This window comes from Dermacoccus sp. SAI-028, from assembly GCF_004346775.1.
Classification (GTDB): Bacteria; Actinomycetota; Actinomycetes; order Actinomycetales; family Dermatophilaceae; genus Dermacoccus; species Dermacoccus nishinomiyaensis.
The window spans coordinates 3,092,298-3,141,763 of sequence record NZ_SMFS01000001.1 but is presented as its reverse complement, the minus strand read 5'-3'; the positions used below and the strand labels follow the sequence as shown (position 1 = coordinate 3,141,763).

Sequence of the window (49,466 nt, the reverse complement as noted above, 5' to 3'; positions counted from 1 at the left end):
ACAGCGGGTCGCCCTTCATCCCGCGGTGGCCGTGGATGGCCTGCTGCACCCGGCGCCGGCACCGGTCGAGCGCGTCCCCGGCGAGGCGGACGACGTGGAACGGATCCATGACCGCCACCGCGTCGGGGAGCTCCTCGGCGGCGGCGGTCTTGAAGCCGGTGAACCCGTCCATCGCGACGACCTCGATCCCGTCGCGCCAGGTGTCGGGTCGGGCGGCGAGCCAGGTCTTGAAGGCCTCCTTCGAGCGACCCTCGACCATGTCCAGCAGCCTGGCGGGGCCGGTCTTGTCGCGGATCGGGGTCAGGTCGATGATCACGGTGACGTACCTGTCGCCGCGCCTGGTGTGCCTCCAGACGTGCTCATCGACGCCGATGACCCTCACGCCGTCGAAGCGGGCCGGGTCGTCGATGAGAACACGTCGGCCTTCAGCAAGCACGGCGTCGTTGACGGTGTCCCAGGCGACGTCGAGTCCCTCGGCGATCCGGGTGACGGTGAGGTGCTGCACGACCAGCGCTTCGAGCGCCCACTGCAGCCCACGGCGCGAGAGCTTCGACCGCGGCTCGGCCGCACGGGTGGTGTCTTGGCGCCACACGTGCCCGCAGCCGGTGCAGCGGTAGCGACGCACCGCGACCTCCAACACCGTCGGTCGCCACCCCAGCGGCTCGTGCGCGAGCCGACGGATCACGGTGTCCCGAGCAGCGCCTTCGGCGCCGCAGCGTCGACACCACTCGTCCGGGGTCAGGACTCTGCAGGCGAGCACCGCGCGGTCGGGCTCGAGGCGCTGGCCGGTCACGACGAGGTCGAGTTCGTCGAGTCGGCAGAACGTTGTCAGGTCCGGGCGAGCGAAGCGGGCCCGAGCGGTAGCGACAGGCAACGACGTCAGACCTCCGGATGTCAGGCGTGGAACGTCATCTTCCGAAGACCTCGACCACGATCTAGCCACCGTCGCGCCGGAGTCGCTTCGATCAACGAGTACACCTCATCAGAAGCCCGTTGCCAAGGCCTTGCTCCGTTGTGAGCGACGACGTCGTGGGGATGGGGATCTCAGTCAGTGCAGGGCGCCGAGCTCGACGAGAAGAACGCCGGCGATGATGAGTGCGATGCCGCCCATCATGAGCGCGGTGAGCGGCTCCTTGAAGAGGGCTTTGGACGCGACGGCCGTTAGGGCAACTCCGGACGCTGCCCAGATGCCGTAAGCGACACCGAGGCCCAGGCCCTCATTAAGGGCGAGGGTGAGAAACGCGAAGGCCAGGAGGTAGCCGCCGGCGACGGCGGCGTAGTAGGCGCGGACGCCAGTAGCTGCCATGCGCAGCGAGAGGGTAGCGCTGACCTCGGCAATGATGGCTCCGAGGAGGAACAGGTAAGCCATCAGGTGGCTTCTTCGAGGTTCTTGGCCGCGTGCTGGGAGCCGAGTTCGACGGTGAGGACGCCGGCAATGATGAGGACGATGCCGACGCCCATGAGTGCGGTGAGGGTTTCATCGAAGATCAGCGACGACATCACGGCGGTGGTGGCGACACCGAGGGCGCCCCAAATGCCGTAGGCGACGCCCAGCGCCATGCCCTGACGCAGAACGAGGGCGAGGAGAATGAACGAGGCGATGTAGCCAGCCGCGACGAGCACGTACAGTCCGGGTCGATCGAGTGCTCCCTTCAGCGACAGCGAACCGGTGACCTCGCTGAGGATGGCCCCCGCGAGCAGTAGCCACTTGGTCATGAGTTCTCCTGGATGAGGTGGTGTGCGAGTGCTCGAATGGCGTCGGTGTCCTCGTCGGATAGGGCGATGCCGTTGCCGGCGGTGTTGAGCCAGATGCCGTCGGCCAAGAGTCGGACGCCGTGGAGGCGGGCCCGCTGGTCGGCCGGAAGGGTCTCGGGGACGTCGACCCAGGCCCCCATGCGGCTGTTCCATCGCTCGGTGAGCGGCTCGCGCAGGCGGGGGTCGGTGAACATGACCAGGTCGCCGTAGTCGAACGGCCCGTCGCAAGCCCAGTCAACGTAGGCGGCGAGGCGTTCGCTGATCGTGGGTACGTTTGGGTTGGTGGTAGCCAGGCGGGCGGCCAGATCCCGCTCGTAGCCGTCGAGGAGGTGGTCGATGACGGCGGTCATCAGTGCTTCCTTGGTTGGGAAGTGGTACATCAGGCCAGCCTTAGTGATTCCTGCAGCGCGAGCTGCGGACACCAGGGAGACAGAGGCGCCAGTGCGGGCCCACGCAAGAGTGCTGGCGAGAACGCCGCCTCGCGCCGACGGTCGGTGGGCAGGTGCACTAGTACTCATATCGACAACTCTACCTACCGGTAGGGTAAGTAACAAACTCATGGTGAGCTGGGCCTCCCGAGCTGAGCGTCAGCATGCTAAGAGCGTGACCGCCCGGCACCTACGACGCCCCGGCCAAGGCGATCAACGGATGACTCGAACACCTCTGTGACTTCCGCGCGTGGGTTCCGAAACCTCATCAACTATCGCTAGGCCACTACTCAAAGCCGGCGACTTCCAGACCGCGACTACACCCTCGATTGGGATGAGCCGGTTAACTCCCGGCTGGGTAACGACGCTACGCAGCCATCACCCATCGAATCGCTGCTGTGCCAACGCGCCCCAGGCGCTCATCACCCGGCCGCGAATGCAGCTGCAGTTCGCTTCGCGCCCAAGACGGAAGAACCGCGACCGCGCCACGTACAAGGAGCGAGTAACCCGGCCGCGCACCGCGTGGAAGAGGCGGGTCGCGCAGGAGGAAGTGTTGAGCATCGAGGCAGTCCCTCGTCGCGTGCAGCGCAGGCCGGTACGTCGCCAGCTGCTCGAGCATGGCGACCATCGTTGTCGGGGCGTGCGTCACCCCGAGCAGCTGCGCCGAGTGGCGTGCCTGGTCGACGTAGGTGTCGTACTGCGCGGCATCGAGGTGTACGTGTCCATACAGCTGGTGGGCGCGCGCGAAGCAGAACGTCTCGGCGACGTGCACCCACCGCAGCAGGTCCGGGTCGCCCGCGCGGTAGGGGGTGGCTTCGAACGTGCCCGTGACGGTCTCGTGGATGCGTCGCACCGCGGCGATCATGGCTTCGGCGTGTTCGATCGTGCCGAACGACGTCGTCGCGATGTAGTGGCTGGTGCGCTGCAACCGACCCCACGGGTCGGATCGGTAGCCGCTGTGCTGGGCGACGCCGGCCATCGCAAGCGGATGCAACGACTGCAGCAGCAAGGACGCGAGGCCCCCGATGAACATGGAGGCGTCGGCGTGCACGATCCACAACGGGTCGTTCTCGTCGAACCAGCGAGGCCCGGGCGAGTCCCAGATGCGGGCGCGCGCCCGCTCCGCGTCGGGCCCGGCCACACCGTCACGCAGCTTTAGCGACAACTGGCGCCGAAGAGCAAAAACCGCATCCATGCGCCCATCGTGCCAGGCCCCCATCACACCCACGGACGGCACGTACACGCTCGCACCACAAGCTGCTTCCCAGCCGTCGGCTGCGAACGCGCCGCCCCGCATGCCTCCGGCCCCCCGGTCGCTCAGCACCAACATGACGACTCGAGCGCTGACAAACAGAGGACCATACGATGCCGATGTACGACCTGAGGTCGGCTCTGCAGGACGATCCGGTGGCAGGCGATGAATGAGGCCCTGGGCAAGAAAACCTGGCGTCTTCGTGGGCCAGGCTGGAGTGCGCTGCGCGTGTTAGGGCGAAGGCGCGTCGGATCGTATCTGTACGTCCCCTATTGTCCGGTCTGTGCGAGCCAAGCGGCCCTGACGGAGGCGGTGCGTGCTACCGCCGGTCACCGCCATCCAAGAATGACGTACCCGCGCGGCAAGATGGAAGCCATGAACCTCACCCGCCCCGAAACCACGCACGACGTCGTCATTATCGGCGCGGGCAACGCCGGCATCGCGCTGGCCGCTCGGCTACGTCGTGACGATCCCGATCTGGACATCGCCATCGTCAGCCCCGAAGGGCTGCACACCTATCGCCCGCTGCTTTCCTACGTTGGTGCAGGGCTTGCGACGCTGCGCAGGGCGCAACGGCCTCAAAGCAAGCAGATCCCTGCGGGATGCACTTGGTATCGCGAATCGGTCGTCGAGTTGACCCCCGCTCCAGTCTCAGGCGAGGTGGACGCGACAAGCGCGCATCAGGTGCATACAGATGCCGGACGGCGTATTAGCGCCACCGACGTCGTCGTGTGCCCCGGCACCCATATTGACTGGGACGCCACCCCCGGACTGCGTCAGGCATGCGCTTCACCTCACGCCTCGACGAACTACGAGCCGAGCATGGCCAGCGCAACATGGGACATGCTCAAGAACCTGCGCCAGGGCAACGCGGTGTTCACCATCTCGAGCCGCAACGCACCCTGCCCGTCCGTTGGCCTAAAGCCACTGTTTCTCGCCGCGGACCACTGGCGCCGCGAAGGACGCCTGGAGAACATCACGATGACCGTGCTCAACGAGAACAGCGACTTCACCGGCCTACCCCGCGCGAACAACGAGATCGACTCCCGCCTGCGACACCTCGGTGTCCACGTGCGTTCCGGTATCACCGTTGAATCTATCGACGCTGACTCGCGCCACGTCACCACGCGCGACGTCGACGGCAACGCTACTCATTGGCCCTTCGACGCGTTGCACGTCGTACCAGCCCACCGTGGCCACGACTGGGTCGCCGACGCGGGTATCGCTCGACCCGGGACAGGCCTGATTGACGTCGACGAGCGCACCCTGCATCACCGGCGAAACGACGGGATTTGGTCACTAGGGGACGCCGCGCAACTCGGTACCGCCTCCTCTGGTGGCGGTCTACGACGCCAGGTCCCCGTCCTCAGTGACAACCTCATCGCACGCCGCAACGGCAAACCCCTCGCGGCCCGCTATGACGGGTACAGCGTCGCACCAATCCCGATCGATCGTCGCCGCCTCATCTTGGCAGAGTGGGACCGTCAGGGCCACGAGGAAAAGACCCTGTCATTCATCTCTCTGGCGCGGCCCAGAATGGCCACTTTCGCCTTCGACCTCTTCGCCCAACCGCTGGTCTACTGGCATCGCCTCCTGAAGGGGAAATGATCCAGGCAAGAGCGGGTCAAGCGCCTCGGTCGAGACCATCAGCGAGTAGGTATCGAGCGTGCCTGGTTGCGATCGGCAGCGCGGCAGTCAGTGCCACAGCGGGAACCGACACGGCATTGGCCTGCTGCTTATAGAACCCGCAAGTTGCATTCTCGCCCCGCCGATAGCTGAGCGGCAGGGGTCGTCTCTGAAGCGTCCCGGGTTTCGTGCCGCTCCTATGCGGGTGCCAACTCTCGGTTGAGGTTGGCGTAGTAGGCGGTCTCGTACTCGGCCGGGGTGGTCATGGCCAGAGACGAGTGGAGCCTTCGGTTGTTGTACCACTCGACCCATCCGGCGGTGGCGTACTCGACGTCGGCGATGGTCTTGTACGGGCTGTCGTGGAAGATCGTGGTGGTGATGCACTCGGTCTTGTACAGGCCGATGACGCACTCCATGAGTGCGTTGTCGTACGCGTCCGCGACGGTGCCGATCGATGCGGCGATGCCCTCGGCGGCCAGGTGCTCGGCGAAGCGCAGGCTGGTGTACTGCGACCCGGCATCGCTATGTGCGATCAGCTCGCCGGGTTGGACGGGGTGCCCGGCTCGGTCGCGTTCCCACAGCGCGATCCGCAGCGGTGTCAGGACCAGCGGTGTCGTCTTGCTCGTCGCGGCGTGCCAGGCCACGACCTTCTGGGAGTAGCAGTCCAGGACGAACGCGACGTACACGAAACCCGCCCACGTGCGTACGTAGGTGAAGTCCGCGACCCACTTCGTGTTCGGCGCTGCCGCGGTGAAGTCCCGGTTGAGCAGGTCACCAGCCCGATGCCCGTCCTTGGCCGGGATCGTGGTGCGTACCGGACGGCCGCGGCGTACCCCGTTCATCCCCGCGACGCGCATGAGCCGATCCACGCGACCGGCGCCGACCTGGTGACCTTGCCTACGTAGCCAGGCGGTCATCTTGCGACGCCCGTACAGCCCTTCCGGGGTACCGACGAGGTCGTGCAGGACGTTGAGCAGGACCGCGTCGGACGTGTCACGGGCCGATGCGCTGCGGTGGCGCCAGGCCCGGTAGGTGCGTGCGGCGATCTGGCAGCCCTCCTGGCGGAGCACCCTGCAGACCGACTCGACCGCGTGCCCCTCGGCGCGCATCTGATCGATGAAACCCATGATCATCGGTTGCGGGGGTCGAGCTCCCCCGCGAAGAAAATCGAGGCCTTGCGTAGGAGCTCGTTGTCCTCGCGCAACCGCTTGACCTCGCTGCGCAGACGACGCAGCTCGGCCAGGTCGTCGCTGGTCGGCCCGTCCTTCAGGCCGGCGTCGACGCGGTGTTGCGAGACCCAGCGGCGCAAGGTTTCACGGCCCACGTCGACCTTCGGTGACACCAACGCGACGGCCTTGGTGACGGACCCGGCTTCCTCGACGCGGTCCAGGACCATCCGCACCGCGCGGTCCTTCACCTCGGGATCGAACTTCTTCGGCATGAACAACATCCTCTCGAACTCGAAAGGAAGCGGCATCACACCCGGGACGCTTCATCTCTGCACACCGAGCAGCAGGGTGCTCAGATGCGAACCCCAGCGTCTCTCAGAGGTGTGCAAAACCCTTGGCCAAACTCAGGGCGCCAAAACCGTCTCCAGATGATGCGTTTTGCACTCCGCGTGCGTGGAGCCAACTGATGATGACGTGGACGTGTGGCAGCGAGCCGGGGCTTATCTCCGAGTGCACGGGGCCGACACGCCGCATGGCGCGTCACCTCAACCGAGTTCGGGCTCGTCTCTGCGTGTATGGGGCCGATCTGCGGAGGGTGAACCCGTGGCCACACGAACCGGGCTCATCTCCGCGTGCGCGGGGCCGACTTTCGCCCACTTCATCAGCGTGTTGCGGGTCAGGGCTCATCTCCGCGTGCGCGGGGCCGACTTGACGATGAGGATGCCGAACTCGGTGCCGGCGGGCTCATCTCCCCGTGCGCGGGGCCGACGATCACCCCAGCCACAGCGGGCGGTGACCCCGGGGCTCATCTCCGCGTGCGTGGGGCCGACGTGGACTCGCGCTCATGGCGTTGATCCCGTGGGGGCTCATCTCCGCGTGCGCGGGGCCGACGGCGCCGTTGCCGCCGGTCGTGGATGCGGGCCGGGCTCATCTCCGCGTGCGCGGGGCCGACCGACTTCAGGGATGCGAACCTCGATCCCGCGGGGGCTCATCTCCGCGTGCGCGGGGCCGACGACCAGGGGCCGTCGTCGATGTGAAGGTGCATGGGCTCATCTCCGCGTGCGCGGGGCCGACCCTTGCGGGGTGCTGTGTTTCCGCGCTTTTTAGTTGGTGGGAGAAGCGTTTGCCTTCACTTTCGCTTTCCCGTCGGGGGGAGATGACCGGACGCGATTACTCGGCCGGGGTGGCCCACCTCGCGGTGGGTCTTCCCGCTTCGCAGAACGCAGCGCGACAGATGTCTCGATACGCACTCCACGGGCGTTTTGCGACTCCTCCATGCCGGGGGCGTCGTGGGATGCGAGAGCGGTGCGAAGGACGTTCTTCGCCGCGTTGACGTCACGGTCAAGCACCGTGGCGCAGTTCTCGCAGTGGTACACGCGTTCCGACAGGGGCAGATTGGCTTTCTCTGCCCCGCACGTCGAACACGTCCTGCTCGTGGGAACGAAGCGCCCTGAGGGCAGGAGCCGCGATCGGTACCACGAAGTCTTGTAGGTGAGTTGTCGCCGCATCTCGGCGAAGCTCGCGTCGAGGATGGAACGGTTGAGGCCCGCTTTCGCGGCGACGTTGCGGCCAGGCTTGTCGATGGTGCCTCGTGCGCTGCGCGTCATGCCGGCGACGTTGAGGTCTTCGACCGCGACGACGGCGTGCGAGGTCGCGAGCTGCTTGGTGATGGCGTGCAGGGTGCTCGCGCGGTGCTGGGCGACGGCGGCGTGCTCTCGCGCGAGACGGGCTCGAGCCTTGATGCGGCCCGTCGTGGGTGTGACACGTTGGCCACGCTTGGGGGCGTCGATGAGGTCGCCGTTGGGTAGGCGCCACTTGCTGCGCGACAGGGCGCGCTGGGCGCGGGTGAGCCGCTTCTGCGCCGCCCGCAGGTGGCGCGGGTTGTCGATGATGGTGGCGTCGCTGAAAGCCATCAGGTGGTGCACACCCACGTCGACCCCGACCGCGCCTGCGGCTCGCTGGCGCGGGGTGGGGTGGTCGGGGATGTCGAGTGTTTCCAGCGCGAGGATGCTCACTGACCAGCCGTTGCCCGCGCGGGAGATCGTGGCTGACTGGATGCGTGCGACGCCGCGACGGATACGCCGGGCGAGGTGGCGGATGTTGCCCTTGAGCCGGATGGAGCCGGTGACGGAGATCTTCTTCGGCAGCGTCAGTCGGCGGTAGCCGTCCGGGCGGATGCTGGGACGCTTCACGTCGTGGGCCAGGGTGAAGCTGTCGCGGCAGCGCCCCTTGGACTTGAAGCGGGGGTAGCCGACGCGCCGCCCGGCGCGTCGACCTGTCAGGGAGTCGAGCCAGTTCTGCCACGCCGTGTCGGCTTGGCGCATCCCCGAGACCCAGCTGCGGCGGTTGACCTCGGTGCGCCAGGCGTAGTCCGGGTCGCGGTCGAACGCCTTCTCGTTGGTTTGGGATGTGGGGATGCGGTAGTAGCGCGAGGCGTCTTTCTTCGCGGCGGCGAGGGCCTGATCTGCGTCGAGGTGGCCGTAGCGGGTGTAGGTCAGATCGGCGACGCACGCGCTCCACATGCGGTGGGCGTGCACCTTGGCGCCGAGGGCCCAGTTGAAAGCGGCGCGGGAGGCGCCCGCATGAGAGGCCAGTGCTGCGGTCTGTGCGTCGGTCGGGTCCAGGGGGACGCGGTATGCGCGCAAGATTTCACGAGTGGTCATGGGGTGCCTCCTTCCTTGGTGAGAACCTAGTCGTGCACACCGACAACCCCGGAATTCCGGGGAATCTATGGGGTTGGGGGGTGTGGAGCTTCGTCGCGTTGTTGCGGGCTCGGGGTGGGACCCGTGCGCGGCCGTATGCGCGCGGGGATAACCCACTTGTTACGTACCCGCGTCTCGACGCCGCGCTCTGCCCACACGACGCGGCAGTGCCATAGTGAACCTTCGACACGTTGCTCGATGAGCAGGGCTTGCACCCACTCGCCGTCGACATACAACTCGACGTGCCCATCACGCGGTGCGACCCCACGAGGAAGCTCCCACGGGCGGTCGTCGGGGTCTTCGGGGATGCCGGCGCGTACCCCGATCGGTGCGACGTGCCCGTCCTTGCGATTCATCCCGCCAGCCATCGTTCCATCGTGGCACGTGGCGCCGACAACGGCTTATCAGGCAGGTCGCGACGTCCTGCGCAGGCGGGAAGCCGCTCACCAAGGGGGTGTGAGCGAGGGTGTCACTCCGGGCGCCCACGGAGCGGGGGTGGTGAGTCCATTGGACTCACCACCCCCGTCGTCCTGCTAGCTCATCTGAGGACCCTGGTGAGAGAGTCCGGAAGGAGAGTCGCCGTAGTCGCTGTGGCGCTGATGGCGCGCTGCCAGCGCATCACGCACTCTCGGGCTACCCTCGGCGTTGATCTGCTGCTGGGTGCGAGGCGGGGACGGCGAAGCTGAGTCGGTCTCCCACTCATCCCACGCCTGCTCCCACAGCGCCGATTCATCCTCATCCTGATGGCCCCTGGTCGCCGCCGCGGTCTCGGTGGCCTGAGCCTGCGGGGCGACCGGTGTGGTGACCTCTTCTTGCGGTTCTCCCTGCTCTTCGTCCGAGTCCTGGCCGCGCATCACTCGCTCGAGTTCGGCGACCTTGTGACGCACGGCCTGCAGTTCGGCTTCACGGGCGAAGGGCTGCCCAAGGTTCGCCTCGGCCGTCACCTTGTCGCGCTGTGCTGCGTCGAGTCGCTGCTCCGCCCTCGTCAGTGCTCCTTCCATGCCGGCGAGAGCGTTTTCCATCTTGGTGACGACGCCGTGCGACCCGGGTAGTCCCATGAGCGCGAACGCGTCGTCACGCACGAAGACGTCGTCGGGGGCTGCCTGCATCTGGAGGTTCGCCTTCGTGACACCCAGGCTGGAGTCGACGACCACGTCGAACCGGTGCCCGCCCAGCGTCACCAGGGCCTCGAGCGTGACAGGTTCTCGCGTGACGCGGGCGCGTGACGCGGCTGCGCCGAGGTGCTCACGGATGGCGTTGGCAGCTTCGACGCGCTCGGTGAAGACCTGGCCCGCGACGGTGGCGCGGAACGCGTCACCCTTCGTCTCGGTACGGTCCACGATCGCGTCATTCAGCGCCGGGATGCGTCGCGAATAGCTACTGATCGCGGTATTCGCCGCGTCAACCGCCTGACGGGTCTGGGTCTGTGATCGCCGGTGCGCGGTCGCCAGGCTCTCCAGGACCGACAGGTCTTGGTCGGCCTGGGCTTTCTCCAGGATGAGGGGGTTGTCCGAGGCGATCGCCTTGACCTCGCTCATGTTGAACGACTGGCTCGTCTCGATGTCCTCAGCGGTACGCGTCGCGGAGCCCTTGATGCACGTCCGCTTCGACTCCAGCTCCCGCAGGTCCGTGACCTTCGCACCCGGCAAGAAGTTCAGCGCCACGACTCTCCGCCATGATCGGTCTCGAGAGGCCCACCCCGAGCGCCTGCCGCCGACCTCACGACGCGGGTGTTGGCTCTCGAAACCGCTCTCGAACGGATCGTCTCAGAACGTGCCGACAACGATGGGGTTTGAGAGAGAGGTCGACCTGCTTGCAGTGCGGCGAAACTCGCGCTGATGTATGCCGAGCAGTTCTCGGCCGCCGCAAGCCTGTCCGGATACTTCAGCCCGCACGAGGACGAGATGACGGGTTCGTTGTTCGGTGGGCAGGAGAAGCTGCGACAGGAGAACGACCTGACGTGGCGACGCCAGCACCTGCCGATTCCCCACAGCGCGATCTTCGCGACGATGGGCCAGGCCGAAGGTGGTGACGAGGGCATCGAGAACACCCGCGCGTTCATGGCGATTGCGCGGGCACCCCTCACGACGAAGTTCGAGGTCGTCGACGGCGGCGGCCACAACTTCGGCACGTACCAGCGCGTCATGCCCGATGCGTTCGCGTGGCTCAGCACCTACATGGGGCGCTGACCGGCAGACGACGTGGCCCGTCGCCAGTGTCCACGAAATCAGCCCCCGTTCGACGAGGCCGGCGGCCCAGCGGCGAGATTCGGGCAAAGCAAGAACTTGAAAGCGCAATGACCTCTAGGATCGGCGGGTGACGTGCCGACCGCCGTCACCCCTCCCACCTCGAAGGAAACGCCCAGATGAACCGTGCCCTCGCCCTGGCCGGCGCGACGACGCTCGCCGCCGCCACCGCCTTCACCGCCACGCCCGCCCTGGCCGCGGCGACCGTCACGACGCGCGTCGCGAACCTTGCCGTGACACCGACGACGGTCAAGAAGGGCTCGAGCATCACGCTCAAGGGCCAGGCGCAGAAGCTGGCGAAGACCTGGACGGCGACGCCGGGTGCGTCTGTCGTCGTGTTCTTCGACGCTGACGGTTCTGCCCCGAACACCGCGCAGCGCACGCTGAAGGCCGATGCGCGCGGCAACTTCGCGACGTCGATGGCCCCGCAGGCGAGCGGATACTGGAGTGTTCAGCTCAAGGCGACGTCGACGAACAAGGCCTCGACATCGACGCGTGTCTACGTCAAGGTCACGGCCCCCGCGCCATCGCGCGGCAGCGCCATCGTCATGCCGAAGGGCAGCGTCAACTGCCCCAGTTGGGCGCCGATCAAGGGCAATGCGTCGAGCCACATCTTCCACAGGCCCGGCCAGCGCTTCTACGCCAAGACGCAACCCGAGATGTGCTTCTCGACGCCGGCTGCCGCGATCAAGGCGGGGTATCGCGCGTCGAAGATCTGATCGCAGCCCATGATGGCGGGTACTCACGGGTAGGCGCGCGGCTGCCCGCCTACCTGTGAGTGACCCGCCACCCTGAGTCTCGGCCCGGCCCTCGCGCCACGCGGGGGAGGCCGTCACGAGACAATGGGTCGATGGGAGAGCGGGAACAGCACGAGGCGGGCCTGAGCACGGCCGAGGTGGAGGAACTGACGCGTCGTGGGGAGGTCAACCACGCCCCTGACGACAGCATGCGCTCGACGTGGCAGATCGTTCGAGCGAACCTGTTCACACGCATCAACGCGATCTTCGCGATCCTCGTGGCCCTCGTCGTCGCGACGGGCTCGCTGCGCAACGCGCTGTTCGGGCTCGCCATCGTCATCAACAGCATCGTCGGCATCGCGCAGGAGCTGCGCGCCCGTCACACGCTGAAGCAGCTCAGCATCGTCAACACGGCCGAGGTGACGGTACGGCGCGACGGCGAGGCGAAGAAGATCCCGACGACGGACATCGTCACCGGTGACATCGTCGAGCTGTCGTCCGGTTCGCAGATCGCCGTCGACGGTGTCGTCGTGCGCGCCGACCACCTCGACGTCGACGAGTCACTGCTGACGGGCGAATCAGACCCGATCGACAAGCGCAGCGACGACGACCTGCGCTCCGGCAGCTTCGTCGTCGCGGGCTCGGGGCTGATGCGCGCCACCGCCGTCGGCGGAGATTCGTACGCCGCCAAGCTCACGGCCGACGCCGGCGAATTCACGCTCGTGCGCTCCGAACTGCGCAGCGGCATCGACAGCATCCTCAAGGTCATCACCTACCTGCTCATCCCCGCCGGCCTCATCACGATCGTCAACCAGCTGCTGCTCGCGCGCGACGACTGGAAGCAGGCCGTCCTCGGCATGGTGGCCGCACTGACCCCGATGGTGCCCGAGGGCCTCGTGCTGCTGACGTCCGTCGCGTTCGCCGTCGGCGTCATCCGCCTCGGGCGCCGTCAGTGCCTCGTCAACGAGCTGCCAGCGATCGAGGGCCTCGCGCGCGTCGATGTCGTCTGCGCCGACAAGACGGGCACCCTTACGGAGCCGGGTATGACGCTCGAACGCGTCGAACCGCTCGGTGACACCGACGAGGGCAGTGCGAAGGAGGCACTCGCCGCCCTCGCGCACGCCGACGAGCACCCGAACGCGACGATGCTCGCCGTCAAGGACGCGTTCGGCGATGCGCCGGGTTGGGGCGTCGAGGCGCGGGCGCCGTTCAGTTCCGCGACGAAGTGGTCGGGCGTCTCGTTCGCCGGGCACGGCAACTGGGTCATGGGCGCCGCCGACATCCTGCTCGACCCCGACAGCGCCGACGGTGAGCGCGCAACGGAGGTCGGCGCGAGCGGCGCTCGCGTGCTGCTGCTCGCCGAGGCGGAGACGCGCGTCGACGCCGACGGCGCGCCCGGCGAGCTGACGCCGCGCGCCCTCGTCGTGCTCGCGCAGAAGGTGCGCCCCGACGCCGCGAAGACGCTCGAGTACTTCCACGACCAGGGCGTCGAGGTGAAGGTCATCTCCGGCGACAACGCGCGCAGCGTCGGCGCCGTCGCCGAATCCCTCGGCCTCGGCGAGGCCGACCAGGCGCTCGACGCACGCAAGTTGCCCACGGACACAGCCGAACTCGCCGACGCGCTCGACAAGGGCGTCGTGTTCGGGCGCGTCAAGCCCGACGGCAAGCGCGCGATGGTGCGGGCGCTGCACAGCCGCGACCACATCGTCGCGATGACCGGTGACGGCGTCAACGACGTCCTCGCCCTCAAGGACGCGGACGTCGGCGTCGCCATGGGCTCCGGCAGCGACGCGACACGCGCCGTCGCCCAGATCGTCCTGCTCGACAACAAGTTCGCGACGCTGCCGCACGTCGTCGCCGAGGGCCGCCGCGTCATCGGCAACATCGAACGCGTCGCTCACCTGTTCCTCACGAAGACGATCTACGCGGTGACGCTCGCCCTCGTCATCGGCCTGCTCGGGCTCGGGGCGCACCTGTTCCACACGCCCTCGCTCGCGTACCCGTTCGAGCCGATCCACCTGACGATCGCCGCCTGGTTCACGATCGGCGTTCCTTCGTTCGTGCTGTCACTGCTGCCCAACAGCGAACGAGCGCGCAGCGGATTCGTGCCGCGCGTCATGCGGTTCGCGATTCCGTCGGGGCTCGTCATCGCCGCCGTCACGCTCGCGTGCTACCTGCTCGTGCGCCACGGCCAGGGCGGCGGTGCGGACGCCGTCACCGACGCAGGGTTCGGCGCCGGGCACACCCAGATCGCGACGGCGACGCTCACGACGCTCATCGCGTGCAGCTGGTGGGTGCTCGTCATCGTCGCGCGTCCGCTCGACCGCCTGCGTCTCGCGCTCGTGACGGCGTGCTTCCTCGCCTACGTCCCGATGTTCCTGCTGCCGTTCACCCGTCGCTGGTTCTCGCTCGACCCGACGAACCTGTCGAGGATGGCGATCGCGGCTGCCTGCGCGCTCGCTGGCGTCGCCGCGCTCGAGGGTGTGCACCGCGTGGTGGCGCGACGTCAGGGCCAAGCGCCCGCGGTGCACGGCTGAACGTGATGACCTTGCCCGAGATCGCGTCGTTCCCGACGCGATCTCGGGCAAGGTCACCGCGAGCCGTACGACATCACGCGCCGAGATCGTCCAGCCGAGCGATCCAGGGGTGGTTCGGTTCGGTAAGCGTCAGGGCATCCCGCAGCCATTCTCGTGTCGAACGCTCGAGCAGTGGCGCCGTGACGGTGAAGTCGCGCTCGTCCTTGTCGCGTAACCCGCGCGATTTCAAGAGCAGTTGCAGTTCCGGCCGGAGGTACCGCACGCCGTCTCGCTCCCACAGGGCTCGCGTCATCGGGAGGCGAAGGCGGGAATCGCGTTTGTAGACCCACTCTTGCTCGCTCCCCGGGCTGAGCAGGATGTCGTACTCCCAGGCGCTCGCGGCATCCGGCCTCGCCCAGATCTGCCCGCACCCGCGCGGGAGGACGTCGTCAGGCGCGCCATCCGCGTCGACGTCGGGAAGCAGTGGGGTCAATGAACCCGCCGCGGCGGCCCAGGCGTGCAGGCGTCCTGCGAGATGACGTCGAAGCAGGGGCAGGTCATCACGCAGTACGGACGGATCGATGTCGTCGTGTTCGCGTGATGCACCCGTGAAGGCCTCGATGGCCCAGCCCCCGGCGATCCACCACAAGCCGGGGTAGCTCGCGAAGAAGTGCTTGACGTCACTCGGGGTCAGCGGCGCCCACCTGCCGTAGAGAGCCAGGAAATCCTCGTCGGTGAGGTGATTCACGGTCATGCCAGCGAGACTAGGCGGAACACCGCGGCGGCGTGGAAAGCTGACGAGTATCGATTCCGTAGCCACGCCGTCGCGCTCGGACGCCCACTGGTTGCTGCCCATCAACCCCGCAGCGCACGCCGAGCACCAGCCCGACGACTGGCGCACCCGCTCGGACGCCACGGCGGTGTGGGCTGCCATCGGGCGCTCGCAGCCACTCGAACGCTGGTGCCTGCGCAGTGGCTACCGCACGATGCGGGCGGGGGACGTCATCTGGGCCTATCTCGCCGTGCGCCAAGAGGTGTGCGCTTTCGGTCGCGTGCGCGCGGTCGTCGAGGCTGACGGCGCCTGGTTCGTCGACGTCACCTGGGACGAGCACGCGACCCGGGCGCTGAACCGCAGCCCCGTCGCGCGAGGCCGTTTTCGGCCAGGTGCCGATGTCGACCTGCCGCGCGCGGGCGACGGCCGTCGAGGTGCTCTGCTGTGCGATGGAGGACCTGCTCTGACGCACCGTCCGGCGCGTCGACTTGGGCGCTCGTCAGGGGTCCCGCGTACTGTGGAACGGCAGACAAGAACACCGGGGGCAAACGGGAGGAACACGTGAGCATGGCCGCTGACGGCAACGGAACGACGAACGATGGACGAGGCGACGACGGCACCGCGAAGGCGCTGTCGAAGGCTGCGGTGGCGCGCCGCACCGTGCTGAGCGGCGCGGGCGTGTGGGCGCTCGCCGCATGCAGCACGTCGTCGAAGTCGGACGGCTCCGGCAAGGGCGTCAAGGCCGACAGCTCGGCCAAGGCGTCGGCGTCGTCGGCGAGCCCGCAGGGCAAGACGATCGGCGACGGCTCGATGAGCGACACCGGCCCGCAGCCGGGGCTCTACAAGCCCAAGAAGCTCAAGAAGGGCGACGTGCCGCCGCAGTTCGTCGTCGTGTCGTGGGACGGTGCGGCCGAGCTCGTCGACAACCCGTTGCTGTCGCGCTTCCGCAAGGTTTCACGTGAAACCGGCGCGCACATGACGCTGTTCCTCTCCGGCATCTACTTCCTGCCCGAGAGCAAGAAGACGCTCTACCATGCGCCGCACCACAAGCCTGGTGCGACCGACATCAACTTCCTGCCCGATGACTGCGTCCACGCGACGATCAAGGGCATCGGTGAGTCGTGGACTGAGGGCCACGAGATCGGTACCCACTTCAACGGCCACTTCTGCGGCCCGACGGGTGGCTCGACGTGGTCGCCGAGCGACTGGGGCAGCGAGATCGATCAGGCCCGCTCGTTCGTCGCGAACTGGCGGACCAACACCGGATTCCACGACCTGCCGCCGCTGCCGTTCGACTACGACAAGGAACTCATCGGCGGACGCACGCCCTGCCTCGAGGGCGGCGACAACCTGCGCACCGAGGCCTCAAAGCTCGGATGGCGCTACGACACGAGCAAGAGCACGCTGCAGATGTGGCCGAAGAAGGACAAGGGCCTGTGGGACATGAGCCTGCAGTCCATCCCGCTGGCCGGCACGCGCTTCCAGGTGCTGTCGATGGACTACAACATCATGTTCAACCAGTCGAAGGTGACGAAGGGCAACCCGGCCATGCACGCGACGTGGCGCAAGCAGGCCGTCGACTCCTACATGGCCGGGTTCAACCGTTCGTACGAGGGCAACCGCGCTCCGCTCGTCATCGGCAACCACTTCGAGGGCTGGAACGGCGGCATCTACATGGACGCCGTCGAGGAGGTCATGCGCAAGGTCGCCGCGCACAAGGACGCGAAGATGGTGTCCTTCCGTGAGCTGTGCGACTGGATGGACGCGCAGGACCCGAAGGTCGTCAAGAAGCTGCAGGCCCTCGCTCCCGGCGAGACGCCGCCCGGTGGCTGGGACGAGTACCTCGAACTCACCTGAGCCACTGCCCGGCGCCCCGGCTGGGTACACGCGGAACGGCCCGAACCTCTCGTGAGGTTCGGGCCGTTCCGCTGCCGGGTGTCGGCGAGGGCCGCCAGCAAGACTGGCCGCTCGCCGGATCCGTCATCGGGTGCGACGGCGAACGACGAGCGTGCCGCCCGCTGCGGCGAGAAGCGCGCCGCTCGCGAACGCAGCGGTGGTGTTCGTCGAGCTGCCCTCGTGCGTCATGTCGGTCTGCACCTTCGGGCCCACAGTGGTCGAACCCGTCGTCGTGCCGCCGGGGGTTCCCGGCTTGGACGGCGTGGGCACGGGCTGCGCCGACGCGCCGATCTTCACGTCGACGGTCTTCGTGACGTGGGAGTTGTTGGCGTCACCGCAGTACCAGAAGTCGAGCTTCACCTTGTATGTGCCGGGCTTGGTGTAGCGGTACTGGTCAGGAGACGAGAAGTTGAGTGGCGAGACGCCCTTCGAGGTGCACTGCAGGACGCCGGAATCACCGCCGGTACGGCCTTTGCCGTCACCGAAGTCGACACTCATGGAGATGGGGCCAGGGGTACGAGTCGTCGTGTGATCCGGCCCGTTGGCATAGTGCTGCGTGCCCTTGAGGTTGAAGTTGAATGCGACGGTGGTGCCGTCGGTCGTGTAGGTGATGCTTGGAGTCGCCGACACGCCGGGCCCGGCCGTAGGGGCTGCGTAGGCGGGGGCGCTGAACAGGGCGGCTCCGGCGAACGTCGTCAAGCATGTGGTGCGGACAAAACGGTTCATGGCATTTTCCTGTTCTCGAGTCGGTGCGTGTTGGACACACCTCCTTCTTCAGTATTGCCGTGTGTGACGTGGAACACGAGAGCTCGAGCCGAGAACTTCGACAGCCGACGGTGGGCGCGTCGGCGTTCGGCCTCCCGGCGTTCGGTCGCCAACCGCAACGGCCACCGCCACGCCGCCGGCCGGGATGCGGGGCGAACGCGGGGGACAATGGGGTGCGCACCCTCGTCCGGAGGGGGTCGTGACGGGGGGGAGGACCATGGAACGCGACCGACGCTCGAGCGAGACACGCGCGAGCACCGACCCCTCGCGCGCCCTGGCCCCGGTCCGCGAATCCGGCGCGGGTGAGGCCGCTGAGCCGGTCGTCATGATGGGCGGCCTCGGCCGGCATCTCGGGCTGGCATGGCTGGAGAACGTCTTCTTCTTCGCCGTCATGATCTGCTCGTTCGTCTTCGCCGTGCTGCTGCTACGCGAGGCGACGTGGTCGTGGTCGCTGCTCCTGTTGCTCGTCGGGTTCTGGGCCGTCATGGCCTACCTGGCGCTGCCACGGTTGCACCGCGTCCTCACGACGATCTACGTGCCCGACTACTTCATCGGCTGCAGCCGTACGACGGACGGGCGCCTCGGCGATCCCCTCAACCTCGCATTCATCGGCGACGAACAGCAGATCCACGAGACGATGACGCGCGCCGGGTGGGTCAAGGCCGACCCGGTGACGCTCGGGTCGAGCGTCCGCATCGTCGTGTCGTCGCTGCTGCGCCGCAGCTACGCCGAGGCGCCCGTCAGCCCGCTCGTGCTGTTTCGGCGCACGCAGGAGTTCGCCTACCAGCAGGAGGTGGACGGCAACCCGTCGCAACGTCACCACGTACGGTTCTGGCCGACGCCCGACGAGTGGTTGCTGCCCGGCGGCCGGCGGGTCGATTGGCTCGCGTCGGGCACGTTCGACTCCGGCGTCGGCCTGTCGTTCTTCACGCTGCAGGTCACGCACCGTATCGCCCGCGACATCGACACCGAACGCGACCACGTGCTGCGCACGGTGACGGACGCCGATCCGGCCGTCAGCGTCGAGATGCTCCACGACTTCACGAGCGGCTACCACAGCCGCAACGGCGGCGGCGACGCAGTGATGACGGACGGCGACCTGCCCGTCGTCGACCTCACCGCCGTTGCCGTCGCCCCGGGCGCGACGGTGTACGGCGCCAGCGAGGACGGGCAGGTGCTCGGCACGGTGGGGCGTCGCCCGCCATCGATCGTCGCGGCCTGCGTGCTCGCGGTGGCCTCTGCCCTCGTGTCGATGGCGGCGCTCGTCTGGGGCGGCGACGGTGTTCTGGGGCCGAACGGCCGGGACGTCCTCGGCGACGTTCCGGCCGAGTTGCCGACGAACGTCGCCCTGTGGATCGGGGTATTGACGTATGTGCCGATCCTGTGGCTCGCGTACCGCACGTTCTTCGGCGGGGTGTGGGCGCGACTCATCATGATCGCTCTCGTCACCCTGTCGCAGGCGAGCCAGATGTGGCAGTACCTGCAGGGCACGCGGCCGACGTTCGGCGCGTTGCTGTCCCTCTCCGTCGACCTGCTCGTCGTCTATGCGCTGACGAGCCTGTCGGCGCGCGATTGGGTCGAGCAGGGCCTCGTCGAGGGTGAGGGCGCCGCGGCCTGACGGTGTGGTGTTTCACGTGAAACGCGCTCGTGCTCTGCTCGTGGCTGACAGACTCGCTCGCCCGGTCAGTCAGCGAGGGTCTGCTCGATGCCCTCACGGTACGACCCGCGACCTCAGGGGCCGATGGCAACCTCTACACGGGTCAGAACCCGCAGTCGACCGGCGCCCGCGCCGAGCGGATCCTCGCCGACCTCTCCTGACGTCTACGGCTGCCCCGGCGCGACGGGCGTCGCGCCGGGGCAGCCGTGCGCTTCGCTCAGGGGTGAATGTGACCAAGAACCGCCGATGTGGCCATGAGTCGCGAAGGTGGACGAAATTCGCAGAGGTGGACGTAGATCGCCGTTGCGTACGGGGCGGGTGAGCAAGGTCACGGGAACGAGGGTTTCGTTTTTGAATAGTCCATGTGGAATAGTCATCGCGTGACCACAACAGACCCCCTGGAAGTGGCGCCGCTGGCGGTCGCCGTCCTCAGTCTTCTCGCGGAGCGCGACATGCATCCGTACGAGATGATCCAGACCCTCCGCGCGCGCCGGGAGGATCAGTGGGTGAAGCTGCGGCCCGCGTCGCTCTACCACAAGGTCGACGGGCTCGTGGCGCGCGGCCTCGCGGAGGTCGTGGGCACCGAGCAGGACGGCAACCGCCCGCCCCGCACGACGTACCGCCTCACGGACGCGGGGCGCGAGCTCCTCGTCGCGTGGATCAGCTCCGCCATCACCGTCGTCGAGAACCCCTACTTCTCGTTCTCCCTCGCCCTCGGCGAGCTCGAGGCTCTCGGCCCGGAACGCGCGGCGCGCCTGCTCACCGAGCGCGTCACCGTCCTGGACGAGCACATCGCCCAGATGCGCGACAGCCTCGAGCAGGGGCGCAACCAGGGCGCGAAACGCATCTGGATGCTCGCCCACGAACACCGCCTCGCCACTTTGACGACCGAGCGCGACTACATCGCCTCCGTCGTCCATGACATCGAATCGAAGGAACTCACATGGCCGACCAGCCACTGACCGACGACGCGTCCGCGACGTCGGGCGCGCCTGCGGCTCCCGCCGCAGGCGCCGCCCACTCTGACGCGGGCGCGTCCGTCGCCACGGGCGCCCCGCCGCAGCAGTCCGCGTCGGGGCGCCGAACTGCGGCAGATGCGGGCGCGAAGACGCCGGGCGCCGCGCCCGACATCAACCCGTGGGCTGCGCTGAGCGCCCTGCTCATCGGGTTCTTCATGATCCTCGTCGACTCGACGATCGTCTCCGTGGCGACCGAGACGATGGTCGACAAGCTCGACACGAGCCTCAACAACGTCCTGTGGGTGACGAGCGGGTACCTGCTCGCCTACGCGGTGCCGCTGCTCATCACCGGACGCCTCGGTGACCGTTTCGGCCCGAAGAACCTCTACCTCATCGGCCTGGCCGTGTTCACGTTGTCGTCGGCCGCGTGCGGCTTCGCCCCGAATGTCGGCGTCCTCATCGCCGCGCGCGTCGTCCAGGGTCTCGGTGCGGCGATCATGACGCCGCAGACGATGGCCATCATCACGCGCATCTTCCCCGCGGACGGTCGTGGCAAGGCCATGGGCGTGTGGGGTTCGACGGCGGGTGTCGCGACGCTCGTCGGCCCGATCCTCGGTGGTGTCCTCGTCGACCATGCCGGGTGGGAGTGGATCTTCTTCGTCAACGTGCCCGTCGGCCTCATCGGTCTCGCGATGGCGTGGAAGCTCGTGCCGTCGCTGCCGAGTCACGCGCACAAGTTCGACCTCGTCGGGGTCGCGCTGTCGGCCGTCGCGCTCTTCTGCGTCGTGTTCGGCATCCAAGAAGGCGCGCAGTACGACTGGGGCACGATCACGGGCATCATCTCTGTGCCGCTGCTCATCATCCTCGGCCTCGTCTTCTTCGTCCTGTTCATCCTGTGGGAGCGGCGATACAGGGGTGAGCAGCTCGTGCCGCTGCACCTGTTCGCGAACCGCAACTTCTCCCTTGCCAACATCGCTATCACGTCCGTCGGGTTCGCGATCACGGCCATGTCGTTCCCGATCATGATCTACGCGCAGGCCGTGCTCGGTTACTCGCCGACGAAGGCCGCGCTGCTGCTCGCGCCCATGGCCGTCATCTCCGGTCTGCTCGCCCCTGTCGTCGGTGGTCTCGTCGACCGCAAGCACCCCGCGATCCTCGCGGGCTTCGGGCTCGTCTGCTTCTCCGTCGCCCTGTTCTGGTACGGCCGGATGCTCGGCGCCGACACGTCGATCTGGTGGCTGCTCGCCATCGCCTGCCTGCTCGGTGTGGCCAACGGGTTCATGTGGGCGCCGCTCTCGGTGACGGCGACGCGCACCCTCGAACCGCGCTTCGCCGGCGCAGGTTCGGGCATCTACAACACGACACGTCAGATCGGCGCCGTCATCGGTTCCGCCGCCGTCGCCTCCCTCATGGATTCGCGCCTTCGCCACCACCTCGGTGAGCAGGCTGCGGGTGGCGCGCATCAGGCGGGCGGCGGTCACATGCCGACGCAGGTCGCCGAGCAGTTCGCCCGCGCCATGGGCGAGACGCTGTACCTGCCGGCCGCGGTGCTCATCGTCGGCATCATCGCCGCGGTGATGTTCACCAACCCGCACCGCAGGACGGGCCGCCACGCGGCCGACGCTCACTGAGCGCCCGAAGCCGAGGGCTCCGGACGAACATTGCCCGCGAACGCGTCAATGATGACGCGTTCGCGGGCAATGTTCGTCCGGGTTCGATGGGGTGGTCGCTCGATCCGTGCCAAAGGTCCCTGGCCCCGGGGCGCGTCGCGGCCCTAGCGTGAAGGTGAGACCCGGCGTCGGGCTCATCGCAACATTCACGAGAGGTGCCTCGGATGGCTGACAACACGACCAAGCCCATCGTCGTCGGAGTCGACGGATCGCCGTCGTCGCTGAGCGCCCTCGAATGGGCCGCGCAGCACGCCGAGCTGACGAAGCAGCCGCTCGAGGCCCTCGCGACGTGGCAGTGGCCCACCAACTACGGCTACGCCGTGGCGTTCGAAGCCAACTTCGACCCGGCGCAGGAGAGCACGCAGATGCTCGACGAGATCGTCGCGAAGGTGCAGGCCGACCACCCGAGCATCGAGGTGCGACCGCACGTCATCGAGGGCGACACGCGCAATGTGCTCGTCAAGCGCTCCAAGGAGGCGGCGCTGCTCGTGCTCGGCAGCCGCGGCCACGGCGAGCTGACGGGCATGCTTCTCGGCTCCGTCAGCGGCTACTGCGTCACGCACGCCGACTGCCCCGTCCTCGTCACGCGCCACTGATGCGCCACTGATGCGCCACTGACGCGCCACTGACGCGGCGCGGCCCGGCGCGTGACCGGGCCCGCGACCTGACGCGTCGAGGACGCGTCGGCTCCGATGGCGTCTGCACCCCGGCGGACGGTGGCGCGCGGCGCCGTCACGGGAGTAGGTTCGTGCCATGAGTGACACGAGCAGCGAGAACTACACCCCCGAGGTCGACCAGCAGGACGGCGGCCCCGGCGCCCAGACCGGCGGCGACGGCGGCGAGAACAATGATGTCGCGAGCGGCGGTCGCAGCGACGAGGGCAGCACCGACGAAGGCCAGCACGCCGACGCCGACGAGAGCTGACGGCGGCCGCCGCTGAGCGCGGTGGTTTGCCGCGAGCGTCGGCAGGCATGACACGACGCACGCGCGCACGCCTCACCTGAACACGACGCACGCGCCCCGGCGTCGAACCTGCGTGGCCGCGAGCCCCGCAGGTGACGACGCGACCGGGGCGCATGCGTCGTGCCGCTCTGGGACCATGGGGCAGACCCCGATCCGAGGAGCCTCATGCCGTCCACCGCAGCCCCCGCGCCGCCGCGCGTCAGGTTGCTCCTCGCACGCTTCTCGCACACGGGTCTCGTGTTCGCCGCGCTGTTCTACATCATCGCGAACACGCCGTCACTGCTGCCGCGCCCCTGGTGGATGCAGGGCCTCGTCGCGGCGCTGAGCGGGGTGTGCGGGTACGTTCTCGGCCTCGCGCTGGGGCGCCTCGTCCACGCGACGGCGCGCTGGTTGGGCCTGCGTGTCACGATGAACCCGCGTCGACGCGTGCTGCTCGGCCGCATCGGCATCGCGTTCGCGGCCCTGATCGTCATCAGCTTCCCGCAGGCGACGATCGACTGGCAGCGGGAGGTCAGCCGCCAGGTCGACGTCGACGGGCCGGGGTGGTGGTATCCGACCGGTTCGACGCTCGTCGCGGTCGTCGTGTTCGTCCTGTTCATCCTCGTCTGGCGCGGCCTCGCCGGGCTCACCCGCTTCTTCCTCACGAAGGTCTCCTCACGCATCGTGCGGGAGGCAGCGGCCCGTCTCGTCGCATCGGTCATCACGGTCGCGACGGTCGTCGTGGCGATCGACGTCGTCGTCGAACCCGCCGTCCTCGCCGTCGTCGGGGGCAACGCAGACCGCGTCAACCAGCAGATGCCGCGCGGTGAGTACGCACCGACGTCGTCGTTGCGCAGTGGTGGCCCCGGCTTGCCACTGACGTGGAACAGCCTCGGCCAGGACGGCGCGAAGTTCGTCGCCGCGGGGCCGGACGCGAAGCAGATCGCCGACGTGACGAAGAAGCCAGCCAAGGAGCCGGTGCGGGTGTTCGTCGGCGCGAATCAGTCGTTGGAGAAGAGCGCCGACCTCGCGGTGGCCGAGCTCGACCGCACCGACGCCTGGAAGCGCAAGGCGATGCTCGTCATCACGCCGACGAGCACCGGATACGTCAACCTGTGGGGCGCTGCCTCGTTCGAGTACCTGCTCGGCGGCGACACCTCGGCGGTCGGGATGGCGTACTCGAACCTGCCGTCGGCGTTCGGCCTGCTCACCGCGCCCCGCGATCCCGGCAAGGCGTCGCAGATCCTCCTCGAGAAGGTGCGGCGCCGCGTCGACGCCATGCCCGCGGCCCAGCGCCCGAAGGTGTACTTCACCGGCGAATCGCTCGGCGCCTACGGCGCGGACGACTCGTTCGACTCGCCGCAGCAGATGTTGGAGCGCACCGACGGCGGCGTCCTCAGCGGCACGCCCGCCTTCTCGCCGAACCGAGCGCGGCTGACGCGTGAGCGCGCGCCCGGCTCGACGACCATTGACCCTGTCATCAACGGCGGGCGTCACATCCGTTTCGCGGGCGAACCGTCGCAGCTGGGCGCCGACGAGTACGACCGCCCTCTGGGCGCGTGGCAGAAACCGCGCGTCGTCTACCTGCAGCACCCGTCCGACCCCGTCGTGTGGTGGTCGCCGCGCCTGATGTTCAACTCACCCGAGTGGCTGCGTGAGACGCGCGACAACACGCCGATGGCGCAGATGAGCTGGGCTCCGTTCGTCACCTTCTGGCAGGTCAGCGCCGACATGCTCGTCTCCAACGAGGTGCCCGGCGGTTACGGTCACCGCTACTTCGGCGCCGAGATGGTGCCGGCCTGGGCGAAGGTGCTCGACGTCGACCCCGGCTCGCGCGAGGATGCCATCATCGACGCCGTGGGGCGCCGCTGAGCGCGCTCGCCGTCAGCGATCATCGCCCGGAAATCGTCATCCTCGACGCGTTTGCGGGCAATGATCTGGCGGGCCGTCAGTTCTGACGCGTCGGATCGAGCTTGCCCGTCATCGTCACCCCACCGGTGCTGACGGTGAAGCTCGCGACCGCGTTCGTGCACGTCATGCCGCTGACGTTGCTCGTGCACGTCGTTCCTGCGGAGGTGAAGCTGCTGCCGTAGCCGAGCACGGCCGTGCCGTCCTTCTTCGTCACCGGTGCGTTCGGCACGCTCGACGTCCAGCGCGCAGCCTCGCCGTCGGTGTCGAAACCGGGGTCACCGGTGAGGAAACCGACGCCCTTCGGCGTCAGCATGATGTAGTTCGCACCGCCGTGCTTCGCCGAGACCTCGGGGGTGAGGTGGCAGCCGACGACGCCCTTCGTCATGTCGCACCAGTTGCGGCCCGTGGGCGTCGTGAACTGCGACCATCCCGTCGCCGCGTACGCATACGCCGTCGCGGTGCCGCTCGTCGACGGTGCGCTGCTCGCGGAGGCGGTCGGCCCTGCCGAGTTCTGGCTGCCGGACGGCGCCGCGCCCGAGCCGGTAGCGCTCGCCTGCGGCGCTGCGGAGTCGCTCGCCGACGCACCGTCGCTCGCGCTCGGCGACGCGGACGAGGCGCTCGCGGCCGTGCTGGAGGACGTGCTCGGGGACGTCGACGACGACGCGGAAGAGCTGCGCTCGGAGGGCGTCTGGCTCGGTGCGGCCTGCTGCGTCGTCGACGACGCGGACGACTGCGCCACCGTGGCGTTCTGCGACCCGCCGTCCTGGCCATTTCCGCACGCGGCGAGCGCGAGCGTCAGCAGGCCCGCGGCGGTGAGAGCTGGGACGGTGCGCATGAGTTCCCCTTGTCGTCGAACGGTGCCGACACGTCACGCCGTGCCGCACCTCCACTGTGGCAGAGATGGCGGCCGTGGCGAAGGCGCCATGCCGACCGAGACGACCCGGCTGAAACCCGTGCCCGGCAGCCCGATTCGCTCACGTCACAGGTGGCCGCTGAGCGCCGCCATGCGGGATTCGAGCTTGCCGACAAGGGCGTCGAGCTCCTTGGAGTTCTCGGCGCTGACGGGCAGGACGTCGATCGAGATCGTCGCTCCACCGGCGAGGGAGCGCAGTTCGTCGAGCTTCGCGGCGAACGGCGAACTGCTGCCGGGTGAGTAGTAGTCGACGGCCGCGTCGATGTCGTTCGGGTAGAGGTCGGCCTTCGTCACGGCGATGACGACCCACATCGGCTTGGCTCGGCGCACCGCCATCGCGGCGATGCGGTGCGCGGTGATCGTCCAGTCCTCCAGCTCCGCGGCGAGCTGCTCCTCGCGCGTGCGTGACGGCGCGGCGCCGCTCGTGCCGCCGGCGTGTCGCGGCGTCGCGTGGCCGTAGGAGACGACGTGGACGATGCCGTCGACCGGCTCCTCGTAGAACACCTCGTCGAGGGCTGCGAGGCGCGTCGCGGCGTTGTCGCCGGGCACGACGCGGAAGCGGAAACCCTTGAGCCGCGGCGACTTCGACGTCCGACGCTCCATCGTCGCCGAGCCGGCCTCGGTGACGGCGTCGGGGCTCGTGCGGCGCGCGAGACGGTCGACGAGGCGCGTCTTGCCGACGCCCGTCATGCCCGTGACGGCGACCGTCGGGTAGCGGCGATGCACGAGGGAGGAGATCTTCTCGGGTGCCGCGGTGAGGGCGGTGAGGGCCGTTCCGGCCAGGCTGGCGCCGGCAGCGGCGAGGCCGGCGTTGTGGCGGGCACCGGTGTTCTTCGAGGTCACGGTTCACCTTTCGGCAGAGGCTCGTTCGACGCCGGGGCGCCGAGCACTTTGCCCTCTAGTCAACCCGAAACGTCGTCGAAACGCCTCTCCGAGGGTTTCTTCGACGCCTTCGCGGTGCTGCGCGCTCGCCGCGTCCGACCATCCGCGTGGGTGGTGAACCAGCGGCCTGCGCGTCCTAGAGTGAAGACATGACTCGCGAAGACATCCACGAAGCAGCCAAGAACGACGACGCGGACGGCCAGAAGCCCGGCGGCGCTGGGGAGGTCTCCGAAGGCGGCAGCGGTTTCGGCACCGACAGTGAGGCGAACGTCGTCAACGGCGCCGACGCTGTGCCCGACAAGACGACCGGCGGCACCAGCCCCCGTACGCCCAACCAGTGAGCTGAGTGCCTCCGACCAGGTGCTGGCCGGCCCTGACCCCGAGGTCACGGCCCGCTCTGTCCCTGGAGGTCTCGACGGCGATCCGGCGACGGCGTGACGCGTCTGACAGTGCGCCGAATGTGTCCTGCGCGTGCGTCGCGCCGGCGAAATCACGCCCGAGGGTGTAGCGGTTGTCGGTGCCTCGGTCTAGCCTCACGAGCATGACTGACATGAATACGAATCAGCCCGACGAAACCCTCGGGGCGCACGCTCCGGGTGCCCCGAACGGTCAGGCTCAGCAGGCTCAGCAGGGCCAGGACATGCTCGGCGCGACGGAGCCGACGCAGGGTGGCCCGAACGATGCCTCCCTGCAGCGGGACCCCGACGAGTGGGCCACCGGCGACGAGCCGATGACCGAGGCGCAGAAGTCGTACCTCGACACGCTCGCCAAGGAGGCGGGCGAGACGCTGCCCGCCACGCTGACGAAGGCCGAGGCGAGCAAGCACATCGATCGCCTCCAGGGTTCGAACAACCGCGTCAACCAGCAGGGCACGCAGGGCAACTGAGGCAACTGCCAGACGCCACCGGTCGGCCTGGCGCGACATGTTTCACGTGGAACATATGGCGCCAGGTCGGGCGGAGGTGTGCTGCGACGAGCGGGCGGCGCACTGCGCGGTGACCACGGGTCATGCCCCCACCGGGGCTCGAGCGCGCACCGAATGACGTGTCGATGATGCCCAGCGCGAATCGGCAGACCCCACAATGGCTTCCATGACTTCTCTCGTCTGGTTCCGTGACGACCTGCGTACGTTCGACCATCCGGCGCTGCGTGCGGCGGTCGATCACGCCGTCACCTCCCAGGGCTCGCAGGAGTCGGATGACGGCGCGTCGTCCGAGCCCGCGGGCGTCGTCGCGCTCTTCGTCCTCGACGAGGAATCGGACGGCCTCCGCCCGCTCGGCGGTGCGGTGAAGTGGTGGCTGCATCACTCGCTCGTCGCCTTGCGCGCGAAGCTCGAGGCGCTCGGCATCCCGCTCGTCCTGCGACGCGGCGCCGCGCATGACGTCGTCCTCGATGTGGTCGAGACGTTCGACGTCGACTTCGTCGGCTGGAATCGCCGGTACGGCGGGCCGGAGCGCGTCGTCGACGCCGGGATCAAGGAGGCGTTCGCCGAGCGAGACGTCGAGGTGCACTCGTATGCGGCGAACCTGCTGTTCGAGCCGTGGACCATCACAACGGGTGGGGGCACCCCGTACCGCGTGTTCACGCCGTTCTGGAAGGCGTGCCTGAGCGAGCCCGAGCCGCGTGAGCCGCTCGACGCGCCGTCAGCGCTCACCCCGCCGTCCGCACTCGTCGAGCAGGCCGGCCAGGCGAGTGACGACCTCGACACCTGGGCGTTGCTGCCGACGAAACCCGACTGGTCGACCGGCATCGCCAAGGCCTGGACGCCGGGCGAGGACGCCGCGCACGAGCTATTCGCCGACTTCCTCGACGACGCCGTCGTCCACTACGCCACCGAACGTGACGAGCCGTCGAAGCCGGCGACGTCGCGCCTCTCGCCGCATCTGCGCTTCGGGGAGATCAGCCCGCAGACGATCTGGCATGCGGCGCGGCGCAGTGGCAAGGACGTCGAGACGTTCCTGTCGGAGGTCGGTTGGCGCGAGTTCGCGTGGCACACGCTCTACGAGAACCCTGACCTTCACGAGGTGAACCTCAATCGGAAGTTCGACGCGTTCCCGTGGCCGCCGCTCGACGAGGACGCGCTGCTCGCATGGGAGAAGGGCGAGACGGGCGTCCCGCTCGTCGACGCGGGCATGCGCGAGCTGTGGGAGACGGGCACGATGCACAATCGCGTGCGCATGGTCGTCGCGTCGTTCCTGACGAAGAACCTGCTCATCGACTGGCGCATCGGTGAGGAGTGGTTCTGGGACACGCTCGTCGACGCCGACGCCGCGAGCAACCCGTTCAACTGGCAGTGGGTCGCCGGGTGCGGCGCAGACGCCGCACCGTACTTCCGCGTCTTCAACCCGGAGACGCAGCGCAAGAAGTTCGACCCCGACGAGCGCTACGTCCGCCGCTGGGGCGCTGACGACGGCCGCGAACCCATCGTCGACCTCGCCGAGACGCGCAAGGCCGCACTCGCGGCATACGAGCAGACGAAGTGACGTCTCACCGGGGCGCCGTCTGACCTTTCGCGTCCGGAGATAGCTGGGCACCGGCGCGTCTCTAATCGAGTGGATCCTGCGAAAAGTGCGCGAGGCGGGTGGCCCGTCGTGTAGGTCACCCGCCTCGCGCACTGTTGAGAAGACGTGGCGACGATCCACATTCGAGCTCGTCGCCAGGCCGTCGAGGTTACTTCGCGCAAGCGGTGGTCTGCTTTGCCCCGTACGTGGCCTCCTCCTGGGTGTACTTATCACCTGCGTCCGAGGACAGCTGCTGGATGAGGCGATCGCACGACATCGGCATAGTGTTCATGTAGTTTTTCGCGGCCTTGCCCGCCTGTTCCTTCCAGTTCGTGTCAAGGGTGTTCACCGCGGCGGTGGCGTCAGCGACTGAATACTTGTCACCGGCGTCCGACGAAAGCTGCCGGATGAGACCCTGCTTCGAGAAGGGCATAGTGGACAGGTAGTTTTCGCCTGCCTTGCGCGCGTTCTTCTGCACGTCTGTGAGCTTGGCCGCGGGGTCGTTCTGCGCGGCTGCCGACCCGCCGCCCGAGGGCTGACTGGTTGAGGTGCTCTTCGTCGACTTGTCATCTGAGCCGCCCTTGGTCGCCACGGTGATGACGATGATGAGGGCGATTAGGCCAAGGAGCCAGAAACGCTTCTTCTTGTACCAGGGGCGCGAAGCCTTGGCGTAGGCTTTCGACGCCTTGGCGTTGGCTTTTGCTTCCTTGTGGGTGGCTGGCTGGCTCTGGTTCGGATCCGCAGGCGTACTCATGTAGTTGTTCCTTGTCTATCGGAGCTTCGGCAATCGGCCTCACGCCGCTGCTAGGCCCCCGTGGTCGGGGGCGCGCGCAGGCTAGATAGTTAGCGTGGCCATGCGCATGGCTAAAGTAGCGCAGCGAATCCACCTGCGGGGCTCTTCCGCCACGAGGGGAGATGAGTGGGTCAACAGACGCCTCCCCTTCGCGCACGCCAGCTACGGCTGCGAGCCTGGTCCGCTCCGCAGAACCACGGTCCAGGAGCAACGTGTAGGCGTACGGCTTAACCGCAGGAGGCGTTGCCGCGATGCGCAACGGCCGTAGCCGGCACACATCGGTTCTCTGAGGATGACAGTGCGTGCGTGCGGTGTGAGGTAAGCGCTGCTGTGCCTGCTACGACAGCCCGTGGCGTCGGCGGGGAGCCGATGAGAGGGATGGCACCGAACGCCAGCCGACCGAGAGTGGCTAGCACTCCCCAACGCGGCCAGCGTCATGGTGAAGCGAGCCGGCGTTCCTTCCGCACAGCATGACTGGTCCCTCGCCACGCGGACCCGTCATGGCTTCACGCGTGGAAGGTGAACCCATGCTGAGTGACGACGAGATTCGGGCGATGACGTTCGAGCAACGACGCGACCTCATGCGTCGGCTCGAACGACCGCCGACGATCTCGCCGCGCCTCGTGAGTCGTCTCGGCGCGGTGCGGCGCGTCCGCATCATCCTCATGACGGTGTGCACGCTGGCGCTCGTGCCATGGATCATCTATCTCGCGTTCGCGTTGCCGCCTGTGTACGAAGCGCACAACTGGCGTTTCGCGTGGGTCGGATTCGACGTCATGCTGCTCGCCTTCATGGCGGTGACGGCGTGGTGCGCGTGGCAGCGGCGTCAGCTCGTCATCCTCGGGTAGTTCACGACGGGCATGCTGCTCGTCTGCGACGCCTGGTTCGACGTGACGACGGTGGCGCCAGAGGATCGCATCTGGTCGATCCTCGCAGCAGCGTTCATCGAGCTGCCGCTCGCGTTCATCCTCACCTACGGGTCGCTGCGCCTGCTGCGCGCGATCAGCGAATCACGTCTCCTGATCGAGCCCGGGCAGCGGTTGCGTCACGTCGAGATCACGCTGCCGCATCACGACGACTGAGCTCTCACCCATCGCGTCGGCGAGTTCTGCCGCGCCGCGTCCGTCGAGCTCGGTGGCGATGCCGTCACGCGCGCCGAGACGGTCGGCGTCGCTGCGATGCGACGACACCTTGAACCGGGCCTCCATGCGCTGCACGGAAATCCGGATGCCGACGATCTTCGTCAGCATGTCGTCCAGGTAGTCGCGCGGTGCCTGCCCCATGCGCCACGGCTCGTCGCGCCCGCCCTCCATCGCACCCGTGAGCTTCGCGACGACGCCGCGCACCCACCTCGGGTCGTCGTGCACCTCCAACTCTCCCCAGGCATGAGCGACGAGGTAGTTCCACGTCGGGACGACGCGGTGATGCTCGGCCTTGCTCGGATACCAGCTCGGCGAGACGTAGTGCTCGAGCGGCCCGAACGTCACGAGCGTCAGCCCCTCGTGACGGCCGTTCTGCCACAACGGGTTCGCACGCGCCACGTGCCCGATGAGCGCCTTGCCCGTCGGTGCGTCGTCATCGTCGACGAGCAGCAACGGCACCATGTCCGCCTGCGGCGTGACGCCGTCGTGCGTGATGAGCGTCGCGAGCGGATGTTTCTCAACGAACGCGGCGATCGTCTCGACGTCCGTGACGACGTCGTGCGGCGGGTTATAGGGCATGCCATCCAGTCTGACGCACCGCTCCGGCGGGCGCACGCAGCGCCCTCGGCGAGCCGGACATTCGCGACACGCGTTCAAGACGATCGACGGACGCGAGCGACGCGCGGCGGGTACCTGTCGTTCAGCCCGTCAGTCCAGCCCCGCACATACGAAGCGGGCCGCCCCTCCACGTGGGAGGGGCGGCCCGCCCGGCATGCGACGAGGTGCGCAGCTCAGCTGTTGGTGAGCACCTCGTCGGCCTCCTCGTACGGAGCGTCCTCACGGACGCCGGCGGCCTTGAGCTGATCGGCCTCGGCGTGCAGATCCTTGACGACGCCCTGCGCCTCGTGGTCGTGCTCGACCGACGGGGCCGAACCCCACAGCGGTCGACCGTTCGACTCGGGCAGGAAGTGCACCGAGACGAGGCCGATGACGCCCGCGATGATGAGGATGTACGCGGGCCACATGAGGTTGCCGGTCGCGTCGACGAGAGCGCCCGTGTAGAGGGCCGTCGTGCCGCAGAACGCGGAGATGAAGATGTTGAACGCGATCGACAGCGCACCGGCGCGCACGGCCGTCGGGAACAGCGACGGCAGCGTCGACGGCATGGTGGCGCTGAAGCAGATGAGCGACAGACCCATGATGATGAGACCCGCGATGACGGAGCCCTCGGTGTTGCGCGTGATGAGCATGAGCGACGGGAACGCCAGCACGATCAGCATGACGGAGCCGATGCGCACGATCGTCTTGCGCCCGATGCGGTCCGAGGCCAGACCGATGAGCGGGATGATCGCGAGGCAGATCGCCATGACGATGATCTGCGAGACGTTGTTCATGTTGTCGCTGATGCCCTCGCCGCCCTTGTGGTCGGTGACCGTCGACAGGAAGCTCGGCATGTACGCCGTCAGCATGTAGTTCGTGACGTTCCACGCGATGACGAGGCCGCCGCAGACCAGCATGGCGGGCCACATCTTGAACGTGTCCTTGAGCGAGACCTTGTTGTCCTTCTCGCGCTGCTCCGACTCGGCCTCGAGGGCCTCGAACGCCGGGGTGTCGCCGAGCTTCGAACGCAGGTAGACGCCGATGAAGCCGAGCGGCAGGGCGAGGAAGAACGGCAGGCGCCAACCCCACGAGTGCAGCTGATCCGTCGTGCACAGCGCCATGACGAGCGCCGACATGCCGGCACCGAGCAGGTAACCCGTGAACGTGCCGACCTCCAGGAGGCTGCCGAGGAAGCCGCGCTTCTTGTCGGGCGCGTACTCGGCGATGAACGTCATCGCGTTGCCGTATTCACCACCGGTCGAGAAGCCCTGCAGGACGCGGCACAGGAACAGCAGGACGCAGGCCCAGACGCCGGCGTGCGCGTAGTCCGGGATGAGGCCGATGGCGACGGTCGCGCCGGCCATCATGATCATCGTCATCGCGAGGACCTTGTTGCGACCGATGCGGTCGGACAGCGGGCCGAGGATGATGCCGCCGAGCGGGCGGAAGAGGAAGGCGACGGCCATGAGCGCGTACGTCATGAGCGTCGCGGCGGAGCCCTCGAGCGGCATGATGACGTCACCGATCGTGAGCGCCATGTAGCTGTAGACACCGAAGTCGTACCACTCGGTGATGTTGCCGATCGCGGCGGCGCCGATGGCGCGCTTGATGACGTCGGGGTGCGTCACCGTCACCTCGTCGACAGACCATCGTCGACGAACACTGTCCGGTCCGAACATGTGGTTTGCCCCTTTCACACGTGGGTCGGTTGTCTGACGTTTCTTCGCGATGCTATGGGAGGTCTCGACCCGGCACCAAACAGCAATCTGGCTGCGAATCAAGCAGATTGACAAAAGATCGACTGTCGATTCGTCGCTGTCGCGGGTTGCGAAGGGGGGGTTGGACGCCAGGTGACCACGTCGTGAGACGACGTACCGGCTTGTGCGCGTAGGGCGTTGAGGGGATGGCGAGGCTGGGAGCCGCTTCGGCGCAACCCCTCAGGAAGCTGAGGGCCCGAGGGGCGCTGCGCCGCCGCTGGCCGGCGGATCGGCCGGGACGATGATGTGTCGACCCTCACACGCCATCGGGTGCGTTCAGGCCGAGCGAGGTACCTGCGCCGGGTCGACGAGAGGCGCAGCGAGTCGGCCCGTCACGACGTCGGCGGCCTCGCGCCAGTCGTCCCCGAGAGCGACGACGCCGGGCACGCCCGCGAGGGTCGCGCCGGGGCCGGCGACGTAGACGAGTGTTGACCGCGCCATGACCGTCAGCTCCGAACGGCGGGCCGCGAACGACGTCGCCTTCATCCCCGAGATGACGCACGCCCGCGCGCTGGTGGCGCGCACGGCGGCGCTCGTCGCGGCCCACGGGGTGTTGGCGCCGAGCACGAGCGGCGCCCAGCCACGTTCGACGAGCATCGACGAGAACAGGTGGTTGGGCAGGTCGTGCAGTTCGCCGGGCGGGCACGTCAGGATGACGCGGGGGCGCGCGTCGCGCTCTGACTCGGTGCGAACCGCCTCGCCTCTGAACTCCGAGACGACGGAGCGGACGATGTTCGACGCGTGGTGCTCGTGCATGACGCTGAGTTCGCCGGCCGACCACATGACGCCGACGTGGTGCAGCGCGGGCACGAGGACGTCGGCGACGAGGGCATCGACGCCGTGCTCGTCGCGGGCGCGAGCGAACTCGGCGCGCAGCGCATCCTCGTCGAGGGTGAGGACGGCGTCGAAGATGCGCCGGCCTACCTCGGCCGTGAGGATGTCGTTCGTCTGCAGATCCATCGTCAGATCAACATATCCCGCGGACCTGTCGGGGCGAGGTGTTATTCGTCCTGTGCGGCATGGTCGTTCGCTGTTCGCTGTTCGCTGTTCGCTGTTAGCTGTTCGCTGTTCGCTGTTCGCTGTTCGCCGGAGCCCCGGGTCTCTAGGCTCGTGGCATGAACTTCGTCGAACACGGTTCCGGTACCCCCATCGTGCTGCTTCACGGCTTCGACGCCGACCACCGGCTCGTGCTGCCGTTGGAGTCGGCCTTCACCGCGGGTGCGGCGCGCGAGGACGTCGCGACGACGGGCTGGCGTCGTCTCTACCCGGATCTGCCGGGCTTCGGCAGCACCCCGATCGGTGACGCAGCGAGCACCGACGACGTCGTCGAGCGTGTGCTCGCGTTCGTCGACGAGCAGATCGGTGACGCACCGTTCGCCATCCTCGGTGACTCGTTCGGCGGGATGATCGCCCGCGCTGTCGCGCACCGCCGTCGCGAGCAGGTGCTCGGGTTGGGCCTGCTCGCGGCGGTGTTCGTCGCGGACTCCGATGCCCGTAAGACGCCGGAGCAGACGGTGCTGCGACGCGATGACGACGCCGTCGCCCAGGTCGGGGACAAGGCCGACGACTACACGGCCGTCGCCGTGGTGCAGAGCGACGACACAGCCCGTCACTTCCTCGAGTTCGCCGCGCCCGGAGCCGAACTGGCTGACAAGGACGCGATGAAGAAGCTGACGGAGAACTACGAGCTGGGCGAGCAGCCCGAGGAGGAGGCGCCCTTCGAGAAACCGACGCTCATCCTCACCGGCCGCCAGGACCACCTCGTCGGCTTCGGCGACGCGCTGCGCCACCTCGAGCACTACCCGCGCGCCACGTACGCGACGCTCGACGGCGCCGGCCACAACGTTCACTTCGAGCGCCCCGACCTCGTCAGCGCCCTCGTCGCTGACTGGCTCACCCGCATGCGCGACCTGCCCGCCTGACGGGGTGTGACGGCGGGCTTGACGGGCGGCCGGATGGCGGCGTCCGGGTGGCGGCGCTCCGCGCGTCAGACCGGGTGGCTCCGGTAGGCAGCCTCGGCTGACGGGTCGAGCGCTCCGCGACGGATGAGTCCGCGCAGAGCGAGCAGCGCGACGCCGTGCTGGTCGTACACGTGATGCATGACGAGCGCGAGGTGCTTGAGAGCCTCGTCGTCGACGGTCTCGGCGTCGTCGAGGCGGGCGAGATCGCGCACGTAGAGCATGTCGGCCTCGACGAGCTGACGTGCGTGCGCCTCGTCGGTCGGTGCGTCGCGATCGGCCCATTGCACCGGTGCGAGTGGCCAAGTCTTCGTCGCGACGAACGCCTGTGGCACGAATCCCTGCGCGCGCAGCTCGACGTCCACATCGGCGAACGTCGGCTGATCGACGTAGAGACGGTGGAAGTTCACCTCGAGCTGGATGCTCGTCGCCGTGCGCAGGCGCTCGCGGCCGTTTCGAAAGATCATCAGCTCGGCGCCCTGCACGTCGATCTTGAGGTGGTCGAGCAACTCGATCTCGGTGATGTCGTCGAGGCGGGTCGTGTCGACGTCGACGCGGTCGACGACCTCGGCGAGCCGCGGGAAGTCGGTGAGCAGGGCGAGTTGCGCGGCGTCCGGTTCGAACAGGCTCGTGAATCCCGATTCGGCGCACACGTGCAGGGTGTGACGCTCGCCGTCACCGATGGCCGCAGGCAGGTAGCGCTCGTGCGGCCCGGCGGCGCGCTCGAGACGCGCGAGGGCGTCGGGTTGCGGCTCGAATCCGGTGACGCGGCACAGACCGTCGCGCAGCATCGGCAGATAGGGCGGGGTGTCGACCAGAGGATTCGCGCCGATGTCGACGACCTCGGTGAGGCGGCTCGGCTGCATTAGTTCCCGTAGAGCGGACATCGATGCTCCTTCGCGACGGCATGACGGGTCGTCGCAGTCTTTCAGGTGCGCGCAGATCCTTCGTCCGTGGGCAGGGGGAAGGGCGACCCGGCCATGCGCCGGACGGGTTGCGCCGGGGTCGATGCGCCCGTCTCCCCCGGAGGTGCCGGGCGTGGCATAGCGTGAGGTGGTGACGCAGACCTCCCGCTGGGACACCGGCTTTCCCGACCCCGAGCAACTGCGCGAGACGGCCCGTCAGGCGCGTCAGCTGCCGACCGAACCGATGAGCCGGGGCGTGCGCGCGATCGTCGGTGGGGCCGTGGCCGTCTGGCTCGTCACTGTTCTCGTCGTCTATTCGACCCTGCCCGAACGCGTACCGACGCACTGGGACGGCTCGAAACCCGACGACTGGTCGAGCCGCGCCGGGGCGCTCGTCGCGTTCTTCGTCGGCCCGATCGCCATCGGCGCCGTGCTGCGCCTCGTGACGTCGCTCGTCCTGCGCTGGCCGCAAGGCATCAACGCGCCGAACAAGGAGTACTGGCTGCAGACGCCGCAACGGCTGCGACACTTCGAACGGCTGGTTCGCGAGGACCTCATGCTCATCGGTGCTCTGACGACGCTGCTGTTCGCGGCGATCAGCGTGATGACGGGTGGCGCCGCGCATCGTGAAGGCGGGGAGCTGCCCGGGGTGTTCTTCGCCGTCATCATGATCGCGTTCATCGCAGGCATTCTTGGCCTCGTCGTGCGGATGCTGCTCGGCAGGCGCTATCAGCCGTCGGACGAGGCGGTGTGACCAGCTGCGATTCTTGTCCCCTTCTGCGATTCCTGTCCACATTCGTCACGTGACCGCTGGCGGCGAATGTGGACAGGAATCACAGTTGAGGACGGGCGGGGCTGCGTCGCGTCGACGGGTGCGTCAGGTTGATGAGTTGTCCGACGGCTGAGGACGCCGACGCTCAAGACGCATCCCGACGCTGCGGGGCGCAGTCTCGACGAAGCCGAGGCTCTCGTACAGTGGCCGGCCCGGCGCGTCGGCCATGAGCGTCACATAGGCACCGGACGGCGCGTCGTGTTCGATGCGCGCGAGCAACCGAGTGAGAATCGCCCGCCCGAGGCCCTGACGCTGATGCTCCGGCGAGGTGGCCATGTCGGCGACCATGAAGTACCACCCGCCGTCACCGATGACGCGGCCCATCGCGACGACGTCGCCGCTCGCGCGATGACGAACCGTCACCCATGCCCACGAGTTCGTCAGGGCCGGCGCGCCCTGCTCGGCGGTGCGGGGTGTGAGGCCGCTGATTCGTCGCAGCTCGAGGTAGGTCTCGAGATCCGGTGCGGAATCGAGCAGTTCGTAGTCGGTGTTCACGGGGCCTCCTGGTGGTGGGACGAAGTGGGAGAGAGGGCGGCGATAGAAGGTCGACGGGAGCGCGGGGAAGCGTGAGCCACGGTGCGTGAGGCCCGATCGCGATGCACGATCTCGTCGGCTCAGATGCACGCAGGTGCATCTGAGCGCATGGCGGCTGCCTCGTGGTGACGTCGATGTTGCTCATGGCAGGAGAACAGAGCCTGGGCGAGGTGTGCGACGCGCCCTGAGACGTACGTGAGCCCTGCGACCGCGCATCTGTCAGCCCCCGGCACCCTGTCAGAACAGACTGTGCTGCGCGACGGATTCCGGCGAGCGAGCGGCGTCGTCGAACGTGACGCGGCGCCCGCCCAGTGCGTCGAGGTCGACGAGCATGAGCGAATCGGCCGCGCCTTCCGCCGCATCCCCGGCCACGCCTTCGGCTTCGGCCACGCCTTCGGCTTCGGCTTCGGCTTCGACTTCGGACGCAGCGTTGACCTGAACCAGCGCGACCGATCCGACGAGGCTGACGGGCGTCAGGCAGTGGGATCCGCCGGTGACGGGGTGGGCGTAGACGGGGTGGATGCCATGGCCGGCGTCGAAGAACGCCGCGTGCAACGCCGGGGGTTGCCACGCCTCGTGGGGCATCGAGCGCGCGCAGAGGCCGCGCGTTCGCAGGTGCGCCTCGACGGCGGCGACGCAGTCGGCGTGCGCGCCATCGAGCGCCGTTTCGTGCAACGCCCGGGTGAGAGCGGCGGCCTTGCTCGTCTTGTGACGCGCCTGGGGCACACCGACGTGCTCGGTGACGGCGTCCTCGAGAACTCGAACGGCGAGCCCGTCGTCCGTGCGTGCGACGTACGTGGCCCGCACCGCGCCCTGCTCGTCGAGACGAACTCGCTTGCGCGCATCGGACGCCGTACCGACCTTGTGCGCGCCGTCCGCGAACGTCGCGATGTAGAGCCAGTGAGGTTGCGCCAGGTAGCGACCGAGCGCCTCCGGTACATGGCCACCGCGATGCGCGTGGTGCATGAAGCGCGACTCGTCGCGGCTCGCACACCGCTCGCACTGACGGCCCGTGGTGGCGAGACGCGCGCCGGCGCAGGGCTCATGACGGCCACCGCTCGACCCCGTGGCGATGAACACGCCGGTGCAGAATCGCCCCGTCGGGTCGACGTGGAACGCGAGACGTTCACCGACCAGGTTCAGCGTTCGTCGCTCGGTCTCGAGGGGGATCGAGATGACGAGATGCGGCTCCCCACCCGTCCAGGAGACGGAGTGCGCGAGGAACGGCGTGTCGCGAGGAACGCTGGGGCGAGGCATGGCTCCATCCGATCATGACGGGGTAGATGGCAGCACTCGGGCTCGGACCGCCCGTACGCCGCGCGGCGCCCGTTGAAGGCCGCCCGTCGGGTCGCGTCACTTGGACCCCGCCAGATGGACCCAGTCCGTTGGAGGCCGCAGGCTGCACGTCTGAGTGGCCACTGGCCGCGTCGCCGCGCTCGTCATGGGGCAGGTCGACATGCGCCCCGAGTGGGTCGAGCCGGTCGCCGTCGCCTCGTACTACCACGACGCGGCGATCTGGTTCGAGCACACGTGGGACTACCTGCCCGGCTCGGAAAGCCTTGCGGCGCAGGAGCTCTCGCGAACCGGCCACGAGGGTGAAGCCGCGCTCGTCACTGCGATGATCGACGAGCACCACCGCGTCCGGCCGGCGCGCAACCCGCACCCCCTCGTCGAGGCGATGCGACGTGCCGACGCGACGGACGTCTACCGTCTGCCGCTTCCGCCGCACGTCAGCCGTGACGACTACCGCGCCATGCTGGAGCGGTTTCCCGACAACGGCATGCACCTCATGCTCGGGCGCGGGTTCGTCATGGGGCTGAAGGAGCGCAAGCGTCTCAACCCGATGCCGATGGTCAAGCTCTGAGCTGTTCACGCTGGTCGAATCCCCGACGGGCGCAACCTGCTTCGCCGAGCCCCGGGGCCTGACGGCGGGCGCCCGGGCCCCGCGCATCTCGATCGCGGGCCTGTGGCACCCTGATCCGATGACGCTTCGACCCGGCGCCCGTGCGGCGTTCGCCTTCAACGCTGCGCTCGCCTGGATCGGGTTCGTCCTCGTCTGCGTGCTGTCGGCGACCGATCAGTACGCGCACGTGACGCCCGCTCCGCACGAGTACGGCGTGCATCCCGGCGGTTTCGCAGGAGCGATCTCGCGGTTGTTCGACACGCTCAGCTACTTCACGGTCTGGTCTAACGTCATCGTCGCGATCAGTTGCACCCTCGTCGCCGTGGCGCCCTACGCCGACACGCGGTGGCGGCGAGTCGTCCGCCTCGACGCGCTCATCATGATCACCGTGACGGCCATCGTCTACGCGCTGCTGCTCGCGCCGGGGTCGCACCCGACCGGTTGGGACCTCGTGACGAACCCGTGGCAGCACATCGCCGTGCCGCTCGTCACCGTCATCGTGTGGCTCGTCTGGGGCCCGCGCGGCCGCATCGATCGGCGCACCGTCGCGTCGTGCTTCGTCATCCCCGGCGTGTGGATCGTCTACATGCTCGTGCGCGGCGCCGCCGTCGACGCCTACCCGTACCCATTCGTCAACGTGCACGCGCACGGGTACGGCTCGGTGGCCGTGACGCTCGTCGTCATCCTGCTGTTCGGCCTCGTGCTGGCGCTCGCGTTCTGGGGCATCGACCGTCTGCTGACACGTCGCGCGTCCATCCGCTCTCGGCCTTGAGGTCCGAAACGCCGCACTGCAGGGTTTCGGCCCTCAATGTCCGGAACGCTCACGCGGCGCGGACGCGAGCAGCGCCCAGGCGGCGGCGTTCAACGGGACACGCCCTGGACCGTCGTGTTCGCCTCAGCGCCGCGTCGCGTCACCCCGTCGACGACAGCCGTCAGCACGACCGCGGTGAGGAACGACGTCAGGCTCGCGCTCATCCAGCTCGGCGCCGTGAAGTGCAGGGTGCCCGCGACGTCGTGCCACATCCGTGACCACCAGCCGAGTTCGCCCGGGGAGATGAGCTGGTACATCACGAACCCGGCGAACCACGGCAGCAGCATGAGCGGTCGGCCCGGGGCGTCGACCGACGTGTTCCAGCGCCGACGCCCGCCGAACGCGTAGTAGTCGACGAGGAACACCCCGAGCAGGGGCGCGAAAACCGAGCCGATGAGGGAGAGGAACGTCGCGAAACCGTAGATGTCGATGCTCCACGCGAGCACCATCGAGATGATGCCGAGCGCCGTCGAGATGAGGCGACGATCGACGCGCGGCAGCATGTTCTGCGCCGACACGGTCGGTGAGTAGACGTCGACGAAGCACGCGTCGATCTCGCGCAGCGTCAGCACCCAGAAACACAGTGTGCCGCCGGTGATGCCGAGGAAGATCGAGAACACCTTGTCACCGTCACCACCGGCGATGACGAGCGCCACCATGCCGATGCAGTACACCGCGATCTGCGTGACGCTGTACCCGACGTAGCTGCCGATGACGGCGGCGCGGTGCGACGTCGAGTGGCGCGCGTAGTCGCCCGCGACGGGCACCCACGACACGCACAGCCCGATGATCGCGTCGACGGCGATCATCCAGCCGTCCCAGCCGTGGCCGTGGTAGGCGGGCAGGTCACGCGTCGCCAATTGCGTTGCGAGATAGACGAGCACGACGATGACGGCCACCGTCACGTACTTGCGCAGCACCTTGACCCAGTGCAACGGGTAGATCGCCAGCGTGATCGTCACGAGCCCGATGACGCCGATGACGGGCCAGCTCGGCACGTCCCAGAGCGTCTTGACGGCGAACGCCGTCGTCACCATCTCGAACGTTCCCCAGCCGACGAGCTGCACCATGTTGAGCACGCTCGGCACGTACGACAGGCGCCCACCGAACAGGCCGCGCAGCATCACCATCGCCGGCTGCCCCTGCTGCGACGACGCGAGCGCCATCGCCGAGACGCCGGCTGTGCCGACGAGCGTCCCGACGACGAGTGCGCTGAGCGCCGCGCCGACGCCCATGCCCGGCGCGCCCATCGGCTGCAGGACGACGAGCGCGCCCGCGAACGCGAGCAGGCTCATGCCGAGGTTCGCCCACATGCCGAGCTGGTCGAGCAGGCCGAGGTTGCGCGGCGCGTGACCCTCGTCGAGGGTGCGGGGGACGTCGTGGGTGTCGCGCAGGTCGGGGGCGTCCTGCGCGGGGGAGGGCGACGTGGGGGAAGCGGTGCTCACGGGCTGAGTGTCTCCTCGAATCGTGGGACGGGAACATTCCGACCCGATGGAACCTTAGAGGCCGATCGCATCGAGTGGTCGCCGAACTGCGCGTGCGCCTCCTGCGGCGCGCGATGATGGCGTCACCAACGAAGGTCAGGAGAAGCCATGAAACCCCTCGACGCAGTGACGGTCGTCGAACTCGCGAGCCTGGCGCCCGCACCGTTCGGCTGCATGATGCTCTCCGATCTCGGCGCTCACGTGACACGTGTCGAACGTCCAGGTTCGAGTGCGCTCGACGTTCCGACGGCGGCGCTCGACCGGGGCAAGACGACGATCGTGGCCGACCTCAAGACGCCTGACGGACTCGCCGCCGTCCGCGAACTCGCCTCAGCGGCAGACGTTTTCGTCGAGGCCTACCGTCCCGGAGTCGCCGAGCGCCTCGGCGTTGGCCCCGACGACCTGCTCGCTCTCAACCCGCGACTCGTCTACGTGCGCATGACGGGCTGGGGCCAGCACGGCCCGCTCGCGCAGACGGCGGGGCACGACATCAACTACCTTGCGTTGTCGGGGATGCTGTACCCGCTCGCGCGACCCGGTGAGCGTCCGAATCCGCCGACGAACGTGCTCGCCGACTTCGCCGGTGGTGGCATGCTGCTTGCCAATGGCGTCCTCGCGGCCCTCGTCGCACGGGCGACGACGGGTCGGGGGCAGGTGCTCGACGTCGCGATGGTCGACGGCGCGTCGCTGTACTCGACGTTCCTGCGCGGCCTGCACGCCGTGGGGTTGTGGAGCGGCGAACCCGGCACGAACCTGCTCGACGGCGGCGCACCGTTCTACGACACGTACACATGTGCGGACGGCCGGCACGTCGCCGTCGGAGCGCTCGAACCACAGTTCTTCGCGGCCCTCGTCGACGGGCTCGGCCTCGACGCCACGACGATGCCGGCGCAGACCGACGTCGCGGGATGGTCCCGCTGGCGTGAGGTGCTGACGGCGACGTTCGCGACGAAGACGCGTGACGAGTGGGCGCAGCTGTTCGACGGCACCGATGCGTGCGTCACGCCCGTCCTCACACCCTGGGAAGCACCGCATCACCCGCATGCCGTGGGGCGCGAGGCGTTCGTCGACGTCGACGGCGTGACGATGCCCGCTCCCGCGCCGCGGTTCGGTGGAAGCGACTGAGGGTGCCGGCATCCGAAGACACGGGACCCCGCCGCACCAGGTACGCCGGTGCAGCGGGGTCTCGCGTGGACGGGGGAGGTCAGCCTTCGTTCTGCTTCGACTCGTCCGTCGTCTCGTCGATCTTGATGCCCTGCTGCTGCGAGCCGGACATGATCTGTGACAGCGCCGTGTTGGCGGCCATGATCGAGGCGAAGTTGCCCGAGGTGAGGTCGCCCTTCATGTTCTTGACGCTCTCGACGGCGGTGCCGAGCGGCTGCGCGATCGTCTTGCACAGCGTCGGGTTGGCCTGGGCGTTCTTGACGGCGTTGTCGAGCAGCTTGAGGTCGAGTGCGGCGGTCGCGCCACCCTTGATCAGGGCCTTCGTGCGGCCGTCGGCGCCCTTCTGGAACGTGCCGGCCTTGTAGGGCTTCCACAGGTAGCGGTGGAATGTGCCGGCCGTCAGGCCGATGTCCGTCGCGAAGCGCGTCTTGGCGAACTTGCGCGTGTTCTCGGTCGGGCAGTCGATCGGCTTGGCGCTCGACGAGGACGACGCGGACGATGATGCTTCCCCCGAGCCGCTGGCGCTGGAGTTGGAGCTGGCGTCGCCGGAGGCGGAGGACGTCGCGCTCGCGGCTGCGCCGGAGGCGGCGCTCGTCGCGGAGGAGGCGGAGTTGGACGAGTCCGAGCCGCACGCCGTGAGAGCGGTGAGCGACAGGGCCGCGACGGTGGCGGTGGTGGTGCGAGTGAAACGCATCGGTGTTCCTTTCGGCGGGGATGTCGTAGGGGCAGACGCATGGAGAATCTATGGGTTGCGTCCAGGTGGGTGTGATCCCCGTCCCTCGACACGTGCCGGGTCCTACGCTGGGAGACATGGTGGTTCGTCGCGTGGCCGTCGTCGGCGGTGGAGTCGCAGGACTGACGTTGGCGGCGGCGCTCGACCCGGCGCGTTTCGACGTCACCGTCCATGAGGCGCAACCCGATCGTCGGACGGGCGCGGCCCTCGGGTTGTGGCCTGACGCTCTGCGCGCGCTTGCAGAGCTGGGGGTGCAGCTGGGCGGCGGTCACGGTGTGAGCGGCGCTGCGCCCGGTAGGGCCCGCGGAGTCGGTGTGTCATCTGGAGTCGGAGTAGTTCGCAGGTGCGAGCGAGTCGACCTGCACACGATGACGGGGCGACGGCTGTTGCGGGCCCCCGCGCCGCCCGTCGCGCAGGTTCGGCGTGAGGATCTCATGGTGGCGTTGCGGGCGGTGGCGCCCGCGCCCGTCGCGCATCGCGTCGACGATCCTCGCGAACTGGACGCCGACGTCGTCGTCGGTGCTGACGGCGTGCGCTCGCGGGTGAGGGGCATCGTCGACCCTCGGCGTGCCGAACGACGTGCGACGCCCTGGGTGACGTTGCGCGGTATCGCGCCCGCGCTCGAGGGTCTCGACGGAGCGAACCCGCTTGCACGTGAGTTCTGGGGTGCGGGAAGGCTTTTCGGCGACGCTCCGGTGAGCGGTGGCAGGTATTGGTTCACCGCGCACGCGATGGCGTCGGCGCAGGGCGGCACGTCCGATCACGGGGTCGGCGTGATGCGTGGGGCGTACGTGCCGGAGCAGCTCGACGTCATGGCGGTCGTCGACGAGGCGAGACGACGTTTCGCGGGTGCGGCACCCACCGTCCGGGCAGCGCTGGCCGCAGCCGACGACACGACCGTCGCGGCGCGGTTGTGGGTCGCCCCGCCGATGCGTCGCTATGTGCAGGGCCGCTTCGTCGTCATCGGTGACGCGGCGCATGGGGCTCTGCCCAACCTCGCGCGCGGGGCGAGTGACGCCATCATCGACGCAGTGACGCTCGCCCGGGTGCTGAACGCCGACGGAGGCCTGGGCCGCTGGCAGCTTCGGCGATGGCCGGTGACGCAGGCCGCGCGGCTGGGCGCGTCGGCCGTCATGGCCGTCGCGACGGGCTGGGGATAGCCCCTCCCCTCCTGCGCCCAAATGCACCCGGGTGCATTTGGGCGCAGGAGGTGTTTGAGTTGGGCCACCCCATCTGCGTCCCGATGCACCCGGGTGCACTTGCACGCAGATCGTCGGGGCCGAGACGGGCAGGATGGGGGCATGGCTACTTCTCTCTTGTTCGGCGCCGGCGATCTGGGCACGCAGATCGGGTTCGACCTGGCGCGCGCGGGCGATGACGTCGTCGCGCTGCGGCGTCACGCTGATCGCGTGTCCGAGCCGCTGACGGGCGTCTCCTGCGACCTCGGCGCGGGCGTCGACGCGGTGCGCGCGGCGCTCGAACCGTTGACGAAGCGCGGCGGCTGGGCGCGTGGGCCGCAACGCGTTGTCGTCTGCCTCACGCCCGACGCGCGCGACGAGGAGGCCTATCGGGCGACGTTCGTCGAGGCCACGGGTACTGCGCTCGCGGCGATCGCCGCGCTGGGTTGGGCGCCCGAGCGGGCCCTGTTCGTGTCGTCGACGGCGGTCTGCGCGTCCGGCGGTCTCGTCGACGAGAACACGCCGCCCGCTCCGCAGACGCCGACGGCCCGTGTGCTCGCCGAGGCCGAACAGCTTTTTCTCGCAGCGCTTCCCGCGTCGACGCGGGGCATCGTCGTGCGCCCGAGCGGCATCTACGGGCCGGGTCGCGAATGGTTCGTCAACCGGGTGAGCGAGGGCGACGTCGGCGATCCGTCACGGACGACGCATCGCGTGCATCGTGACGATCTGGCGCGCGCGATCACGCACCTGCTGACGATGACGGCGCAGCCCGACGCGCTGTATCTCGTCACCGATGACGCGCCCGCGTCGGCGGGTGAGGTTGCCACGTACCTGGCCGAACGCCTGGATGCCAACGCCGACCCGTCGTGGCGCGGGGAGTGGAGTGCGAGCCGTCGACTCGACAACTCGCGACTGCGGCGCACGGGGTTCGCGTTCGACTTCCCGACGTATCGCGAGGGCTACGCCGTCGTGCTGGACGGCGACGGCGTGCGTCATTCGTGACTCGCGCGACGCGTCATGCCTGAGTCATCGGCGCAGGGCGTCATCCTGACGCGGTCGGCGGCGACGCGAGAGAAGCGGTGCGGCTGTGAGCGACGCCGTCAGCGGCGTGTGGCGCCGATGATCGGCGAGTGGCCCCGGGGGGCTGCGGCGCTCCGTTGGCGCACAAGAGCCATGACGTGCCCGGCGCCGAGGAAGGTGATGCCGATGACGCTGAGCACGACGAGCGCGTAGGAGATGATCCGGTTGCACACGCCGATCTGAGTCGGCGCGCCCCAGGCGTACCAGTGCCCGGTTTCGGCGTAGATGTACGTCTTGTACGCGAGAGCCCACAGGACGAAGGGGGCGCTGAAGAGGGCGCCCGCCGCGATGATGGACGCGCCCACGTGACGCAACCACCGATCGACGCCTGGTGTGAATGACGCCATGCTGACCACCTCCTGTGTCGTAGCTCACGTAAAGGTAGCGCGCCTTTCGGATGAACAGCTTCACCCTTTGGGTCATTTTTTCCCTTAGGGCCGTTAAGTGGGGGCGGACAGGGGGCTGTTTTTCGGTATGACGCGGGCGTGCCGCCTCGGTTCGAAGAGCTGCCGGGGAAAGCTGGCGGGCGACGGCCGCAGACGACGATGGCGGGCGGTGGGGGGTGCGCCCATCGTCAGGTATGCGCCGCCGGGCCGGTGGGCGGAAGAGGGGTCGGCGTGCCACGTCGAACACCGCGAGGTTGATGCCGTTGGCGAACTGCTGGCTCTCCACGAGCGTCAGGCGCGTCTTGATGCCGTCATCGGCGAACAGCCGCTTGCCGCCGCCGAGGATGACGGGGAACGTGAGGAGGGTGTAACGGTCGACGCGGCCGAGCAGGAGCGCTGCGGCGTCCTGTTGTTCGCGGCCCTTGATCTCGTAGGCGGCGGGGTCGAACTCGACGTCCTCGAACGTCCAGCCCGCGTGCTCGTGGTTGCCCCCGCCGGGGGCTTCGACGATGCCGTCGAGGCTGATGAACTCGGTGATGACGATCGGGCGCACGACGGGCCTTTCGGGCGAGGTCGGCGGTCGTGCTCAAGCATGGCACCCGGGCTGCGCGCACTCATGAGCTGAGAGTCGACATACATGACGAGAGGGTGGCGCAGCCGGCAGGGAATCCTCTCGGATGCGCACTCTGGGACATGCGGCTTCTCGGAATGGCCTACCGACACATTTCGAGCGCCGAGGGCGGCGGCCGTGCACCGGCCGACCGTCGTCCCGATCGTCTACGGCGGAGCCGCCTCGTGATCGCCGAAAAAGTCGGCGCATCGTTCCGCTACCCACGACGCACTACTCGAGGCGAGCCCCTTGACACGTAGGTCCGGGGGGGCGTTCGCTGTCTATGGAGTCGGCGTCGGAGAGGCCTTGCCAGAAAGACATCGAGCGACACAGTCGGATCGGAATAGACATGAAAGCAGTGGTGTACGAGGGGCCGACCTCCTTCGCGGCCGGCAAGGCAACCCCTTCCTGGATCGTCTCTCAGGAAATCTCGCTGGACCAAGCCGCCGATGCCTACAGGAACTTCGACGCCAGGTCCAAGGGTTGGACCAAGGCTCTCATCAAGCCCGGCATGTCAAACGGAAAGAAGGAAAACTGAGATGGCAGCAGATCTTCAGGGCAAGAGGGTCGCGATCCTCGCCGCCGACGGAGTAGAACGCGTTGAGCTCGAGCAACCCCGCGAAGCACTGGATCGGGCCGGCGCTCAGACCGAGGTCCTCTCGATCCACGACGGCGAGATCAAGGCCCGTAAGAACGACCTGGATGAAGCGGGCACGTTCACCGTCGACGGGTTGGTCACCGACGCCTCGGCGGGCGATTACGACGCCCTGCTGCTTCCCGGCGGCACGGTGAACCCCGACCAGCTCCGGGTCGACAAGGACGCCGTTTCCTTCGTCCGCGACTTCGTCGAGAGTGGCAAGCCCGTGGCGGCGATCTGTCACGGGCCATGGACGTTGATCGAGGCTGGCATGGTCGGAGGTCGCACCTTGACGTCCTTCCCGAGCATCCGCACGGATCTGCGCAACGCCGGTGCGGAGGTCATTGACCAGGATGTCGTGGTCGACGGGAACCTGATCACCAGCCGATCACCCGAAGACCTGCCTGCGTTCTGCGATACGGTCGTGGCGAAATTTGCGAGCAATTCGACCCAGGAAGAGGTGACGTCATGAGCGTGACGAAGGGTCTGCTTGTCAGGCTGGAGGCCCTGCCAGGCAAGGAAGACGAGGTCCAGGAATTTCTCGGCATTGGGCGAGGGCTCGTCGAGGAGGAACCGGCCACCATCGCGTGGTTCGCGATCCGTCTCGGCCCGTCCTCATTCGGGATCTTCGACGTGTTCCCGGATGACGCCGGCCGCGACGCGCACCTGTCCGGTGCAGTCGCTGCCGCTCTCGGCGAGCAGACCGGCAAGCTGTTCAGCGAGCCGACGATCGAGAAATTGGACGTCCTGGGCTCCAAACTCCCCGCCTGACACCACAACCGGGAGTTCTGAAAGTTCTGAAGACCACGTTCTAGACAGACTCTGACAAGAGTCGACCGGGAGGCCCGGATCTGCAGGTTTCTGCAGATCCGGGCCTCTTTTCGTGCCTCCTTCCGAAGAACAGAGGAGGACGGATATGAACGTCAGTAGTCGTTGGGTATGGCACGCGGGTGGCACGCCCGCACCTTCCAGAAGAGAGCGGGGTGGTCCGCCGACCGAAATTCGGTCCCGGCGTGCCACCGACCTCGTGCCACAGCGTGCCATAGGGCGCCTCGTAGCCCGCGAGAAAACCCTGATAGAAAGCCACTTTTGGGAGGGCATGACCTCTAGTGGCACGCAGTGGCACGACGGTTCGCGTGAGTCCGCTCGAGACCAGCGGAGGACACGATGAGCGCGACGAAGACCCGGGAACCAGCAGCAGTCAGGCGTGAGAGCTGGGGGAGCCTTCGTAAGCTCCCCTCTGGCCGGTGGCAGGCTCGCTACCCCGCACCCGACGGCGAGATGTACACCGCCCGGACGGAGGACGACAAGCCGCTGACGTTCCTGACGAAGACCGATGCCCGCGCGTGGCTCGCCGGTGTTCACACGACGATTGCCCGTCAGCAGTGGGAGCCGCCCTCGGTGATCGCCGCTCGACGCCGTGCCACAGCGGAGGCAGAGAAAGCACGGTCCATCGGCTTCTCCGAGTACGCGGAACGCTGGGTGGCGTTCATCCGCGCGGAGCCGAACCGCAGTGGCAGGAAACGTGCAATCGCCACCGTCCGCTCTTACAAGAGCAAGGTCGACGGGTACCTCATCCCAGAGTTCGAAGACACCCCGATCCGGCAGATCGACGAGGCCCGTATCCGGCAGATGACCGATCGTCTCGACGCGATTCCCT

At 68.2% G+C, this 49,466-nt stretch carries 50 protein-coding genes, 1 pseudogene, 1 CRISPR repeat array and 1 other annotated feature (1 of these 53 only partly in view); of the genes and pseudogenes, 28 read left to right on the top strand and 23 right to left on the bottom strand.

Annotated features, from left to right (window positions below):
• From EDC82_RS14395 to EDC82_RS14375, 5 genes are all read right to left on the bottom strand, one after another.
• A partial coding sequence (locus EDC82_RS14395) for an ISL3 family transposase (RefSeq protein ID WP_131941952.1) occupies positions 1 to 874 on the bottom strand: 874 nt, incomplete at its 3' end.
• Between the two features lie 174 nt (positions 875 to 1,048).
• Positions 1,049 to 1,369 carry a multidrug efflux SMR transporter gene (locus tag EDC82_RS14390; RefSeq protein WP_006947550.1) on the bottom strand — a complete coding sequence of 107 codons (321 nt, stop codon included), beginning with the start codon at positions 1,367 to 1,369 and terminating at the stop codon, positions 1,049 to 1,051.
• On the bottom strand, positions 1,369 to 1,716 hold the full coding sequence (locus EDC82_RS14385; RefSeq protein WP_131941950.1) for a multidrug efflux SMR transporter: 348 nt from the start codon (positions 1,714 to 1,716) through the stop codon (positions 1,369 to 1,371). Before EDC82_RS14385 ends, EDC82_RS14390 begins: the two co-directional genes overlap by 1 nt.
• Entirely contained in the window at positions 1,713 to 2,135 is a 423-nt protein-coding gene (locus tag EDC82_RS14380) for a TetR/AcrR family transcriptional regulator (protein WP_160126279.1), read from the bottom strand. The genes EDC82_RS14385 and EDC82_RS14380 overlap by 4 nt, the downstream gene beginning before the upstream one ends.
• A gap of 415 nt (positions 2,136 to 2,550) precedes the next feature.
• On the bottom strand, positions 2,551 to 3,378 hold the full coding sequence (locus EDC82_RS14375; RefSeq protein ID WP_040015183.1) for an oxygenase MpaB family protein: 828 nt from the start codon (positions 3,376 to 3,378) through the stop codon (positions 2,551 to 2,553).
• A 432-nt stretch (positions 3,379 to 3,810) separates the two neighbouring features.
• Between EDC82_RS14375 and EDC82_RS14370 the strand changes: the two genes are divergently transcribed.
• Complete coding sequence (locus EDC82_RS14370) at positions 3,811 to 5,043, top strand: NAD(P)/FAD-dependent oxidoreductase (protein WP_160126275.1); 1,233 nt, start codon at positions 3,811 to 3,813, stop codon at positions 5,041 to 5,043.
• Positions 5,044 to 5,258: 215 nt separating this feature from the next.
• Here the strand turns inward: EDC82_RS14370 and EDC82_RS14365 are convergent.
• The 3 genes from EDC82_RS14365 to EDC82_RS14355 all read right to left on the bottom strand — a co-directional run bounded on the left by EDC82_RS14365 (position 5,259) and on the right by EDC82_RS14355 (position 10,596).
• A protein-coding gene (locus EDC82_RS14365) for an IS3 family transposase (RefSeq protein WP_131940167.1) occupies positions 5,259 to 6,502 on the bottom strand; the annotation gives its coding sequence in 2 pieces (ribosomal slippage) (positions 5,259 to 6,229 and positions 6,229 to 6,502; 1,245 coding nt in all).
• Positions 6,099 to 6,233, bottom strand: a sequence feature (AL1L pseudoknot). (Overlaps the previous gene by 135 nt.)
• A 224-nt stretch (positions 6,503 to 6,726) precedes the next feature.
• A CRISPR array of direct repeats spans positions 6,727 to 7,304; the repeat unit is 29 nt; unit sequence GGGCTCATCTCCGCGTGCGCGGGGCCGAC.
• Between the two features lie 29 nt (positions 7,305 to 7,333).
• Positions 7,334 to 8,893: an RNA-guided endonuclease TnpB family protein gene (locus EDC82_RS14360; protein WP_131941946.1), complete on the bottom strand. Its 1,560-nt coding sequence runs from the start codon at positions 8,891 to 8,893 to the stop codon at positions 7,334 to 7,336.
• 572 nt (positions 8,894 to 9,465) lie between these two features.
• Complete coding sequence (locus EDC82_RS14355) at positions 9,466 to 10,596, bottom strand: hypothetical protein (protein WP_131941944.1); 1,131 nt, start codon at positions 10,594 to 10,596, stop codon at positions 9,466 to 9,468.
• 174 nt (positions 10,597 to 10,770) lie between these two features.
• Between EDC82_RS14355 and EDC82_RS14350 the strand changes: the two genes are divergently transcribed.
• From EDC82_RS14350 to EDC82_RS14340, 3 genes are all read left to right on the top strand, one after another.
• The gene (locus tag EDC82_RS14350; RefSeq protein WP_074041285.1) at positions 10,771 to 11,121 is read left to right on the top strand and encodes a hypothetical protein; all 351 of its coding nucleotides are present in this window, start codon (positions 10,771 to 10,773) and stop codon (positions 11,119 to 11,121) included.
• Positions 11,122 to 11,297: 176 nt separating this feature from the next.
• On the top strand, positions 11,298 to 11,897 hold the full coding sequence (locus tag EDC82_RS14345; protein ID WP_074041284.1) for a hypothetical protein: 600 nt from the start codon (positions 11,298 to 11,300) through the stop codon (positions 11,895 to 11,897).
• Positions 11,898 to 12,028: 131 nt separating this feature from the next.
• Positions 12,029 to 14,452, top strand: a complete 2,424-nt coding sequence (locus tag EDC82_RS14340; RefSeq protein ID WP_074041283.1) for an HAD-IC family P-type ATPase — start codon at positions 12,029 to 12,031, stop codon at positions 14,450 to 14,452.
• A 73-nt stretch (positions 14,453 to 14,525) separates the two neighbouring features.
• Here the strand turns inward: EDC82_RS14340 and EDC82_RS14335 are convergent, their stop codons facing one another.
• Positions 14,526 to 15,185, bottom strand: a complete 660-nt coding sequence (locus tag EDC82_RS14335) for a hypothetical protein (protein WP_074041282.1) — start codon at positions 15,183 to 15,185, stop codon at positions 14,526 to 14,528.
• Positions 15,186 to 15,276: 91 nt separating this feature from the next.
• Between EDC82_RS14335 and EDC82_RS14330 the strand changes: the two genes are divergently transcribed.
• On the top strand, positions 15,277 to 15,768 hold the full coding sequence (locus EDC82_RS14330; protein ID WP_370448839.1) for a hypothetical protein: 492 nt from the start codon (positions 15,277 to 15,279) through the stop codon (positions 15,766 to 15,768).
• Positions 15,769 to 15,770: 2 nt separating this feature from the next.
• Positions 15,771 to 17,060, top strand: coding sequence for a hypothetical protein (locus tag EDC82_RS14325; protein ID WP_131942120.1), 1,290 nt, complete (start codon positions 15,771 to 15,773; stop codon positions 17,058 to 17,060).
• A gap of 123 nt (positions 17,061 to 17,183) precedes the next feature.
• On the opposite strand, the gene EDC82_RS14320 is transcribed toward EDC82_RS14325, so the two are convergent.
• Positions 17,184 to 17,825 (bottom strand): hypothetical protein, encoded by a 642-nt coding sequence (locus EDC82_RS14320; RefSeq protein WP_131941942.1) that lies wholly within the window; start codon positions 17,823 to 17,825, stop codon positions 17,184 to 17,186.
• A gap of 256 nt (positions 17,826 to 18,081) precedes the next feature.
• Between EDC82_RS14320 and EDC82_RS14315 the strand changes: the two genes are divergently transcribed.
• From EDC82_RS14315 to EDC82_RS14295, 6 genes are all read left to right on the top strand, one after another.
• Entirely contained in the window at positions 18,082 to 19,482 is a 1,401-nt protein-coding gene (locus EDC82_RS14315; RefSeq protein WP_115296786.1) for an LssY C-terminal domain-containing protein, read from the top strand.
• Positions 19,483 to 19,901: 419 nt separating this feature from the next.
• Entirely contained in the window at positions 19,902 to 20,483 is a 582-nt protein-coding gene (locus EDC82_RS14310; RefSeq protein WP_040014584.1) for a PadR family transcriptional regulator, read from the top strand.
• The gene (locus EDC82_RS14305; RefSeq protein ID WP_131941940.1) at positions 20,465 to 22,111 is read left to right on the top strand and encodes a DHA2 family efflux MFS transporter permease subunit; all 1,647 of its coding nucleotides are present in this window, start codon (positions 20,465 to 20,467) and stop codon (positions 22,109 to 22,111) included. Before EDC82_RS14310 ends, EDC82_RS14305 begins: the two co-directional genes overlap by 19 nt.
• A 203-nt stretch (positions 22,112 to 22,314) precedes the next feature.
• Positions 22,315 to 22,746 (top strand): universal stress protein, encoded by a 432-nt coding sequence (locus EDC82_RS14300; protein WP_006945137.1) that lies wholly within the window; start codon positions 22,315 to 22,317, stop codon positions 22,744 to 22,746.
• A gap of 157 nt (positions 22,747 to 22,903) precedes the next feature.
• Positions 22,904 to 23,074 (top strand): hypothetical protein, encoded by a 171-nt coding sequence (locus EDC82_RS14680; RefSeq protein ID WP_006945135.1) that lies wholly within the window; start codon positions 22,904 to 22,906, stop codon positions 23,072 to 23,074.
• 204 nt (positions 23,075 to 23,278) lie between these two features.
• Complete coding sequence (locus EDC82_RS14295) at positions 23,279 to 24,964, top strand: alpha/beta-hydrolase family protein (protein ID WP_131941938.1); 1,686 nt, start codon at positions 23,279 to 23,281, stop codon at positions 24,962 to 24,964.
• 76 nt (positions 24,965 to 25,040) lie between these two features.
• On the opposite strand, the gene EDC82_RS14290 is transcribed toward EDC82_RS14295, so the two are convergent.
• Together EDC82_RS14290 and EDC82_RS14285 are read right to left on the bottom strand one after the other, a co-directional pair.
• The gene (locus tag EDC82_RS14290; RefSeq protein WP_131941936.1) at positions 25,041 to 25,838 is read right to left on the bottom strand and encodes a hypothetical protein; all 798 of its coding nucleotides are present in this window, start codon (positions 25,836 to 25,838) and stop codon (positions 25,041 to 25,043) included.
• Positions 25,839 to 25,982: 144 nt separating this feature from the next.
• Positions 25,983 to 26,759, bottom strand: coding sequence for a GTPase domain-containing protein (locus tag EDC82_RS14285; protein WP_131941934.1), 777 nt, complete (start codon positions 26,757 to 26,759; stop codon positions 25,983 to 25,985).
• Positions 26,760 to 26,947: 188 nt separating this feature from the next.
• On the opposite strand from EDC82_RS14285, the gene EDC82_RS14280 reads away from it, so the two are divergent.
• The 3 genes from EDC82_RS14280 to EDC82_RS14270 all read left to right on the top strand — a co-directional run bounded on the left by EDC82_RS14280 (position 26,948) and on the right by EDC82_RS14270 (position 29,281).
• Positions 26,948 to 27,139 carry a hypothetical protein gene (locus EDC82_RS14280; protein ID WP_040014585.1) on the top strand — a complete coding sequence of 64 codons (192 nt, stop codon included), beginning with the start codon at positions 26,948 to 26,950 and terminating at the stop codon, positions 27,137 to 27,139.
• A gap of 209 nt (positions 27,140 to 27,348) precedes the next feature.
• Positions 27,349 to 27,684, top strand: coding sequence for a DUF3072 domain-containing protein (locus EDC82_RS14275; RefSeq protein WP_074046536.1), 336 nt, complete (start codon positions 27,349 to 27,351; stop codon positions 27,682 to 27,684).
• Positions 27,685 to 27,889: 205 nt separating this feature from the next.
• Positions 27,890 to 29,281, top strand: coding sequence for a deoxyribodipyrimidine photo-lyase (locus EDC82_RS14270; protein WP_131941932.1), 1,392 nt, complete (start codon positions 27,890 to 27,892; stop codon positions 29,279 to 29,281).
• Positions 29,282 to 29,468: 187 nt separating this feature from the next.
• On the opposite strand, the gene EDC82_RS14265 is transcribed toward EDC82_RS14270, so the two are convergent.
• Entirely contained in the window at positions 29,469 to 30,053 is a 585-nt protein-coding gene (locus EDC82_RS14265) for an Ltp family lipoprotein (RefSeq protein ID WP_131941930.1), read from the bottom strand.
• 566 nt (positions 30,054 to 30,619) lie between these two features.
• Here EDC82_RS14265 and EDC82_RS14795 point away from each other — a divergent pair.
• Together EDC82_RS14795 and EDC82_RS14790 are read left to right on the top strand one after the other, a co-directional pair.
• Positions 30,620 to 30,940, top strand: coding sequence for a hypothetical protein (locus EDC82_RS14795; protein WP_200829313.1), 321 nt, complete (start codon positions 30,620 to 30,622; stop codon positions 30,938 to 30,940).
• A gap of 12 nt (positions 30,941 to 30,952) precedes the next feature.
• The gene (locus tag EDC82_RS14790) at positions 30,953 to 31,174 is read left to right on the top strand and encodes a hypothetical protein (protein ID WP_200829312.1); all 222 of its coding nucleotides are present in this window, start codon (positions 30,953 to 30,955) and stop codon (positions 31,172 to 31,174) included.
• Here the strand turns inward: EDC82_RS14790 and EDC82_RS14255 are convergent.
• From EDC82_RS14255 to EDC82_RS14245, 3 genes are all read right to left on the bottom strand, one after another.
• Entirely contained in the window at positions 31,103 to 31,813 is a 711-nt protein-coding gene (locus EDC82_RS14255; protein WP_131941928.1) for an FMN-binding negative transcriptional regulator, read from the bottom strand. The two genes, EDC82_RS14790 and EDC82_RS14255, sit on opposite strands and share 72 nt — an antisense overlap.
• A gap of 212 nt (positions 31,814 to 32,025) precedes the next feature.
• Entirely contained in the window at positions 32,026 to 33,513 is a 1,488-nt protein-coding gene (locus tag EDC82_RS14250) for an MFS transporter (RefSeq protein WP_131941926.1), read from the bottom strand.
• Positions 33,514 to 33,867: 354 nt separating this feature from the next.
• A complete protein-coding gene (locus tag EDC82_RS14245; RefSeq protein WP_131941924.1) occupies positions 33,868 to 34,551 on the bottom strand; it encodes a B12-binding domain-containing protein in 684 nt (227 codons plus the stop codon).
• A gap of 155 nt (positions 34,552 to 34,706) precedes the next feature.
• Here EDC82_RS14245 and EDC82_RS14240 point away from each other — a divergent pair, with 155 nt between their 5' ends.
• A complete protein-coding gene (locus EDC82_RS14240) occupies positions 34,707 to 35,513 on the top strand; it encodes an alpha/beta fold hydrolase (protein WP_131941922.1) in 807 nt (268 codons plus the stop codon).
• Between the two features lie 65 nt (positions 35,514 to 35,578).
• Here EDC82_RS14240 and EDC82_RS14235 read toward each other — a convergent pair whose 3' ends face one another.
• The gene (locus tag EDC82_RS14235; protein ID WP_235006258.1) at positions 35,579 to 36,436 is read right to left on the bottom strand and encodes an FkbM family methyltransferase; all 858 of its coding nucleotides are present in this window, start codon (positions 36,434 to 36,436) and stop codon (positions 35,579 to 35,581) included.
• Between the two features lie 169 nt (positions 36,437 to 36,605).
• On the opposite strand from EDC82_RS14235, the gene EDC82_RS14230 reads away from it, so the two are divergent.
• Entirely contained in the window at positions 36,606 to 37,208 is a 603-nt protein-coding gene (locus EDC82_RS14230; protein ID WP_131941920.1) for a DUF1648 domain-containing protein, read from the top strand.
• A gap of 123 nt (positions 37,209 to 37,331) precedes the next feature.
• On the opposite strand, the gene EDC82_RS14225 is transcribed toward EDC82_RS14230, so the two are convergent.
• Together EDC82_RS14225 and EDC82_RS14785 are read right to left on the bottom strand one after the other, a co-directional pair.
• On the bottom strand, positions 37,332 to 37,781 hold the full coding sequence (locus EDC82_RS14225) for a GNAT family N-acetyltransferase (RefSeq protein ID WP_131941918.1): 450 nt from the start codon (positions 37,779 to 37,781) through the stop codon (positions 37,332 to 37,334).
• Between the two features lie 276 nt (positions 37,782 to 38,057).
• Positions 38,058 to 39,077, bottom strand: a complete 1,020-nt coding sequence (locus EDC82_RS14785; protein ID WP_186318502.1) for a DUF2797 domain-containing protein — start codon at positions 39,075 to 39,077, stop codon at positions 38,058 to 38,060.
• A gap of 154 nt (positions 39,078 to 39,231) precedes the next feature.
• Between EDC82_RS14785 and EDC82_RS14215 the strand changes: the two genes are divergently transcribed.
• The gene (locus tag EDC82_RS14215; RefSeq protein ID WP_186316817.1) at positions 39,232 to 39,684 is read left to right on the top strand and encodes a hypothetical protein; all 453 of its coding nucleotides are present in this window, start codon (positions 39,232 to 39,234) and stop codon (positions 39,682 to 39,684) included.
• A 118-nt stretch (positions 39,685 to 39,802) separates the two neighbouring features.
• A complete protein-coding gene (locus EDC82_RS14210) occupies positions 39,803 to 40,495 on the top strand; it encodes a Pr6Pr family membrane protein (protein WP_074046524.1) in 693 nt (230 codons plus the stop codon).
• 89 nt (positions 40,496 to 40,584) lie between these two features.
• Here the strand turns inward: EDC82_RS14210 and EDC82_RS14205 are convergent, their stop codons facing one another.
• Complete coding sequence (locus EDC82_RS14205; protein ID WP_200829311.1) at positions 40,585 to 41,979, bottom strand: cytosine permease; 1,395 nt, start codon at positions 41,977 to 41,979, stop codon at positions 40,585 to 40,587.
• Positions 41,980 to 42,126: 147 nt separating this feature from the next.
• On the opposite strand from EDC82_RS14205, the gene EDC82_RS14200 reads away from it, so the two are divergent.
• A complete protein-coding gene (locus tag EDC82_RS14200; protein ID WP_131941916.1) occupies positions 42,127 to 43,143 on the top strand; it encodes a CaiB/BaiF CoA-transferase family protein in 1,017 nt (338 codons plus the stop codon).
• A 79-nt stretch (positions 43,144 to 43,222) separates the two neighbouring features.
• On the opposite strand, the gene EDC82_RS14195 is transcribed toward EDC82_RS14200, so the two are convergent.
• Entirely contained in the window at positions 43,223 to 43,876 is a 654-nt protein-coding gene (locus tag EDC82_RS14195) for a hypothetical protein (protein ID WP_083604031.1), read from the bottom strand.
• 116 nt (positions 43,877 to 43,992) lie between these two features.
• On the opposite strand from EDC82_RS14195, the gene EDC82_RS14190 reads away from it, so the two are divergent.
• Both EDC82_RS14190 and EDC82_RS14185 read left to right on the top strand, forming a co-directional pair.
• Positions 43,993 to 45,075, top strand: a complete 1,083-nt coding sequence (locus EDC82_RS14190) for an FAD-dependent monooxygenase (protein ID WP_074041155.1) — start codon at positions 43,993 to 43,995, stop codon at positions 45,073 to 45,075.
• Between the two features lie 141 nt (positions 45,076 to 45,216).
• Entirely contained in the window at positions 45,217 to 46,095 is an 879-nt protein-coding gene (locus EDC82_RS14185) for an NAD-dependent epimerase/dehydratase family protein (protein WP_074041156.1), read from the top strand.
• A 98-nt stretch (positions 46,096 to 46,193) separates the two neighbouring features.
• Here EDC82_RS14185 and EDC82_RS15105 read toward each other — a convergent pair whose 3' ends face one another.
• Together EDC82_RS15105 and EDC82_RS15100 are read right to left on the bottom strand one after the other, a co-directional pair.
• Complete coding sequence (locus tag EDC82_RS15105) at positions 46,194 to 46,520, bottom strand: hypothetical protein (RefSeq protein WP_235006315.1); 327 nt, start codon at positions 46,518 to 46,520, stop codon at positions 46,194 to 46,196.
• Positions 46,521 to 46,875: 355 nt separating this feature from the next.
• Positions 46,876 to 47,112, bottom strand: a pseudogene (locus EDC82_RS15100) (hypothetical protein); the annotation flags it as partial.
• A 406-nt stretch (positions 47,113 to 47,518) separates the two neighbouring features.
• On the opposite strand from EDC82_RS15100, the gene EDC82_RS14175 reads away from it, so the two are divergent.
• The 4 genes from EDC82_RS14175 to EDC82_RS14160 all read left to right on the top strand — a co-directional run.
• Positions 47,519 to 47,707, top strand: a complete 189-nt coding sequence (locus EDC82_RS14175) for a hypothetical protein (RefSeq protein WP_131941911.1) — start codon at positions 47,519 to 47,521, stop codon at positions 47,705 to 47,707.
• 1 nt (position 47,708) lies between these two features.
• On the top strand, positions 47,709 to 48,278 hold the full coding sequence (locus EDC82_RS14170) for a type 1 glutamine amidotransferase domain-containing protein (RefSeq protein WP_131941909.1): 570 nt from the start codon (positions 47,709 to 47,711) through the stop codon (positions 48,276 to 48,278).
• Complete coding sequence (locus EDC82_RS14165; protein WP_006945020.1) at positions 48,275 to 48,577, top strand: putative quinol monooxygenase; 303 nt, start codon at positions 48,275 to 48,277, stop codon at positions 48,575 to 48,577. The genes EDC82_RS14170 and EDC82_RS14165 overlap by 4 nt, the downstream gene beginning before the upstream one ends.
• Before the next feature lie 396 nt (positions 48,578 to 48,973).
• Positions 48,974 to 49,466 carry the 5' end (the start) of a site-specific integrase gene (locus EDC82_RS14160; RefSeq protein WP_074041160.1) on the top strand. Its footprint extends 794 nt past the window's final position, so 493 of the gene's 1,287 nt are visible here — the first part of the coding sequence; the start codon lies at positions 48,974 to 48,976; its stop codon lies off the right edge, out of view.

What these genes read in the sequence shown, in the direction of transcription:
- EDC82_RS14250 (WP_131941926.1), bottom strand. Translation starts at nt 33,513, where the DNA reads ATGTTCGGACCGGACAGTGTTCGTCGACGATGGTCTGTCGACGAGGTG.
- EDC82_RS14270 (WP_131941932.1), top strand. Translation starts at nt 27,890, where the DNA reads ATGACTTCTCTCGTCTGGTTCCGTGACGACCTGCGTACGTTCGACCAT.
- EDC82_RS15105 (WP_235006315.1), bottom strand. Translation starts at nt 46,520, where the DNA reads ATGGCGTCATTCACACCAGGCGTCGATCGGTGGTTGCGTCACGTGGGC.
- EDC82_RS14385 (WP_131941950.1), bottom strand. Translation starts at nt 1,716, where the DNA reads ATGACCAAGTGGCTACTGCTCGCGGGGGCCATCCTCAGCGAGGTCACC.
- EDC82_RS14305 (WP_131941940.1), top strand. Translation starts at nt 20,465, where the DNA reads ATGGCCGACCAGCCACTGACCGACGACGCGTCCGCGACGTCGGGCGCG.
- EDC82_RS14240 (WP_131941922.1), top strand. Translation starts at nt 34,707, where the DNA reads ATGAACTTCGTCGAACACGGTTCCGGTACCCCCATCGTGCTGCTTCAC.
- EDC82_RS14360 (WP_131941946.1), bottom strand. Translation starts at nt 8,893, where the DNA reads ATGACCACTCGTGAAATCTTGCGCGCATACCGCGTCCCCCTGGACCCG.
- EDC82_RS14790 (WP_200829312.1), top strand. Translation starts at nt 30,953, where the DNA reads ATGCTGCTCGTCTGCGACGCCTGGTTCGACGTGACGACGGTGGCGCCA.
- EDC82_RS14375 (WP_040015183.1), bottom strand. Translation starts at nt 3,378, where the DNA reads ATGGATGCGGTTTTTGCTCTTCGGCGCCAGTTGTCGCTAAAGCTGCGT.
- EDC82_RS14340 (WP_074041283.1), top strand. Translation starts at nt 12,029, where the DNA reads ATGGGAGAGCGGGAACAGCACGAGGCGGGCCTGAGCACGGCCGAGGTG.
- EDC82_RS14200 (WP_131941916.1), top strand. Translation starts at nt 42,127, where the DNA reads ATGAAACCCCTCGACGCAGTGACGGTCGTCGAACTCGCGAGCCTGGCG.
- EDC82_RS14275 (WP_074046536.1), top strand. Translation starts at nt 27,349, where the DNA reads ATGAATACGAATCAGCCCGACGAAACCCTCGGGGCGCACGCTCCGGGT.
- EDC82_RS14350 (WP_074041285.1), top strand. Translation starts at nt 10,771, where the DNA reads ATGTATGCCGAGCAGTTCTCGGCCGCCGCAAGCCTGTCCGGATACTTC.
- EDC82_RS14195 (WP_083604031.1), bottom strand. Translation starts at nt 43,876, where the DNA reads ATGCGTTTCACTCGCACCACCACCGCCACCGTCGCGGCCCTGTCGCTC.
- EDC82_RS14265 (WP_131941930.1), bottom strand. Translation starts at nt 30,053, where the DNA reads ATGAGTACGCCTGCGGATCCGAACCAGAGCCAGCCAGCCACCCACAAG.
- EDC82_RS14280 (WP_040014585.1), top strand. Translation starts at nt 26,948, where the DNA reads ATGACTCGCGAAGACATCCACGAAGCAGCCAAGAACGACGACGCGGAC.
- EDC82_RS14235 (WP_235006258.1), bottom strand. Translation starts at nt 36,436, where the DNA reads ATGTCCGCTCTACGGGAACTAATGCAGCCGAGCCGCCTCACCGAGGTC.
- EDC82_RS14210 (WP_074046524.1), top strand. Translation starts at nt 39,803, where the DNA reads ATGACGCTTCGACCCGGCGCCCGTGCGGCGTTCGCCTTCAACGCTGCG.
- EDC82_RS14190 (WP_074041155.1), top strand. Translation starts at nt 43,993, where the DNA reads ATGGTGGTTCGTCGCGTGGCCGTCGTCGGCGGTGGAGTCGCAGGACTG.
- EDC82_RS14680 (WP_006945135.1), top strand. Translation starts at nt 22,904, where the DNA reads ATGAGTGACACGAGCAGCGAGAACTACACCCCCGAGGTCGACCAGCAG.
- EDC82_RS14325 (WP_131942120.1), top strand. Translation starts at nt 15,771, where the DNA reads ATGGCCGCTGACGGCAACGGAACGACGAACGATGGACGAGGCGACGAC.
- EDC82_RS14245 (WP_131941924.1), bottom strand. Translation starts at nt 34,551, where the DNA reads ATGGATCTGCAGACGAACGACATCCTCACGGCCGAGGTAGGCCGGCGC.
- EDC82_RS14165 (WP_006945020.1), top strand. Translation starts at nt 48,275, where the DNA reads ATGAGCGTGACGAAGGGTCTGCTTGTCAGGCTGGAGGCCCTGCCAGGC.
- EDC82_RS14370 (WP_160126275.1), top strand. Translation starts at nt 3,811, where the DNA reads ATGAACCTCACCCGCCCCGAAACCACGCACGACGTCGTCATTATCGGC.
- EDC82_RS14170 (WP_131941909.1), top strand. Translation starts at nt 47,709, where the DNA reads ATGGCAGCAGATCTTCAGGGCAAGAGGGTCGCGATCCTCGCCGCCGAC.
- EDC82_RS14300 (WP_006945137.1), top strand. Translation starts at nt 22,315, where the DNA reads ATGGCTGACAACACGACCAAGCCCATCGTCGTCGGAGTCGACGGATCG.
- EDC82_RS14175 (WP_131941911.1), top strand. Translation starts at nt 47,519, where the DNA reads ATGAAAGCAGTGGTGTACGAGGGGCCGACCTCCTTCGCGGCCGGCAAG.
- EDC82_RS14335 (WP_074041282.1), bottom strand. Translation starts at nt 15,185, where the DNA reads ATGACCGTGAATCACCTCACCGACGAGGATTTCCTGGCTCTCTACGGC.
- EDC82_RS14390 (WP_006947550.1), bottom strand. Translation starts at nt 1,369, where the DNA reads ATGGCTTACCTGTTCCTCCTCGGAGCCATCATTGCCGAGGTCAGCGCT.
- EDC82_RS14295 (WP_131941938.1), top strand. Translation starts at nt 23,279, where the DNA reads ATGCCGTCCACCGCAGCCCCCGCGCCGCCGCGCGTCAGGTTGCTCCTC.
- EDC82_RS14795 (WP_200829313.1), top strand. Translation starts at nt 30,620, where the DNA reads ATGCTGAGTGACGACGAGATTCGGGCGATGACGTTCGAGCAACGACGC.
- EDC82_RS14185 (WP_074041156.1), top strand. Translation starts at nt 45,217, where the DNA reads ATGGCTACTTCTCTCTTGTTCGGCGCCGGCGATCTGGGCACGCAGATC.
- EDC82_RS14315 (WP_115296786.1), top strand. Translation starts at nt 18,082, where the DNA reads ATGGAACGCGACCGACGCTCGAGCGAGACACGCGCGAGCACCGACCCC.
- EDC82_RS14320 (WP_131941942.1), bottom strand. Translation starts at nt 17,825, where the DNA reads ATGAACCGTTTTGTCCGCACCACATGCTTGACGACGTTCGCCGGAGCC.
- EDC82_RS14345 (WP_074041284.1), top strand. Translation starts at nt 11,298, where the DNA reads ATGAACCGTGCCCTCGCCCTGGCCGGCGCGACGACGCTCGCCGCCGCC.
- EDC82_RS14290 (WP_131941936.1), bottom strand. Translation starts at nt 25,838, where the DNA reads ATGCGCACCGTCCCAGCTCTCACCGCCGCGGGCCTGCTGACGCTCGCG.
- EDC82_RS14785 (WP_186318502.1), bottom strand. Translation starts at nt 39,077, where the DNA reads ATGCCTCGCCCCAGCGTTCCTCGCGACACGCCGTTCCTCGCGCACTCC.
- EDC82_RS14255 (WP_131941928.1), bottom strand. Translation starts at nt 31,813, where the DNA reads ATGCCCTATAACCCGCCGCACGACGTCGTCACGGACGTCGAGACGATC.
- EDC82_RS14380 (WP_160126279.1), bottom strand. Translation starts at nt 2,135, where the DNA reads ATGTACCACTTCCCAACCAAGGAAGCACTGATGACCGCCGTCATCGAC.